The sequence below is a fragment of the Thermatribacter velox genome (assembly GCF_038396615.1).
Classification (GTDB): Bacteria; Atribacterota; Atribacteria; order Atribacterales; family Thermatribacteraceae; genus Thermatribacter; species Thermatribacter velox.
Genome location: NZ_CP121689.1, coordinates 749728 through 807398, shown reverse-complemented (window position 1 = coordinate 807398; position 57671 = coordinate 749728). Strand labels below are relative to the sequence as shown.

The window sequence follows — 57671 nt, the reverse complement described above, 5'->3', positions numbered from 1 at the left end:
ACCTGGTACTTAACCTGAGAGGAATCATTCACCGAAGGGATGAGCAGCTCAGTTCCAATCTGCAAAACACTGTCTTCGGTCAAACCGTTAGCCTTCATAAGGTTCTCAAGGGAAACACCACACCTTCTGGAAATTACCCAGAGTGTATCACCCGGCTTCACCACATAACGCACGTCAGAAGGCCAGGCAGAAACAGTTAGGAAAAACAGGATTAAGCTTATAGTAAAAAATACCAGAAAATTCCGGATTTTCAGCATTTTTTAACTCCGAGAATCGCTTTCATTCCCGAAACCTGGAACTCTTCTTTAAAAATCTGGTTGCCATCAATTTTGCCAAAAACAATTTCTTTGGCCAGGACTTCTTCTCGAATCAAGGGCGCAAGTTCAAGAAAAACTTGCTTTAACGGCTCTGCTGTGGAGTCATCAACCAAAAGCACTATGCGGTCAGTGATCTCAAAACCCGCTTCCTTGCGCATTAACTGTACACGATGAATGACGTCCCTAACTATTCCTTCTTTCCTGAGTTCCTCATCTAAGGCCGCATCAAGGATAACTGCATACTTACCCGCACTTTCCATGTGCAAAGTGCCCGTTGTTTTAAGAAGAACCTCAACCTCTGAATGTGATAAAACAATCGGTCCGTCTTCCAAATGGAGAACAAGCTCTCCCTGTTCAAACAAACGCAGGGCTTCGTCTCGTGAGCATTTAGCCAAAAAACCGGCGATTTCTTTAACTTTTGTTCCAAAACGAGGACCTAATTCCTTAAAGTTAGGCTTCAAAACGATTTGTACCTCTTCAGGCAAGTGCTCAAGCCAGGCCACCTGTTTAACGTTAAGCTCCTCTTTCAATAAATTTTCGAATTGGCGTGCACGTTCTCGCTCACTCACCTCAGGCACAACCAGCAAAGCTTTTCTCAGAGGCTGGCGGAGCTTGATGTTGATTTTGTTACGGACTGACCTACCCAGGTTAGCAAGCGTTCGCACTACCTCCATGGTGGCAACAAGTTCTTTGTCCAACAATTCTTCCCGAGACAAAGGGTAATCTTCAAGATGAACACTCTCCCTTTTCTGCCGAATCCCTTGCGTTAAACGCTGATAAGCAAGCTCAGCAGCAAAGGGAACAAAGGGAGCCATTAAGCGACTTAATTCAAACAACACTCTAAAAAGCGTTTTATAGGCACTCTCTTTATCTTCGTCCCAACCTTCCTTCCAGAAACGTCTTCTTGAACGCCTTATATACCAGTTACTCAAGTCCTCCACCACAAAGTACTCGATAGCTTTAGCAGCCTTGGAAATTTCAAAAGATTCCAGGCAACTTCTTACCTCGTTTATCAAGAAGTGGAGACGAGCAACAATCCAGCGGTCAAAAACGTTGCCCCTCTCGATATCCCATTCTGGAAGGCACTCGGGTTCAAAACCATCAATATTAGCATAGGTAACGAAAAAGTTAAAAACATTCCAGAAGGTACTGAAGAACTTACTGAACACCTCACCCAGTGCCTTTTTGCCAAAGCGTTTGGGCATCCAGGGAGGAGAAACTGAGAAAACGTACCAGCGCAGCACATCAGCACCATACATGGAAATCAGTTCCCAGGGGCTAATCACATTACCAATGTGTTTGCTCATTTTCTGCCCCTTTTCGTCCAAACCAAGCTCGGTTACCAAACAGTTACGATAGGCAGGAGACGCAAATAACAGAGTAGCCAGCACATGCAAGCTGTAAAACCAGCCTCGAGTTTGGTCTATGGCTTCGCATATAAAATCAGCCGGAAAACTCCGCGCAAACTCTTCCTGGTTCTCGAAAGGGTAATGATATTGCGCCACAAACATCGCACCCGAATCAAACCAGCAGTCAATGACTTCCTTGACCCGACGCATGACACCAGAACAATGAGGACACTGTATAATAACCTCATCCACATAAGGGCGATGTAACTCAATGCTGTCAAGCCTTTTCAGAGATCGAGAACGAAGTTCGGCTATTGAACCTATGGCTTCTTTAGAATTACAGTTTTCACAAACCCATATATTCAGAGGTGTTCCCCAGTAGCGCTCCCGAGAAAGAGCCCAATCGACCACGTTTTCAAGGAAATTCCCAAACCTTCCTTCCTGAATATGAGGCGGAAACCAGTTGATTTTGCGATTATTCTCGATAAGGAGGTCTCGGAAGGCAGTAGTCTTGATAAACCAGCTTTCCTTAGCGTAGTACAAAAGAGGCGTATCACACCTCCAGCAAAAAGGATAAGTGTGACGATACGTCTCCACTCGGAAAAGCTTATTTTGCTCTCTCAGGTATTCAATAATCAAGGGGTCTGCATCCTTAACCCACATTCCCTTCCAGAGAAACACTTCATCAGAATAAGTGCCGTCAGGTTTAACTGGCTGCAAGACGGGAAGGTCATATTCTCTGGCCAAAGCCATATCATCTTCACCAAAGGCAGGAGCAATATGCACGATGCCCGTTCCTTCCTCTGTAGAAACAAAATCTGCTCCAAAGACCTGGTAACCCTTCTCAGCTCTCAGAAAATCCATCAAAGGTTCATAACGTAACCCAATTAAGTCCTTACCTTTCAGGGAACGAACAACTTTGAACTCTTTTCTTTCTTCAGGGGTGAAAATGCGCTCAAAACCTTGCTGGCTAAGGATAAACCTTTCCTGAGAAGTAAGGTGTTCTACCTCGAGATACTCAAGTTCTTTCCCCACTGCAAGCGCAACATTGGCTACTAAGGTCCAGGGAGTTGTAGTCCACACCAGGAAATATGCCTTTTCCTGCCCAGCAATTCTAAACTTAACAAAAACACTAGGGTCCTCAGTATCACGATATCCAAGTGCCACTTCGTGGCTGGAAAGCGAAGTGCCACAACGAGCACAGTAAGGAAGCACTTTGTAGCCCTGATAAAGTAAACCCTTATCCCAAAGTTGCTTCAAAACCCACCACAAACTCTCTATGTAACTATTGTCAAAGGTAATATAGGGATTATTAAGGTCCATCCAGATGCCTATTCTCTCGGTGAGCTTTTCCCATTCCCGAATGTACTTCAATACACTTTCTTTGCATTTTTTGTTGAAGCGGTCAATTCCATACTCTTCAATTTGAGGTTTGCCAGAAATTCCCAGTTCCTTTTCAACCTCGAGTTCTACCGGCAAACCATGGGTATCCCAACCTGCTTTTCTGGGAACGTAATAACCACACATCGTCTTATAGCGGGGAATGAGATCCTTTATACTCCTTCCAATCACGTGCCCGGCATGAGGATAGCCATTGGCAGTGGGGGGACCTTCATAAAAAACAAAACGAGGGCTCTGCTCGCGTTGCCTAAGGCTTTTTTCAAAAATCGAATTTCGCTTCCAGAACTCCAGAATTTCCTCTTCAAATTTCCCCCATTCTGTTTTAAGGTCCACTTGCTCAAACACTACTCCTTCACCTTCCTTTGTAATCAGCTGTTTTTCAACCAAAACAGGATTATCTGCATACTGTAAACAAATCAGTCTCAAGTACTAAGCTTTGGCATCCGCTCTTATTGGCTCTACAACCATCCAGGGCAAAAGCCACCTGCCATAGACCCAGCGAGCATCTCTGGAAACTTCTTGAATGTTTCTAAGGGCTTCAAAGGCATTACCGCTAATCATCACATTTTTGACCCGTCCTCGTATTTCCCCGTCCTCAACGTAAAAACCCAAGTTTACATTGCAAGAAAAGTGCCCAGCAGAAACATTACTCTGACCTAAACCCAGGACACTATCCACAATCAATCCTTTTTCCAGCTCTTCAATAAGGGTCTCCTGGCTCCTTAACCCTCCTTTAATCTTAACACAGGAAAGCTCAGGATAGGGAAGAGTTCGATAGGATTGTCTGAAACCATTCCCAGAAGGTTCAACGCCTTCCAGAAAAGCAGAAAAAAGATCCCAAAAGGCCGATTTGACTTCTCCAGCCACAATCAGTTCCCTCTCCCGGACAGTCATAATCCCTTCATCATCAAAAGGACAGGAACCAAGTGTCCAGGCTTCGTAAGGCACTTCAGCAAGAGATAGAAGTGGAGAAAAAACCAGTTTTCCCAACTTGCCCTTCAGAAAAGAGCGATTAAAGGCAATATTTCTGCCATTCAAAGCGTAAAAAAGAGGATAAAGTAAAACCAGCAAACCCTGGGGAGTGAAAAGAACGGGATAAGCTCCACCTTCAACCCTACATTCCTTCTGCGAAAATTCCAACCTGAAAAGTATCTCGCTGATAAAGTGGTCCAGGTCAATATCACGATTACCCCAAAATCTCTCCACAGAGAATTCCAGGATATCTGATTCTCTGGTCAAATTCACTTCAGCTTCTACCCCAAAAAAGGTTCGTTCGAAAGAAAGCATCTCTTGATGATGGTTCACAAGCTCTTTCTTTTCCGTCCCGGCTTTTACACTGAGATTTAAAACGACTTCCGGATATTCTTCCCTGATGCGGTCGATGACATAAGTTCCTATCTCTATCATCTCGGCAAAATCAATATCAACCACCCGTCGGTCCACAAAGCTATCCCAACCCTTTAAAACGGGATACGAGGGTAGAGTGTACGCTACCTGGTCACCAAACTTGCTGATTGAGCAGGCCTTCTCCAGCATCTCCTCAAAAAGAGAGGGAGAATTAAAGGCCACGAAACCCAGCCTGCCCTCGTTGTTGATAACCCTGAGTCCAAACCCATCAGAGTCCTCGACCTCACACTGCCTTAAAATGCCACCCTCAAAACGAACGGTCTTTGACTTTACCTTGGCACGATAAAGGTCTCCCGCCATACCTTTACTGGCAAGCTTCTCCAATCCAGAAAACATTACTCGCTCCCTCCTACGAGCGTTTCCCTCAACCTGACATGGGGACTGCCGGTGGGAGTAGGCAAACCCATCTGCAAGCCCTTACCACACCCACCCAGCTCATTCCAAACAAAATCATTAGCAATACAGTCAATTTTTTGAAGGGTCTCAAAAAGATTACCACTTAAAACAAAATTTTTAACTATATCGGTAATTTTCCCATTCTCGATTAAAAAACCGTATGCGGGAGAAAAGGTAAAAAGCTCCAGTGCTGTATTGCCACCCAGGTACTCCACGGCGTACACTCCTCTTTTTATATCTCCAAAAAGTTCTTCTTTCGATGTTTTTCCGCTCTCAATGGCTGTGTTAGTCATCCTAACCAGAGGAGCATACATAAACCCTACCGTACGTGCGTTACCGGTTAATTCCTCCTGCATGGAAAAAGCAGTCTCTCGGGAGTGCAATCGGCCCGTCAAAATACCCTCACGAATGAGATAGGTTTTGCGAGTAGGAATTCCCTCGTCATCATAAGGCGAAGACCCTCTCAAACCATCTACGCTCCCATCATCAAAAACTGAAAGCAATGGTGAGGCAACTCTTCGGCCCAGAGTCATTTCCTTTTTAAGTCGCTCGTTATGGTAGAGAAAATCGGCTTCACTAAGATGCCCAAACGCTTCATGAATGAAAACACCCGCTAAGGTAGGATCCAATACTACGTCATATACCCCACCAGGCAAAGGTCTGGCCTCAAGAAGAGATGCCGCGCGAGCAACCACTTCTTTCGCCAGAGCCTCAAGCCCTTTCACCGCTTCTAACCCTGCTCTTCTGGCCACTCCATTGCGATAAAGCTCGATGACATCCCCTTTCCTGCAAACCGCAGTAAAAACCATACTGATATCTGGCTTTTCCAGATGGAGCAGCGTCCCGTCTGAATTTGCCAGATAAATTTCTCGAAATTCGTCTCGATAGTCTACCGAGGAGTTAACCAGAAAACTTGAGACTTCAGGCATCAGTTCAGCATAACATCTGGCAATCTTTACCTTTTCTTCAAAAGGCACACAGCGAAAATCCTCCTCAAGTTGAGCCAGATGCTCATCTTCGAACGCCTCACCCCTGACAACACCCGAGTGAAAAGCAGTCGGGTTTTTAAGAGAAGCGCTATGTAAAGCGCTCCTAATCTTCTCCAGGATGTTTTCCCATCCTGAAAAAGTCTCAAAATACCACCCAAAACCACTCCTAAAAACCCGCACATATCCACCCATTATCTCTTCTTCCTTAAGTGCTTCTATACAACCATTCTGAAGGGTGAGGCGAGTAGAAACTATTTTTTCCAAGCGTACTTCTACATACTCTTCCTTTCCAACCAGCCTTAGAGCCTTTCTTAAGGTCTCTAACATCGGTTATTCAGTTGCTCCTTCCTCTGGCGAAGAACCATTATCAGAAGTGGGAATATTTTCTTCAAAAATAACTATCTCGGAAGATTTTTTAAGTTCCCGAATCAACTCTTCAAAAGCTTCCTGCTGTTTTTTAGGGAGCAAACGCGCGGTAATCTCTTCTTTGACTTCGTCAATTTCCTTCAAGCGAGGAGGCACATGCTCTTCAACCATAAAAATGTGGAAACCATAGTCGGTTTTAATCACGTCACTAAAGTTACCAGGTGCAAGCTCAAAAATCACCTTCTCAATTTCTTCACTTAAGTCTCCTCTCTCTACGTAACCCATATCACCACCATTGGAAGCATCGGGAGATTCGGATCTCTCTCTGGCAACTTCTTCAAAGGGCTTACCAGATCTGAGTTCGTTTAACACTTCTTGCGCCTGTTGTTCGCTTGAGACCATAATATGTTTTGCTTTAACCTTCTCCGGTTCTGTATAAAGTTCAGGATGAGCAGTGTATTCATTTTCTATCTCTTCGTCAGTTACCTTCACTGCATCCACTATTTTCCTCTGGATTAGCTCCTGAATAAGGATTTGTTTCTTAAGGTTTTCAATCTTCTTTGCAACCTCGGGGTCTTCTGCAAGTCCCTCTTTTTGAGCTTCCTGCACCAGAAGTATCTGGCGAATCCACTGCTCCAGCAAATCCTTTAGGCCTCCAGGAAACTGGGCTTTGTACTCTTGAGGCAAGCTATCCCAAATTTCCTTAATTTCGTCCAGGTAAACGGGCTCCCCATTCACCTGAGCAATAATTACCCTTTCTCCTGACGTTTCTTCCTGTGCATAACCGAAAGAAACCAAAATTACCAAACAAAGCAAAAGCAAAGTCCCCATCAGAAACAACTTTGTCAATCTGGATCCCATGTTTATGTCTCCTCTCTTTTGATTGTTTTTCTATCTTCAGATGCATCAAGCATTTCAAAGGAAAAACTTGCAGAATCTACCGAAAGTTCACCTCCTTTTCCCAGCGCTTTCTGTAATCCATCAAGCTTCTCATTCACCTCTCGAATCTCCTCTCTGACCTTCTTGGTTTGCAAAGAAACTTCTTTCACTCGCTCATTAATAATCCAGAAGAGGAGAAGACCATACAGGACAAGTATGCTAAGCAAAAGGCCGAGAATCAATTTTCTACCTCACTCCGTAAACATCTTTAAGAGCATTTTATCAGAAAAAAAGCGAAACAAAAACCTCAACAATCAGAGAAAAGCACTTCCACTCTTTAAAAAATCGACCCCCTTAAAACTTTCAAAACCGAGTCCTATGCCAACAATGCAGTTGCGACAGATAATGGTTCGAGGTGGGATACGTGTTCCTTTCCCAACCAGGTTGACACCCCAATCAAGAAGGTCGGGTCTAAGCATGTTGGGTGTAAAGTCTTCCCCAAAACCAATCTTTGCCTCTTCTCCAACGACAACATTCTTATCTAAAATACTAAGGTTAACCTCACTGCCTCTTTCTATTCGGGTATTATTGAAGACTATAGAATCCACCACCCTTGCTCCCTCCTCTATCACCACTCCTGGAAAAATCACTGAATGAATCACCTCTCCTTTTATCAAAGCCCCCTCGCCAATAATGCTCTCTGTAACTTTCGCTTTCTTGCAAATTTGAGCAGGAGGTGAGATAGGCCGATTGGTATATATCACCCACTCGGGGTCATAAAGGTTAAAACAGGGTACAGGTTCCAAAAGCTGCATGTTTGCTTCCCAATAGGCCTTGACAGTGCCCACATCCCACCAGCATCCTGTGTAAAAAAAAGCCTGTATCTTGGCCTTTCCCAAATTCTCTATTATCACATTTTCTACCAGATCAAATTTGTTTTCCTGATTATTTTTTATCAACTGTTCCACCAAAAACTCGGTTCGAAAGGCATAAATACCCATAAAAGCTACATTGGTCTTCGGTGCCGCCGGTTTTTCCTCAAAGTTCAATATCCAGTTATCATAATCCACTTCAACAATTCCAAAGCGGGGAGCATCTTCTGGTTTAACCTCAGTGACCACAAGTGTAATATCTGCTCCTCTTTCCACGTGATAATTAAAAAGAGGGTTGTAGTTCATCATGTAAACATGGTCTCCAGAAAGAACCAGAAGGTGGGGTACTTTTTTGCGCAGGATAACATTAAGATTTTGAAAGAGCGCATCACCAGTACCACGATACCAGCCACCAACACTTCGACTTAGATAGGGAGCTAAAAATTCAACTCCCCCTCTTTTTCTATCAAGATCCCAGGGTCGTCCTGCCCCAATGTGTTCAATCAAAGATTGTGGCTGGTATTGAGTAAGCACGCCTATATCATAAATTCCAGAGTTCACGCAATTACTCAAGGAAAAATCGATCAACCGATAACATCCACCAAAAGGAACAGCAGCTTTGGCACGTTCTACAGAAAGAACATCCAGACGGTCTCCCTTGCCTCCTGCCAAAATCATGGCATAGCGAAAAGACAAATCGATCAGCTCCTCAAAATCCTATCCTTTGTTTAAGGAATCCAATCCTCTTCCGCCTTCAAGCTCTTGATAAAAAGCACCAGAAGGCGAATTGCATTTTCAACATCCTGCATATCGACAATCTCAGAGGGAGTGTGCATATAGCGGTTTGGAATACTCAAAAGCGCAGTAACCACTCCACTTCTTGTAGTCTGGATAACGTTTGCATCCGTACCAGTAGCTCTGGCCTCTGCCTGAACCTGATAGGGGATGTTATTCTCTTCAGCAACATTTTTCATTCTCATCCACAACTTACTATTGATGTTGGGCCCCCTGGCAAGAACTGGGCCTTTACCAAGACTTATATCGCCAACTTTCTTTTTATCAATGTTTGGGCAATCGGAAGCAAAAGTAACATCTATGGCTATGCCAATTTTGGGATTAATACCAAAAGCACTGGTCTTAGCACCTCTCAACCCCAATTCTTCTTGCACAGTGCTCACTCCATAAACACCAAAGGCCAGGCTTTGTTTTTCCCTTCCCAGCTCCCGTAAAACTTCACAAACCACAAAAACTCCTACTTTGTCATCAATGCCTTTTCCAGTGATTCGTTCACCAGCCAAACAGCGCGAAGCAATATCAAAAGTTATCGGGTCACCTATTTGGACCATACTCCTTGCTTCTTCCCCGTCTTTAGCTCCAATATCAATCCACTGTTCTTCAATACGAGCAACTTTCTGCCGCTCTTTCTCTTCAAGCAAATGAATTGGCTTTTTTCCAATAACACCAGATACCGGCCCTTTCGCAGTGTGAATAACCACCGGCATCCCCTGAGTAATCTGAGGATCGATCCCGCCAACCGTGGAAAAGTACACATATCCCTCTTTATCAATGTAACTAACCATCAAGCCAACTTCATCACAGTGGCCGGCAAGCATAAGCTTATGTTCACAGTCAGGATTAATAACTCCAAAAGCATTGCCATGAACGTCCTTATAAGTCAGGTCAACCGCGTCTTTAACTCGTTCTAAAAAAAGCTGTTGAACCTGCTCCTCAAAACCAGAAGGACTTGGAGTATCAATAAGCATTCTAAAAAATCGGATCCTTTCTTCCTCCACATTTGAGACCTCCTTTGGTCTTCAAAATTAACTTTAATCTAAATCGTTAATTAATTTAAAACATTACCTTAGCCTGGAAGAACCTCTCCAGTTATAGCAAAATCATCAAGCGTTGCAACAGCAAAAATGCATCTTGACCTTCACTCTCCACTTCTATCCTGAGACGATTTTTGCCCATCCTCAGGGATTGAGTAATATAAACTGACTGATAATCCAGGGGAGAAAGAACACCTTCGGGAATGGGACCCGAAAAAACAAGCTGGTCATTTACAAAAATCCGTAAAGAAACCTTTCCCTGAGCTTTGCTCCAGAGACACAAACCAACACCTTGTAAAGGTTGAGCAACCTCAAAAGTGGTCTCCACAAAATCTCTACCAGATACTGCCAACACCGAAACCGGGTTGATACTTGAACCTTCCTTTATGTTGCCCCGATACACAAGGTCTCCAAAGTTAGTCTGGGGCTTACCAGAGCTGAAATCCAGAAAGTAGAAACCTGGCCCAGAATAAGAAATTGTCATTCCTGAAACTATCCCATACGCAAACCCTTCTGAAGGCAAAAACTGCAAAGCTCCGGGAAAAGCAGCTTTCAAAACCACGCTTAGATCTCCTTCTACGACCTGGGGAGCAAACCAGCGGTTGGTTGTTTTCCCGTTCGAATCCGTATAAGTGATTGGCTTTTCCCAGTTTCCTTGGTTAGCTTCCCAGCGAATACTTCTTCCAGAAACTGGCTTACCGCGCAAATCTTGAAGTTCTGCAGTGAAATCGAGATACTCACCAGAAGACAATCTGAAACTACTTGGAGAAAGGTTCAAAACCGTTTTCAAACTTTCAGGAGTCACCCAAACCTGAACCTCGACGCTGGAATAATCGTACAACGTGTCTCCCTCAAAGGTAGCTTTTATAGTAACCGGGGCTTCTTCATAGGTGGAGGGGGCATAGAACAGGTTTTCACTTTCCCCAAAAACATTGGTAACAGTCTGGTAGTTTTCGAGCTTCCCGTCACTCGTTTCCCACTGGATTCTTCTACCTACCAGGGGGTTACCGTTCTGGTCACGAAGCAACACCCGGATTGAAGAACGACCTTTGGAGGGTACTTTCTCAGGGATAGAACTAAAACTCAGAAAAGCAGGTGTTTTTCTATACTCACCCAGAATCTGAACCCTGCAGCGGTTGAGGTAAAAACGAGTAGTAATTAAATCTTTTGCTTTTGAAGGTTTCCGCATTGCCTCAATCAGAATACGATCCGGAACAGGCCGTGCAGAAAGGAGTATGAGAAAGCGTTCCAATCCCACTTCTTCACCAGCTTGCCCCCTCAACATTCTCTGGGAACCGGCAGTAACATATTCGTTATTTTTCAAGAGCTTTGCTCTACCATCGGGTAAATAGTCAAAAATGCTCACATAGCCATTAATCCGAGCTTCATAGTAGAGGACTATTGTTTCACCACGATAGTAACTCCCAAAGTCGCCTTTATCAGGCTGGATATAAACCAGAGGAGAAATTTCCAGAAAGTCCACCTGTTCAACTTCACTTTGAGAAACTACAAATTCAAAAGGTTGGGCAATTGCCAGTGCTGCACACCAGAACACCAGTGCCAAAATCAGAAGCAACAAAAGATATTTTTTCACTTTAACCCCTCCGAATAGCCAGGTTTTTTTAAAACAGTTCCACTCTTAATCAAAAGACTATGAAAGTCATCAACTGCAAGATCAGGACCAATACGACACCCCTTTCCTATAACCGTGCCGGAAGGTATATGGCAGTTCTTGCCCACCACAGTTATGCTCTCGCCCTCCCATGTCTCGTCCTCCTTCCCAAGATACACTTCGCGCTCCACAATCACCTGTTTATCAATAATGACCCGATCCAAAAAACTGTTTTCTCCAATTTTAGAATCATTCATTACGATTGAATCAACTACTCGCGCACCCTCTGCAACATAAACACCACCAAAGATTACCGAATGTTCAACTATCCCGTTAATAACGGAACCACTGCCAATGATGCTGTTTTCTACCACCGCAGTTCTTCCAAGCTTTACCGGAGGCCTGTCCTCTAAAGGAGTATAAATGGGCCAGTCGTCATCCCGCAAATTCAAAGGAGGATCGGCTTGAAGAAGCTCCATATTGGCTTCCCAAAAAGCAGTAAGGGTTCCTACATCTTTCCAGTATTCTTCAAAACGATAGGCAAAGACCCGATTGCGAGTAATCAGCCGAGGTATAACATCTTTGCCAAAATCATAAGAGGTGCCTTCTCTCATTGCTTCCTTTTTTACTTCTTCTTCCAATATATCCCTGCTAAAAACATAAATACCCATACTGGCCAGATTGCTCGCAGGAAAACGGGGTTTTTCTTCAAAACCAATAACTCTTCCCTCTTCATTTACTTCCATAATTCCAAAGCGCGAAGCTTCTTCCCAAGGGACTTCTATGGCAGAAATCGTAACTTCTGCCTCTCTTTCCAGATGAAATTTGATCATTTTGCGATAATCCATTTTATAAATATGATCACCAGAAAGAATCAACACCAGCCCCGGATTGATATCTCTTATGAAACGCAAATTCTGATATATAGCATCAGCAGTACCCCGATACCAGTTGGTTCGCTCGTCGCTTATGTAAGGTTGAAGAATAAAAACTCCTCCCTTGATTCTGTCCAAATCCCAGGCTTTCCCTATTTTTATGTGCTCATGAAGTGAGCGAGGATTATACTGGGTGAGCACTCCCACGTAATAAATACCTGAATTAACACAGTTGCTCAGACAGAAATCAATAATACGGTACTTGCCACCAAAGGGAACAGCAGGCTTGGCTCTTTTCTCAGAAAGCACATCCAACCTTCTCCCCTCACCACCCGCAAGAATCATCGCCAGTGTTTCTATTGAGGGCATCCAATCACCCCTTTAAAAGGCATTTGACAACTAAAGCAATTCTTTTGCCTTGTTTAGAAGATAATGGAATTGATTTAAAAAGTCAGCTTTTTGGGGCGAGGGATTGTCTTCACCAAGCCACCAGAACCAATCACTTCCCTCTGCACGGTAAATAAATCGCAAGGCTTTTTCTTTATCCCGAGCACAAACCTCTTTGCTGGCAAAAAGACTTCTTACCTCAGCCAGTTCCTCCCAAGCGCGGTTTTTCTCTGGATGACCAATCCAGGTGGTGAGCTTCCCATAAATCCAGGACCCGGAAACCAGTTTTTTTAAGCGGGGTAAAGATGTCTGGCGGGAAAGATATTCCTGGGGGGTAACGGTTGCTAAACCTTCTTCAGAGCTCAGCCTTTCATAAAGCAAAGAAAGAAAAGGAAGACCATTTTGCTCATAAAACTCCCAGGCATTTTCTCCATCCAAAATTATGCTTACCACATATTCCCTATCTCCAGGAAGAGCATCTTTTATCCTGTGTAAACGAGATATAAGGTCCTCAACCGCTCGTTGATAGGGCATTTTATGGTACTCAAAACCTATCAAGTCCGAAAGCAACCGATCTCTAAAAAAGATGGCAACTTCCTGGCCCTTTTCTCCTATCAAATAGGGAGTATAAAGTTTCCCCGGGGGTATAGGCACACCTGCTTCATTGCGCCTACATTCTTCGTTCAAAGAGAAAAACAAAATCTCCTCTCCAGTAGCCACCCAACGAATTCCGTTTTGAGAAAAAATAGGGATTATTTTTTCACTCACTGCACCCTCGGAAGGCCACATTCCGCTGGGTTCTCTTCGCCAGAAAAGACGACAAAAATCCACTGCCATACGAACCTGAGCAAAAGCATCTTCTGGATAAGTGAAAGAAACAGCGGGCAAACCAATTTGAGGTGCTGTTTCCAAAGCTAAATTGCTATCGTACAAAAGCGGTAGTATCGGATGGTAAAAAGGAGAAACGCTGATTTCAATCTGATTGCTATCAAGAAGCTCAAAATAAGGCAGGGCGAATTTTCGAGCGTACTCTTCAGTAACTCTTAAAATTACTCCTTTGTCCTCTTCAGTATAGTTGCGACCTTTTTCGTAAAGAATGGAAAGCTGAGGGTATTCTTTACGAATGAAAGGATCAAACCACAAGAGCTGGTAAAGAACCTGTAAATCCAGAAAATCTTGCTCAGAAAAATCTATTCCTTCTTTCGCCTTGTTCCTGAGCTCCACAAAACGGGGCAAATCCTGAGCAACTCTCTCGGAAGCAACCAGGAAAAAGGTTTTTAAAATCGCTTCCTTAACACTTTCATCCAATCTTTGGGCTTCAAACTCCATAAGTTCCAGAACTTGATCTTTTTTGCCTTCGGCATACATGCCTATCTGCTCAAGCAAAACGGGTGAAAAATTAAATGTAACCTTAACCCCTGGAAATTTACTCAACAAGCGAGGCATAAAAAGATAATCTTTCACAAGGTGAGTCCTGACCCAAGGAAAAACAAAATGACCCCGATCTTCATTCCAGTAGAAGGGCTGATGCATATGCCATATGATATTCACCAAAAGCCGCTTGTTATTCATCATTCACCTCATTCAAAACGAACTATCTCAGCTTTTTGAATCATTCCATCAGCAATATCGATCACACCATAAGAAAAATAGGGAGCAAAAACGGTATCGGTTGGACTCCCCGGGTTAAAATAAAGTACGCCTCCTATCATTTTCTTAAGAGGCTGGTGGGTATGCCCAAAGATAATCACATCAAGGGATGCACTTTCGAACACCTTGCCAACCCGTTCCTCTATCCCCCAGGGTGGACCCCAACCATGAATCAGCCCTATCCTTTGCCCAGCCACCTCAAAAACTTCTTCCTTTTTAAGCTTGGCTTTCACATCGGCTCTATCCATATTACCCTGCACAGCAAAAATAGGAGCAAAAGAGCGCAGCTCTTCTACAACCCAGTACTCACAAATATCTCCAGCATGAACAATCAATGAAGCCTCTTTTAAAGCCGAAATCAACTGTGGAGGTAGCTCCTTTGCCCGCTCTGGGATATGCGTATCAGAGATGACTATAATCCTCATGGCTTTCAAAATTGAAGTTTACCCATGCTGAAACAGGTTTTCTGCTGCCTTAACCGTGTTGGCCATGAGCATAGCTATGGTCATAGGCCCTACTCCTCCAGGAACAGGAGTAATGTAAGAAGCAACTTTGCTCACTTCCTCAAAATCAACATCCCCAACCAGGCCCCCGTCAACCCTGTTGATACCTACATCAACTACAACAGCTCCCTCTTTCACCATATTCCCTTTAACCATACGGGGAACACCACAGGCAGCAACCAGGATATCGGCAAGCAAAGTATACTCGTGCAAATTTTTTGTTCTGGTATGACATATAGAGACCGTGGCATTAGCACCTTTTGCTTTCTGGACCAGCATCATGGCCAGGGGTTTTCCCACAATGTTACTTCTTCCAACAATAACCACGTTTTTCCCTTCAAAATCTATCCCATATCTCAAAAGAAGTTCCTGCACACCCCAAGGAGTACAGGGTAAAAACAGAGGGTCACCAATCAGGAGCCTGCCCAGGTTATAAGGGTGAAAACCGTCAACATCCTTGTTGGGAGAAATGCTGTACAAAACTCTACGCTCGTCAATATGAGCAGGAAGAGGAAGCTGAACCAGTATACCATGAACATTTTGATTAGCGTTGAGCTCCTCAATAAGCTTTAAAAGTTCTTCTTCGGTGGTTTCTTTTGGCAAATCGTATCTTAAGGAAACAATGCCCAGCTGGTGACAGGTTTTTTCTTTATTGCGAACGTAAACCTGACTGGCTGGATTATCACCTACCAGAATAACTGCTAAGCCAGGAGTTATCCCTCTTTTGACCAGCTCCTCGACCTTACTCTTAACTTGTTCTTTGATTTCCCGAGCCACTTTCTTGCCATCCAGTATAACCGCACCCAATTTCGTTTACCTCCTAGCTTTTATAGACTTTTCAAGAAAAGCTTCGAGCCTTCCCAAATCAGCATTGACGACCTTCTCCTCCGGAAAACCAATTTCTTTCAGCATAGCCAGTGCAAAGCTAAAATCTCCAACTTCCTCGCAAAAATGAGCATCGCTGGAAAGAATGATGGTGCCTCCTCTCTTCATCACCTCAACAGCAATTAACCGGCAATTTTCCAAACTTCCTTTCCTACTTACCGAAAAAGAACTGTTGTTAATCTCTATTATTTTATCATTGGAAACCGCTTCCTCAACAATCCTTTCGTAATCCAAAGGATAACGAGGGTTACCTGGATGTGCTATTATGTTGACCAAAGGGTTCTTCAACACCCTCAAGAGGGCTTCCGTATTGTCCTCCCGATTGCCCCCCTTAAAAACCTGGGGATGAAAAGCCGCTATCACATAATCGACCTTTCTTAAAACCCTTTCCTCAAGGTCCAGATTACCTTCAAAATCGAGAATATCCACCTCGACTCCAAAAAAGATTTTACAACCGTTCACTTCCCGCGGGAAATGCCCCCTTGCTTCAAAGTAAAGGGGATCTGGTCCCCCCGGCATGCTGGGACCATGATCGGCGATTCCCAAGATTTTTAAACCTTTCCTTTTGGCAACTTGGACATTCTCCAAAACTGTACTGTAAGCATGTCCACTTGCCAGGGTGTGAACATGCAAGTCTCCAACAATATGCATCTATAATCACTCCTTCGTTAGCCGCCCTGAAGATTTTGCCAAAAACTGCGGTGTAAAAAAGACGGATACACTTCTTCCAAAAGGTTAACACCATTTAAGAAACCCAGATAACAGGCAAGACTTTGCAGAAAAGAACCCAGAACTCCAGCGCTAAAGAAGAGCTCTCCTTCTACAGACAAATAAACACAGGGAATACGCTTTTCAGAAAGAAGCTCTTCCAGAGAGTCAAACAGTGCACTCTTAATCCTGCGATAGGTTTTACGATGAAGAGGAGAAAAAGCAGTTTCCCAAAAAACGGAATCCCTAAATTCAGTCGGGAACTTCACCTGCAAGTCGACCCTGGAGTTTTTGTTTCTCCTTTGTATGAAAAACACCAAACATTTGTCATTCCTATCTACCGCTTCCAGAAAGGTTTCGCCAAATTGCTGCACATCACTAACCCGGAGAAAAAGGTCGTATTCCCCCTGGCTAATCCTTTCAAAAACCGACCTAAATCCATTTGCCAGGTTAAAGGAAAAACTATCTTCTGTTACAAAGAATACCTGGTAGCCATTTTTCAGAAAGGAATGAAAGGCTAAAGCACAGAAAATGGCCGCTTCCTTCCCTACTTCCTGCAGCCACCAAAAACCTTCCTCCAAGTCGTGTACACCTGTTTTTAACCCAGCACAGCAAAGAGGAACATACACCAGCTCACTGTAATGCCAAAAAGAACCCTGTTCCAGCCTGACAGGGAAAAAGGGGCAAAACATCGAACGCGCTATTTCTGCAAAGACACCACGTTCTCTACCAACAAAAGCCTTCTTCCACTCATCAAAGAAAAAAACAAGAGGTAGCAAATCGAGTTCGTCGTTTTTTCGCCCCAAAAAAACCAGTAAAATTGGTTCATCACTGAGTTCTTCTCGGATTTGAAATATCAGTTCTTCTTGTGTCTCATCAAACAAGAGAAAGCGTCCCGTAAGGGACGAAGCTTTTAATTCCAAAAGATTCCTGACCCACCCACTCACTTCTCTCCTGGTACAAAAGAAAACGCGATCAAAACCTTCACTAATCACTTTGCAAAAATTAAACAGTGGTTCGAGATTTTCTCTTCTTTCTAAAAGAGAAGTAGGATGAACCCTTTGGAAGGCGATAACATCTGCTTTTTCAACTTTTTTCTTCCAAGGATAAGAATCACTACCCCAGATTGTTACGCTACCCTTTTCAGTGCTTCTTTTGATTAATGGTCTTCCATAAACCATATTTGATGCTGTCGATTAATGCATTCCAGCTTGCCTCAATAATATTGGTCGAAACACCCACTGTACCCCATTCCTTTTCTCCATCTGTGGTTTGGATAAGCACCCGTATCTTAGCAGCAGTACCCTCTTTCTCGCTCAAAACTCGCACTTTATAATCAGTAAGTTTAATTCTCTCGAGGTCAGGGAAGTATGGCTTCAAAGCCTTCCTTAAAGCATTATCGAGAGCATGCACTGGTCCGTCTCCTTCAGCTACAGTATGAGCTACCTCGTTCTCAATATCAATCTTTACAGTAGCTTCAGTAATGGTTTCCCCTTCCTCGCGTTTTTCCACAATAACTCGAAAGCCCTTCAGGCTAAAAAGGTCGATGTTTTCACCAAGGGTATTCCTCAAAAGGATTTCAAATGAAGCATCTGCTCCTTCGTACTGGTAACCATAATTTTCGGCTTCTTTTATTTTCTGAACCAGTTCGAAAAGTCGAGGGTCTCGGGGGTCTATCTCGATGCCCATTTCTTTGGCTCTGTGGACTATGTTGCTTCTTCCCGCCTGCTCTGAAACCAGAATTTTGCGACGATTGCCAACGCTCTCCGGAGGAACATGTTCATAGGTTCTCGGGTTCCGTAGCATTGCACTGGCGTGAATACCACCTTTATGGGCGAAAGCACTCCTGCCGACATAAGGATCGTAATCATTGGGTCTCAAATTCGCTATTTCATAAACAAAGTGAGCAACCTCAGTTAATTTTTTTAAGTCCTCTTCATTCAGAGGGCAATAACCCATTTTCAACTGCAAATTAGGCAATACTGAACACAGGTTAGCGTTGCCACAGCGCTCTCCCAAACCGTTAATAGTGCCCTGAACATGAGACACCCCTTTTCTCACTGCAACCAAGGTATTTGCAACCGCCACCCCACTATCATTGTGGGCATGAATTCCCAGAACAACATCTCGAGAACCATTAAAGTAATCCCATACCCTATCGATAATTTCCTCCACTTCAAAAGGAAGAGTACCCCCATTAGTGTCACAAAGAACTAATACTCGAGCACCAGCTTCCCAAGCTACTTTTAAAGTCTTAAGCGCATAATCCGGGTCATCTTTGAATCCATCAAAAAAGTGCTCAGCATCGTAAAGCACTTCAACACCTTTGCCTGCAAGATAGCTTACTGTATCATCTATCATCCTGAGATTTTCTTCGAGCGTGGTTTTCAGTGCCTCCTGTACATGCAACGTCCAGGACTTACCAAAGATAGCAACTGCTGGCGTCTCAGCTTCAAGAAGCAATCTCACATTTCTATCTTCTTCAACTTTCACATCGGCCCGCCGAGTGCTTCCAAAAGCACTTACTTTTGCCCTCTTGAAAGAAAGCTTTTTGACTTCCCTAAAAAAAGAAGCATCTTTAGGGTTAGAACCAGGCCATCCACCCTCGATATAATGAATGCCAAGTTCATCAAGCTTTTTCGCTATTTGAAGCTTATCGTAAACCGAAAAGTTAATTCCCTCACCCTGCGAACCATCCCTCAGGGTAGTGTCATAAACTTCGATCCTCTGCACAAGGCACCACCTTCCAGAAGTAAATCTTTGAACTCCAGGAGATTTTCTACCACCAGATCAGGCTTGCATTCTGCATTTTTTAAGTCCTCCCTGGTGGTCACCCCTGTCAACACCAGAACCGAAAAAAGGTCAAACCTTTTGCCCAGAACAATATCGGTATCCAGGCGATCACCAATAAGCACTGTTTCTTCTTTCTTGAATCCAGTAACACTGAGCACAAAATCCATTATAAGTGGAGAGGGCTTTCCCACTATCAACGCTTCTTGCCCAGAGCAGGTCTCAATAGCAGCAACCATAGCACCACAACCTGGAAGAAGACCCTTATCAGTAGGATACGTAGGATCGGGATTGGTTCCTATCAGGCGAGCGCCTTTGGTTAAAAAACGCAGGGCAGAACTCATCTTTGAGAAACTGAATTTTCGGTCCATTCCTACCACGACAAAGTCTACCCTATCCCTGGTGTTACCAGCAACCACTCTCAAGCCACAGCGTTTTATTTCTTCACGAAGGCCTTCTTCTCCTATTATATAAACTCTGCTCTGAGGAAAATTTTGCTCCAGATACTTTGCGGTAACAAAAGCCGAACTGAAAACCTCTTTTGGGGAAGCATTGACACCCATTTTCTGGAGTTTTTCAGCATACTTTTCTCTGGTCAAAAAGGTGTTGTTAGAAAGAAAAATTACCCTATAGCCTTCCTCCTTAAGAAAATTAACAAAGCTAATGTTTTCGGTGAGGGGTCTATCAAGAAGATACAGAACACCATCAAGGTCAAAGATAAAATTCTTCAACTTATAAAGCGAATCCATAACCGCTAAATCCTCCAACTAAAATGAAATCCAGGTCAAAGTATTATAATACATTATTCCAGCTTTGTGGCAAAAAGAAGAGATAAATTCAGAAGTTAAAAAGCAGGTATTAATGCTCCAAAAGCCACCTACCTGTGGCTTCATCAGTCACCAATGTGGTTATCCACTGTCCCCTCAGGGCACCAAGAATGGCTTCTTTTTTTTCCTTACCACCAGCAATAGCTATAACTTTTCTGTTTCCCTCCTTTAATCGTTCAAGTCTCACTGAAATCCTCCTTGCATTGAAAGAGACATCAAGCAAACATCCTCTGATATCAAAGAAGTTACCACATATTCCTCCCACTGCTCCCTTCTCAGTGAGCTCCCTAATCTCTTCCTCCTCCAGGTCTCCCGTCTCTATAAGAAGGCTGGTCTCACTTCGTATTCCTCCTATACCCACCAGCGCAACATCTACTTCTTCTGCCATTCTGAGAGTTTCTCGCACTCCTACTTCTTTCAAAAAGGCCTCCCTTATCGCACTATTTCCTGCAAAAGCAGGGGCAAAAAGATAAATAGCCTCTCCACCCAACTTGTCAGCAAGGCTTTTCAAAAGCTCGATGGCCAGGGTCTTCCACTTTACCCCCCCGTATGCTCCCATCATTTGGACCACTTTCACCCCTGGAAGCTCCAACCTCGGCAAATAACGGATGACTTCATAAAGAGTCCTTCCATAAGCTACTCCAACGCTAATATAAGGTACCAGTTTCCCTTTTATATAATCAGCCCCAGCTTGGGCAATTGCTTTAACAACATTTTCGGGAACTTCGCTATAAACCCTGGCCACCACCACATCTTCGAGAGAATATTTTTCCTTAATCTTCTGAGCCAGTGCCTGATCGGCTTCCGCCGGTCTCCTTATCTTTATCTCGACCAAGCCCAGTTCTCGGGCTTTTTTGATCAAACGAAAAGCTTTTTGGCGAGATACCCCCAAAATCTTGGCTATTTCGCCCTGGTTAAGGCCTGAGATATAATACAGTTCAGCAGCCTTAACCATTGTTTCCAGCTCATCAAACCGGGCTTTTCTTTTCAAATGATCCCTACCTCGCTTGTTAAAAATATGATGAACAATCAGGTTAAAGAACCTTCTGGATAGCTTCCTGCAAGTTATTTGCCTCCTCTTTTGACAAGGGCAGAAGAGGACGACGAGGATAAAGGCCCTCAAACCCAAACTTATCCATAGCAGCCTTCACACCAGCTACACCAAAACTCCCTGAAACCAGACTATTTAACTTCATAATCTTACGATGCAGGCTAATCCCCGCTTCAAGATCCTTCTTAACGGCAAGTTCGTAAAGCTGACAGCACAAATCTGGAAACACGTTGGCCAGTGATAAAACCCCTCCCACACCACCAAGTATTACAGCCGGGAAGAAAAAGCTGGCCGAACCAGCTAAAACCCAGAAATCCTTACCCTGGGTAGACAAAAGGTAAGAATCGTAATTCCCCTTGGAAGTGTCCTTTATTCCAAAAATATTAGGATGTTCACTTACCTTAGCGATAACCTTCGTGGAAAGGCACAGACCATTGGCCACTGAGGGGTTGTTATAAAGGAGAACCGGCTTGTCGATCGCTTCTGCAACTTCGGTAAAATAGCCAACCAACGTTTCATCTGTCATGCGCTTAGCAAAGAAAGAAGGAGGCATGAGACTTATAAAGTCAACATCCAAATTGCATAGCTCTTTGGCTAACTTTACACTTTCAAAAGTCGACTCACAGCTTGCCCCAGCAATCACTATTTTACCTTTGCCTGAGGTCTCCTTTTTTACAAGCTCTACAATTTTTAGTTTCTCTTCAAAGGTTAGACTTCTAAACTCACCATTGGTACCCAGAACAAAATATCCCCTTAATGGAGTTTCATTAAGCTTGGCAATGTTTCTCTGTAAAGCATCAAAGACGATTTCCCCTTTCTCATCGAAAGGAGTTACTATAGGGGCAAAAACCCCCGAAAGCTTATTTTTGATTTCCAAAGACAATTCAATCACTCCCTTTCAAAGCAGCAATCAGATTTTCCACTGCTTTAACAGCAACCCGCCGGGTACACTCCTTGGTAAGACCAGCAACATGAGGCGTCAAAACCACATTCTCAAGCTTCAGAAGGGGATTATCCAGTGATGGTGGTTCTTCTTCAAAAACATCTATTGCAGCACCAGCAATCCATCCTTCTTTCAGGGCTCTGTAAAGAGCTTTCTCATCCACAATAGCACCGCGAGCTACGTTAATCAAAAAAGCATGAGGCTGCATACAACGCAGTTCTCTTTCCCCAATCATCTTTCTTGTCTCTTCAGTAAGGGGAAGATGTAGAGAAACAAAATCGCTTCCCTTAAGTAGTTCTTCGAGCACGCAAACCTTCTTAGCCCCACTCTCACTTTTTTCCACGAAAGGATCGTAAAAAAGAACTTGCATCCCAAGCGAAAGAGCCAACTCAGCAACTTTTTTCCCTATAGCACCAAATCCTACAAGGCCAATTGTTTTTCCGGCAACCTCAATTGGCTTACCAAGATAACGAGACTTCCAGTTTCCTCTTCTAATTTCCCTGTCAAACCAATTTATACCCTTAGCAAGGGTGAAAAGCAATGCTACGGCATGTTCAGCTACTGACAACGCATTTTCTCCTTCAACGTTAAGTACCTTAATGCCTTTCTTGCAAGCATAATCAACGTCGATATTATCCAGCCCTACTCCAACCCTGGAAATAGCCTTTAATCTCTGTGCTCTATCCAGAAGCGTTGCGTCCACCTGGAAAGCACTTCTCACAATAACCCCATCAACGTCTTCTATCAGCCTTCTTGCTTCCGCAGGATCTTTAAAGGGACCTACTACTTCTATGTCAGGGTTATTCAATAACAAATCCATGGCCTCTGGGTCTATTTGTTGAGGCAGAAGAATCTTCCATTTTGGCATATTAAACGGCGCTCCTTCCTCTACTTTTGAAACGAATTTAACATCTTAAATATATCCTTCAGAGCTTTGTAAGTGGAACGATACACCTCGAAAAACTTTGCATATTCCTCAATCATTTCTTCATCAGGGTCGGTTTCAGTTTTCACCTTGATACAACGAACAGCATCGCTTACCGATTGCCAGATGCCAGCACCTACTCCAGCTATAATAGCTGCACCATAGCTTCCCCCCTCTTCACCAGACTCCACAGTTACCACCCGAGAACCAAAAATGGTAGCGTGAAGCTTGCGGAAAAGGGGACTTCTAGCCCCACCACCTGCAAGCCTAATCTGACTGACTTTAAGTCCCAAAGGCTCCATAGAAACCAGAACATCTTTAAGGCTATAAACGATGCCCTCGAAAACGCTTCTTAAAAAATCATTGCGGGAGCTGTGGAGACCAAAACCTACCAGGGCGCCCCGCGCAAAAGGATCGTTATGAGGACACCGCTCTCCAATAAGATAAGGCAAAAACACAAGTCCTCTACCAAAAGGAGACGCCAAAGCTGCCTCCTCACCTAAAAGCTCGTAACTCGACCTACCAAGCCACCTGGCGACACCATCTTCTGACCAAGCAAAGGTGTCCCTAAACCATCTCAGAGAACCACCCGCTGCAAGGGTGGTTCCATAAGCAATCCAGCTTTCTGGCATAGCATTACAAAAGAATTGAATGGTCTCTCCGGGATTTTTGCGAAATTCATTAAAGCTTGCCGCCACTATTCCCGCAGTACCCAGAGTAATTGCCAGGACTGAGGGGTCCACTGCACCCATACCCACCGTCTGCACTACTGCATCTCCTCCACCCCCAAAAACTGGGACGCCAGGATTAATTCCCAGTTCTTTGGCTACAGACTCAGCAACTACTCCAGTTTTCTCGTGCGATTCCACCGAAAGAGGAAACAGTGAAAAAGGTAACCCCAAAAGCTTAATAAGCTCTGTAGCCCACTTCCTTTCTTTTACGTCAAAGAGACCAGTTCCTGAAGCATCAGTTACATCAGTAGCCAGCTCTCCGGTTAGCATGAACCTTATAAAATCCTTCGGACACAAAAACTTATCAGCTTTTTCAAATATCTGAGGCTCGTTTTCTCTAACCCACAAAAGTTTTCCCCCAGTATATCCGGGAAGCATTATATTGTTGGTTATCTCCATGAATTTTTCTTTCCCACCAACCAGGCTGTGAATCTGGTCGCAAAAGGGAGCGCTCCTCTGGTCATTCCAGAGAATACAAGGCCGCAAAACTTTCCCTTGAGCATCCAGGAGCACCAGACCATGCATCTGGCCAGTAAGGCCAATACCCTCTATGGAAAAATCATGCTCTTTTACTTTTGCGGCAACTTCTCGAAAAGTACTCTTTACCGCATTCCACCAATCGAGAGGATCTTGTTCTGACCAGCCTGGAAAAGGTGTATACACTGGGTACTCAGCTGAACTACTAGCAACTACTTCCCCATGCTCATCGATAGCCAGAGTTTTGCAACTTGAAGTCCCTATATCTATACCCACAACACAGGGTTTTTTCGACAAATTCATCGCCCTCCATAACTTCATTTCTCTGCGCAGAGAAATGAAAGTCCTTTACTTATAGGTTACTTTAATATGCTTAACCTCCAGATACGACTCTATTCCACCCGGGCCAAGGTCAGTGCCAAAACCGCTTTCCTTCCAACCGGTGTAAGGAGCATAAATTGTGGCCACATCAACATTATTTAACCCGATGTTTCCGCACTCAAGACCTAAACAAACCTTGCGAGCAATATTAATGTTTGAAGTATACACATAAGCAGCAAGACCGTATCTCGTGGAATTAGCCCAATCAATTACTTCATCAAGGCTATCGAAAGGCATCACTCCAACTGCTGGACCAAAAGTTTCTTCTTTCATGATTAGCATTTCATGTGTGGTATCAGCTAAGATAGTAGGTTCAAAGAAATAACCTTTCTTAAAAGCTTCTCCTTCGGGCTTTTTGCCTCCGTAAAGCAACCTGGCTCCTTTTTTTATCGCATCCTCTACGTGTTCTTTAACTTTTTCCAGAGTGCTCAAACTTACCATTGGACCCAGGTCCACATCCGGATCGGTCAAGCCGTTCCCAATTCGCAACTTTCTGGTTCCTTCGACAAAAGCTTCTAAAAACCTGTCATAAACGGAACGCTGCACGTAAATCCGATTGATAGCGTTGCACACCTGTCCCATATTACGGAAAGATCTCCGTACTGCACCCTTGACTGCTTCATCAAAATCCGCATCTTCGAACACAATAAGCGGTGACTGACCTCCTAATTCCAGAGTTACCCTTTTTACCCCTTCCGCACAGTAACTCATAACCTGCTTTCCTGCTTCAGTAGAACCTGTAAAACTCACCTTTTTTACCAAAGGGTGCAAAACCAGTGCTTTGCCAATCACTGAGCCAGAACCTGTAATTCCATTGACTACACCTTCAGGAAGCCCCGCTTCAACGAAGCACTCCAAAAACATCAACGGTGAAATTGGCGTTTCCGAAGGAGGTTTGGCCACCACCGTGCACCCTGCGGCCAGAGCCGCACCAACTTTCCAGGAAAGGAGCTGCACCGGATAGTTCCAGGGAGAAATAGCTGCAACTACACCTGCTGGTTGCTTAATAACCAGGCTTTCAACGTTACCTTTATTTAAGGGGATAATTTCTCCAAATACTCTTTTCGCACCCTCTGCAAAATATCTGATTACCTCTGCAGAACCTTTAACCTCGCTTATACCCTCCTTTAAGGGTTTACCTTCTTCAGCAGTAAGCACCCGTCCAATTTCTTCAGCTTTCTGTTCAATTATATCCGCAGCTTTATGCATGTAACGTGCTCTATCAAAGGGAGTAAGTTTAGACCAGGTTTGAAAAGCTCTATGAGCAGACTTTACAGCTTCCTCTACCTGTTCTTTGGTAGCCCTGGGAACTTCCCCCATTTTCTCTTCAGTAGCTGGGTTGATAACCTCAAGGTATTCCCCGTTAATCGAATCCACGAATTGATTATTAATTATCATCAGTTTTCGAATCATAAAGGCTTACCTCCCACCTCAATCCACTTTACCAGTTACCCACAAAATAACCAGAGGAAGAATGCCCGTATTGTAGGTAACATGAAACTTACCTGGTTCAACATAAAAGGCGTCTCCTTCCTGAATGGGAAAACGCTCTTCTTCAATTTCCATTTCTCCGCGCCCACTCAGGATGAAATATACTTCTTCCTGATCAGGGTGAGCATGACCAGTAGTTTTACCATCAGGATAGACAATGGTATATCCCAGTTTCAGGCGCTGAGAAGGGGAATTCTCCGGGTCTATCAACCAGTAAGTATCTCTCAGGGTTTCTCCTTTTTTATCTTTCGCAAAATACCGAAAAGACCGATCACAAGTATCTGGTTCTACATTATTGATGTTAACCTTATACGCCATTACAGCATCTACCTCCTCTGTTCATTAGTTCCCAAAAGCTCTATGGTTTCTCCCTGTGAATTATCGGGAGATCCTCAACAAAAATGTGAATCACCGGGGGAGGGAAATACAGCCATACCCTTTCACCTTCCTGATAGCGCTCCTGGGCTGCAACCACCGCCTTTACCTCACTTCTTGGCTGGTCATCGAGAGAAACAGTAAGTACCACCTTATCTCCCTGAAATTCAAGTATCTTTACCGTCCCTGAAACAGAATTAGCTACCTTTCTTTCTCTGGAAACTTCAATTTGCTGAGGACGAATGCCCAACTCCACCTGGGAATCTACATATTTCGGATCCACTTCACCTTCAAAGGTAAAGAGGAATTCCTCTGTTTCACCAGGAATCACTATTTGATTGGTTCCTTTCGCCAAGGCAGGGATAAAGTTCATAGCCGGTTCACCAACAAAATAAGCCACAAACTTGTTGGCAGGATAATTCCAAATTTCCTCCACAGTTCCAATCTGCTGTAGTTCTCCCTGGTGAATTATCAACATACGGTCGCAAAGAGCAATGGCTTCTGCTTGATCGTGGGTTACATAAATTGTAGTAAGCCCCAATTCATCATGAAGATGTCGAATACGAGCGCGTATCTCGTGACGTACCTGTTGGTCCATATGGGATATGGGCTCATCAAGCAGAGTAACGTTTGGCTTTCTTACCAGGGCTCGGGCCAGGGAAACCCGCTGCTGTAGACCGCCAGGAAGTGAACCCGGACGTTTTTTGAGGTGTGGAGTAAGTTCCATTAACTCTGCTATTTCTTTTACTCTTTTGTCCACCTCGGGACCCTTAAGACCTCGCGCACGAAGTGGAAAAGCTATGTTCTCGTAAACACTTAGACGATAGTAGAGAGCGTAAGACTCAAAGGCCAAAGCTACATTGCGCTCAGCAGGGCTAAGATGATTCACCACTCGTCCATCAAAAAGTAACTCTCCTTTACTAATTTCTTCAAGACCAGCCAGCATTCTCAAGGTGGAGCTTTTGCCACTGCCTGAAGGTCCTAACACAGCAAGAAATTCTTTATCTTCGCAAACAAAACTCAAATTTTTTACACCGACTACATCCCCAGGATATATCTTCCAGAGATTCCTCGCTTCGACTCTGCTCACTCCTCAGAACCCCCTTTTCCTGTAAGCTTTACTCCCTTTTTGAAGAAGAAAATGCGCTGGGGGTCAAACTCTAACCACACCCGATCACTTTCTTGAAACTTGCAAAAACCTTCAGTACGCACGTAAAGGAAGACATTCTTGATATTAAAGGTAACTATGCTACTTTCATTTTCATGAATGATTGCATAAATAGGCAATTGGAAAGCCCTATCTGAAGTTCTCTCAGCTGAAAGCCTTATGTGTTCAGGTCGGATACCTAAGCGAGCTATTAATTTCCCATTAATCTGGTCTGCAACCGCTTGTGCTTTTTCAAAGAGTTCCCTATCAATTTCTAACTGTAGGGCATCGTTAACTCTGAAAAAGGCTCTATCTCCAGTCGTAAAAACTTCTCCATCCAGAAGGTTCATGGGAGGGTCTCCAACCAACCTACCCACAAAATCCGTCTGTGGATAATAGTAAATTTCTTCGGGAGTACCTTCCTGCTCAACCAAGCCTTTTCGCAAAACCACCATGCGATCTGAAAGAGCAAGTGCCTCCCGGAAATCATGAGTAACATAAATGATAGTGCTACTGTATTTTTTAGCAAGCTCTTTAAGCAGCGTTTGCGTGGAAAACTTTAGTCGGGCATCAAGATGAGCAATCGGTTCATCAAGTAGGTAAACTTCAGCCCTCCTCACCAATGCCCGAGCCAGCGAAACCCTTTGCTTCTGCCCACCACTCAAATGCTGAGGCAATCTATCAAGCAAACCACCAAGCCCCAGGAAATCAGCTATTTCTTGAACTCTCTTGCGTTCTTCTTGTGGTGATAACTTAAGACCCCAGCGGGGAGCCCGAAGCGGAAAGGCAATGTTCTCATAAACCGTCAAATGGGGATAGAGATTATAAGTTTCAAAGGCCATAGAAACATTTCTTTCTTGAGGAGGAAGATCGTTAACTTCGCGTCCGTTAAAAAATATTTTTCCCGAAGTAACTTTCTCTATACCGGCGATCATTTTCAAAATAGTGGTCTTGCCCGCACCAGTCGGACCCAGAATAGAGAAAAACTCTCCCTCGTGACAGGTAAAACTTACTCCTCTAATGGCTTTTTTCTTCCCATACAGCTTAACCACATTCTCAAGTCGCACTTCTGCCATGTTCACTCTTCCTCCTCTTCTTCCTCCTCTTCTTCAAGCGGACGAGGACCATACTTGAAAAGACATAAAGAGACTACCGTAGCAAGGATAACGCCTACCCACTGCGGAACATAAGCTTCCACAAATCTGAGCCAAAAAAGATTAAAAAAGGCCCAGCAGATAATTGACCAGAAAATCCAGTCTCCAGTTGACATACGTGGAAGTAACATCGCTTTCACCTCAATTAAAGCTCTCTTCTGTCAATAAAACGATGCACATCGGTATCAACCTTTCACCGCTCCAAAAGTCAATCCACGAATAATATAGCGCTGCATAAACCAGGCCACAAAAAGAGTCGGCAAGATAACAATGGCTGCTCCTGCTGCCATTGGCCCATACTGAACCTCAATAGACCCCCAGAAAGAGGAAATGAGCACCGTGACCGTTCGAGCGGTAGAGCGAGTAAAGAGAAAAGCATACAGGAACTCATTCCAGGACCAGATGAGACAAAACACCGTGGTTACCACAATCCCAGGACGAGCAAGAGGCAAAACTACTTTGCGGAAAATATCCACCCGGCTATAACCATCAACCATAGCCGCATATTCAAGCTCTTCGGGAATGTCTTTAAAAAAGCCATAGAGCAAAAAAGTGGCAAAAGAAGTGTTAAAGTAGGTGTAAAGAAGAATCAATCCCAGATGCGTATCAAGAAGTCCTGCCTTGCGGTACATCATAAAAAAGGGAATCGCCGCTACTACTGCGGGAAACATTCTGGTGGAAATGGTAGTGAACAAGAGATGTCCCTGACCGGTGTTCCAACGGGCAAAACTGTAGGCTGCAGGGACAGATACAAGAAGTACCAAAATAGTGCTTATAGCACTAACAATGACAGTGTTAAGAAAGTTATTCCAGAATGGATAATCACTAAACAAACGATGGAAATTTTCCATGGTAGGCTTAAAAAACACCAGTTTGCGCACATCGGTAGTAAAGATGTCATTAGCAGATTTAAAAGCAGTAAGATATATCCATACCAAAGGGCCAACTATTACAAAAAGCACCACTACAGTAATTAACCAGAAAAGCAATTTTCCCCAAGGTTTCAAAGTGCTCACCCTCTCTTTACCTGTTTCCACCAAGTGCTCTTATCAAGAACTTAAACATAACTGCACACAATGCTATGGTAAGGAGCAAAGAAAAAATAGCCATGGTAGAACCATAGCCAATATCAAAGTACACAAAGGCTGTACGATAGACAATCCAATCAAGGAGTTCTGTGCCTACGCCCCCTCTGGTTGTTCCATAAAGGGGATCAAAAAGTCGAATAAGCCACATGGTTCGCAAAACCACGATAATCATTATTAGGGGACTCAGCATGGGGAGAGTTAATCTCCGAAAGACATACCAGTTAGAAGCCCCATCCACTCGCGCTGCCTCAAAAACATCCTTAGGCAAACTCCTTAAACCAGCTACCAGCACAAACGTCGAAAAGGGAAACCATTGCCAGATAGTAATAAAACAGATAGTGTATAGCGCCCTCTCTGGAGCCCACCAGTAGACCTTATTCAAGCCAAGAGCGCTCAAAAGCATATTTACGGCTCCAAAATCATATTCAAACATGAAATTCCAGAGCAGAGAAAGAATTAAGGGCGCAACAAGAAGTGGTAAAAGGGCCAACCCTCTAACTACTCGCTCTCCAGGAAATTCTCTGCTCCAGAGCATGCCAAGCCCTAACCCTATAAGAAGTTCCGAAACTACACAAATAACCAGAACCTTAGCAGTCCGTCCCAGAGCTTCCAAAAACGACTTATCCCGAAGCAACTGACGGTAATTATCAGCACCCACGAAAATGGGGTTTCCCTGCATTCCATACTGGTGAAATGAATAGTAAAGGCAGTAAAATAAAGGATAAAGCATAAACACTGCCAGTACTATAATAAGGGGAATCAAAAGAGTCCATTTAAAATAACGTTCACTGGTAAGTATTTCCCACACAGTAGGCTTTCTGCCTATTCCACCTAAGGCTGATTGAATGGCTTTCTCGCTCATTGTTTCCTTTTAAACCTCCCCACTAATCAGATGCCGGGGTGTCCAGATAAGACGAACACCCCGGCTAACCCTCAGCTATCTATTCTTCTCGAATAGGTACATCATCAAATTTGGTGGTTAATTCAATAGTCTTGGCAACAGCTTCAGCAATAGCATCGTCAATACTAACTTCTCCAGACATTGGCTTATGGAAAACGTTCATCTGCATCTCGTAAACCTTGCCACCTGCTTTGGCGTTAAAATACCAGTAATCTGCAGTATACTTGGCTTGCTCTTTCCAGATATCAACCAGGTACTGGCAGACCATACCCAGCGGATAGCTGTTTTCAGGAGTATGCCATTCAGGATCCAGCAAAAGGTCCATTCTGGCGCTGAACTGGCCACCTTCTTTCATGAGCACTTTCTGAGTATCGTAAGCAGCTATATATCTCACCAACCAGTAAGCAGCTTCGGGGTTTTTGCTCGCCTTAGCAACACCAACCGACCAGGCACCGGTATAAGGCTGACCACCAATAGTGGGATAGATACCCAGTCTACCACCAGGAACGTGTTCTTTCAAAAGGTCCGCAGTCCAGGTAAAGAGACTGGCAAACTGATGTGGCTGAATAACAGCATATCCTTCTCCCTGTTGCGCACAGGCAAAGTCAAAGTTGGCAGTAAGACAACCAGCGGGAGCAAATTTAAGAAGAGACTGATACTGTTCCATAGATTCTTTAAGTTTTGCCTTATCTTCTTTAGTTATAACAAATTCCTTGAGATTGCCCTGTTCATCTCTTACTACAGTAGCATAGTCTCCGCCTTTACCCCAGAGCCAGCAGGTTATCTCATCGTTTATCTGGTAAGCTCCTGCCATTAGAGCCACTCCGTAGAGGTCATGATCGAGGGTCTCTCCCTTAAGGGTGTCACCTTTCTTTCTGGTAAAGAATTCTGCCTGGTCGTAAAGCTCTTCATAAGTTGTGGGTGGTTTCAGCTCATATCCATATTTTGCTTTAAAAGCTGCTTGTTCGGTGGGATCATCATAAACATCTTGGCGAATGAACATTCCCATGTGATAAGTGTAGAAAGGCAATACCATCTGCTTCCCTTCGCGGCTCTGACCGCAGATGAGAAGCACCGGCGAAATGTTCTCGATATCTTCTTTCAGGCCTTCCACACCGCGCGGATCATATTTTTCCGCCAGGTCTTCCAGAGGATAAAGGTAATCCGACCATTCATCGGTCCAGGAAGTCTCGACGTATACAACATCATAGTAACCGGTTCCCGCCATAAGCTCGACGTTCTCTTTGGAATAAACCACCGGAGAAGCAACACGTTCAATGTTTACCTTTACACCGGTAACTTTTTCAAACTCTTTAATGTACTCTATAACCTTATCCCATGCTGCACCGGTCTCCACCATCATGTTTATAGCTTTTTTGTTCTTAATTTCTGGAATGTCTTTCAAACCGAACTTGCTGTCTTGCGCAAAAGCAACCAAAGCAAAGCTCAAAACCAAAAACACACACAAAATAGCAACGTACAATTTTTTCATTACTGAACCACTCCTTTCCTACAAAATTTTTTACACCACTACCACTTCAAAACACTACCGCACAATCTTCTACAAAAGCCAAAACAGCACAAGCTCTTTACACTCTTGGCAACACCTCCTTTTATCAATTAATCTATCCTATCTAACACAGCGAAGCTAAAACCTGCTTCGCTATGTTTTCAGCGTAAAGGCCGTTTCTCTTCAATAAATACTCTCTCTTTCCCGCAGTACCAAAGTTACTGGATATACCAAACTTCAAAAGCTTAGAGGGTGCAACCCCCAACCTATGAAAAGTTCTCAACAAATTATCTCCCAAGCCCCCAATCAGGGAATGTTCTTCAATACTAACCACTAACTTAGAGTTGCTGGCAATCTTTCCAATCATTTCTCCAGCAAGAGGTTTCACAAAGCGAGCATTAAAAACAAAAACCTCATATCCCTCACCCTTCAGAATCTCAGCAACTTCTAACCCCACCTTTACCAGCTGACCCAGAGCGATAATGGTCACATCAGATTTATTGAATTCTCCTTCGGAGAGAAATTCCAAACACCCCACTTCAACCGGTCGATGCTTACCCTCGAAACTCCATTCCTCACCACGAGCTCCGAATCTAAGGTAAACAGGCCCTTCCCACTCCCCAAAAAGATATTTACTCATCAAAAATGCATCTTCATAATCACAGGCCTCAGCAATCACGATGTTATCGAGAGAAGAAAGAATGGCGATGTCTTCTAAGGCCTGATGGGTAAAACCTGCATATTGAGGAGAAAAGCCAGTATCGGTGCCACATATTTTCACGTTAAGTGACCACTTGCAAATGTCGGTACGAATTTGCTCAAAAGCACGCATGGTTAAAAAGGTGGCATATCCAGAAATCACAGGTATCATACCCTGCAAAGCGAGTCCAGCACAAACACTCATTCCCGTTTGCTCACAAATTCCACATTCTATAAGCCTTTCGGGATAGCGATTTCTAACTTTTTTAAAGCGAGAAGCCGAGTCTACCGAAACACAAACTACTTCTTTTTTGTCGAACTCTATAAGCTCAAGTAAGGCATCCTGAAAAGCTTCTCTTCTATTCACTAAAAGAACCCTCCAGATATTCCTTTACCGCACTTTCCGGCACACTACAGTAATGAGATCCAACTCTACTTTCGAGTTCACCAATTCCCTTACCTTTCACAGTTTTTGCCACCACAGCTAAGGGTTTATCTCCTCTACAACTTTTTGCCCTCAAGAAGAGATTCCACAATGATTCAAGATCATGACCATCTACCGTTTCTACCAACCAACCGAAGGCTTTTAGCTTCTCAGCAAGGGGATCTAAAGGATGCAATTCTTCAGTAAACCCGGAAAGTTGCAGATAATTGCGGTCTATTATGAGCACCAGGTTGCCAAGCTGGTAGCGAAGGGCAACGGGAAGGCATTCCCAGTTAGTCCCTTCGTTAAATTCTCCATCACCAGCAAGAACCCACACTTTATGGCTTAACCCCTTCATCTTCATAGCCAGCGCCAGACCAATCCCGATGCCCAAACCATGACCCAGAGAACCGGTAGCTGCATCAATACCCGGCACTCCAAGCTCAGGATGAATACCCAGAAGAGTTTCTTCTTGGCAACAATACTCTTCAAAAAGAGATTCGGTCAAAAAACCCTTTTCGGCAAGGACCGAATAAAGAGCCAAAGCTGCATGACCCTTAGAAAGGACAAACTGGTCTCTTTCCCTTGAGCGAAGATTTTCGTCGCTAACATTCAGGACACCATTGTAAAGACAAGTAAGTATTTCTACTATTGAAAGTGAACCACCAATGTGGCTCACCCCTGCCCTACAGGTAGCCTGAACGATCCGCTTGCGTACACGAGAAGCAAATTTTTCCAGCTCTTCTTTTTGCATCATGATCCTTCTAACAACAAGCTCAAAACTACTTAGTAAAGATTTCTTCAATTTTGCTCATGGCATCCGAAAAAGAACGGAGATTGTTAATCTGAGCACCTGAAGCTTCTATTTCATCCATAGAAAAGCCTTGAGCATCCCAGGTTCTGCGCACAAACTCCAGCTTTTCAAGTTTACTTGCAACCTCATCAGGCATTTCCAGCACAAAATCTTCCACCGCCTCCCCATCAAGAAGCGTTATTCCCCAGGTAATGGCGTCAGGATTCATGGTGATTACAATTGGTAAGCGAGAAAGTGCTTTCAGGTGCAGATAATCTTCGCCGGGACCTTTTCTGGTTGAGCAAACGAGTACCTTGGTAGGACTCTGTAGCTTTTCTACTTCCTCTACTGCTCTTTGGACCATGCGAATACCAAACCAGCGTAAATCAAGTTCAGAAAGCTCGATTTCCTTACTCTTTGCTTCTTCAAAAAGCTCTGGAGATTCTTCCCACCTTCCACTCATCATGGTGATCACTGATCTCCAGCCACTATAATCTACCCCTCGCAGTAAACCTCTCTGATATCCCCGCTTAACCGCCTGAGCAACCTGGTACACCTGAGGAGTGCAGAAGCAAGAAGTGGCATTGGTAGGAATACCCAGTTCGGTCAAAAACTCAATCACTTTCAAACCCGCTTTGGTGGCAGGAATTTTGATCATCACATTGGGGCCTATTTTAGAGAGCTGAAGTGCTTGGAGCTTCATTATTTCTTCATCTTTACTATAGCGAGGGTCCACCTGTACACAAACAAAACCATATTTTCTACTCCTACGGTAGAAATTAGAGAGAAACTTATCCACACCGAGTTTTCCTGTCATCCAGTAAAGATCAAACCAGGAAAACTGTTCACCAGTGTTTATCTTTGCCTGCTCGCTTTTTTCTTTGAGATAGGAAACCACGCCAGGGAAACTCTGGAGGAACTTAAGAGTTAGGGGGGGATTGGTGGTCACACCATCAAAAAAGAAAGTGCCAGCCTCATTATGGGACATCCATCTATGAAGGTGAGCAATGGTTTCCTCGTTAGCTCCATTTTCAGCAAGGTTAGAGAGGAATTTGCGGTAAAAACCAGGGTGTGCATCCCACCATATTTCCAGATCGGGGTTGTTCTTTTTGAGTAGCTCCAGCACCTGAGGACGTATTTCCTGGGTCTTTAAAGAAGACATGATAATTTTGCCTCCTTAAGTGAAAAATTTATCATGTTAAATTTCTTAAACATTTTAGAAGATCTTTTTTAACAGGTCAAGAGAAAAAATTCACGACAAAACTAAATTTCACGCATTCTTGTCCAGGAATTCAAAACTCACTAAAATCGCATTCACCACTGTGTTGCCCTGAAACAGAGCTTTTTCTTGACTAAAGACAAAGGGCGATATACAATGTTCTCAATTACTATTTCTATAGTTTTAGTAGAATTAAAATCTTAAGGGGGATTTCCCATGATTTACCTTGATTACAATGCAACTACCCCCTGTGATCCCAGGGTTAAAGAAGCAATGCTACCCTATCTGGAAGCACAATTTGCTAACCCCTCTTCTCTTCACACTCCTGGACAAACCGTTAGAAAGGCTATTGAAGAGTCCCGAAAAAAAATTGCCGAACTAATCAATGCTCAGCCAGAAGAAATTGTCTTTACTTCCGGGGGAACTGAAGCCAACAATCTGGCTATCAAGGGAATTGCTTACAAAAAAAAGAAAGGGCACATTATCACTTCTTCTATAGAACATCCAGCAGTACTGAGAGTGTGCAAAGCGTTACAAAAAGAAGGTTTCCAGGTCACTTTTTTACCGGTGAACCATCAGGGAGTGGTTGACCCTGAAGATGTACGCAAAGCCATAAACAAAGATACCACCTTAATTTCCATAATGCATGTTAATAACGAAACCGGCGCCATCCAACCTATCAAAGAAATTGCTAAAATCAGTAAAGAGTATGAAATACCTTTTCACGCTGATTGCGTGCAGAGCATAGGCAAAATCCCTGTCGACCTTAAAAAAATAGGAGTAAATCTCGCTTCCGCCTCGGCCCATAAATTTTATGGTCCCAAGGGAGTGGGATTTCTGTACATAGAAAGAGGAATCAAGCTGGCTCCGCAAATTATAGGTGGACATCAGGAACGAGGGTTAAGAGGAGGCACCGAAAACGTCCCCGGCATAGTAGGATTGGGGGAAGCTGCAGCTATTGCTCGTAAAGAGATGCAAGAAGAAATTTCTAAAATAGAAGCACTTAGAAACACGCTGGAAAAGGGCATCAAAGAGCGCATACCAGAAATCAAAATCGTTTCTGAAAATGCGGCGCGTATTCATAACACCTCGCTGGTTCTTGTAAAATATGTGGAAGGCGAATCCATGCTCCTGAGCCTCGACCTGGAAGGAATATGTGCATCCAGTGGTTCAGCCTGTACTTCTGGCTCTCTGGAACCTTCACATGTTCTTTTAGCTTGCGGAATACCACCTGAAGAAGCTCACGGTTCTTTGCGATTTAGCCTTGGAAAATATACCACCAAAGAGGAAATTAAAACCGTGCTTGAAGTGTTTCCTAAAATAGTGGAAAGGTTAAGGAGCTTTTCTCCCTTTAAAATTTGAAAAAGAGGTTGAGTAAAATGTACAGCGAAAAAGTTATGGACCATTTTCGCAATCCGCGCAATGTGGGCAGGATTGAAAATGCAGATGGGGTAGGACAGGTTGGAAATCCCATTTGTGGTGACGTAATGACCATCTATCTCAAAATAGAGGACGGAATCATCAAAGACGCCAAATTTGAAACTTTCGGCTGTGGTGCTGCTATTGCCACTTCTTCCATCGCAACCGAATTGATTAAGGGGAAAACCCTTCAGGAAGCTTTAAAAGTAACCAACAGAGTCGTAGTGGAAGCCCTGGATGGATTACCCAAAAACAAGATCCACTGCTCGGTACTTGCTGAGGAAGCCATTAAAAAAGCCATCGAAGACTACCTCCAGAGAAAGGAAGCCTCAAAAAATGCTGAGTAAATGGAAAAACCTTCTTGAAAAATTATCAGCTATAGAAGACCTGGAAGAGGAAGAAATAGCAGAAATTCTGGATGCCCAGGATCCAGAACTGGAAAAGGAACTTTTTCAACTCGCTGACCAGAAACGCAAGAAGTATGTGGGAGACGAAGTCCATTTAAGAGGCTTGATAGAGTTCTCCAACTTTTGCCGCAAAAATTGTCTCTACTGTGGACTGCGTAAAGACAATAAAACCCTCAAAAGATTTCGCATGTCACCTGAGGAAATATTTTCAGTAGCTGAAAGGGCTCACCGTCTGGGTATTCAAACCATAGTACTCCAGTCTGGTGAAGACCTCCATTACGATGCAAAAACCCTTGCTGAACTCATCTGGAAAATCAAAAAGCTCGGCGTTGCCGTAACCCTGAGCGTAGGGGAGCGGGAAGAGGAAGAATACATAATATGGAGGGAAGCAGGGGCTGATCGGTTTCTTTTGAAACAGGAAACCTTTGACCGAGAATTATTCAGCAAGTTGCATCCCGATGACGATTTTGACCAGCGCCTTCGCTGCCAACAAAAACTCATGGAAATAGGTTTTCAAACTGGAAGCGGAAACATAGTTGGTCTTCCCTGGCAAACGACTAAACACTTAGCGCACGATATCAAAATGTTCCAAAAAATGGACTTTGACATGATAGGTATTGGCCCCTTCATACCCCATCCTTCAACACCGCTTGGCCAGCACCATACAGACACCCAGCTAAAACTCAAATTAACTTTGAAAACCGTTGCTCTAACTCGAATTCTGACCAAGAATGCCCACATTCCAGCCACTACTGCTTTGGGAACCCTGGTTGCTGGAGGTAGGGAATTGGCTCTCCGCTGTGGAGCGAACGTATTGATGCCCAACCTGACACCGCTTGCTTACCGTTCAAGCTACGAAATCTATCCCGGGAAAATTTGCATACAGGAAAACTGGGGAGCTTGTATTCCCTGCATGAAGAAAATGGTCGAAAAAATGGGTCGGAAAGTAGCTACCAACCCCGGCCACAGCCTCAAAAACCGTAGCCGGGTTCACTCTTAAAATTCAGGCTCCGTATTTTCCAAGTCGCAGGCCATTTGCAAGTATTAAGCTCATTAAGGCTCGAGCAGGAAAATGGCCAAGGTAACCTTTTCTACACTCTCTTTCTGTAAAGCGCGAAGCTTCATCACACCCTGCATGGGGAGAGAAAAGAAGCACCGGAGAGGGATGCCAGGAATGACTCCCCAGCAAAGAGGGCGTAGAGTGATCACCTGTGATGACCAGAACATCAGGTTTAAGCTCCAAAATACGCGGTATAAACTGGTCGAAATACTCTATACATTCCACTTTTCGCTTGAAATTACCATCTTCACCAGCTTTATCGGTGTCTTTGTAGTGCACAAAGAAGAAATCATAATCATTCCAGGCCTTTTCCAGATATTCAACTTCATTTTCAAAGGTTCCTTCTAACTCCGGAGTGTCAAATCCAAAAAGCCTGGCAATACCTTTATACATGGGATAAATAGCAATAGCCAGGGAACGCACGCCATAACGTTCAGGAAACTTTTCAAGCACAGGAGGTTTAGAAAAACCTCGCAAAAGAATAGCATTGGCTTTCTTTTCGGTAGAAAGCAGTTTCTGAGCCTTTTCCAAAAACTGCTTTATCACTCTGGATGTTTTTTGTGAAGCTTCATCCAAAGCTTCTGGAGCATAAGGAGCAAGTCCTTCTTTCTGAGGGTCAGTGTCTTTAATCCTGTCACCCAGTCCCTCTCCTCTCAGCACCATTACGAAACGATGTTCTTTGCCTGGCTTAAGCAAAATCTGGACCCCTTCAATTTCACCAATGTTTTCGCTTAGAAGGTTAACCAGGCGCACACATTCCTCTGTTGGAATGCGGCCCGCGCGACGATCAATTATTAAGCCCTGCTCATCACGAGTGGCAAAGTTGGCTCGTGCTGCCACATCATTTGGACCAAGAGCCATGCCAACGCCAAGAGCCTCGAGAACTCCCCTGCCAATAATCAATTCCTCGGGATTGTAACCAAAAAGGCCAATGTGACCTGGGCCACTACCAGGAGTGATACCGTAATTCACCGGATACATAAGCCCCAGCACGCTACGCTGAGCCAACCGGTCCAAGTTAGGAGTATGGGCTGCTTCAAGCTCTGTTTTAAAGTCAAAATCGGGGTGCGGAATTCCGCCTAAACCATCAGCTACCAAAAGTACCATTTTGCTTTTGCCCTTTTTAAAAAGATCCTTCAAATTCTCAAGAACATCTGGCACAGGATTCACTCCTTTCTTTCCCACCAATGAGTAAGCGTGTAGAACAGATTTATATTACCACACATACACTCCAAAAAGAAAAAGGCTGCATAGAACAGCCTTTTCAAAGCAGAAACCGTCCCAAAATTTTGTTTATTAGCGAATTAATAAGCGTACAGCTTTCCGTAGGGTCTGGTCGTCAAAGGAAAAATTTTGAAAAAGGTCTCTTTTGAGAGGTCCGGCAAATCAATGCCCAGGTCACTGGCAAACTCCTGGATATAAGGCTCTATAAACTCCAAATCCTCATTGGTCGCCTCAGAAAAAGCAATGCCAGGACCAACCTGCGATTTTTCAATTTTACCGCGAACAAAAATCTTACCTCCATGCATACCGGAAGCCACAAACTCTCCTACCGGAGAAGTGTCGTTTTCTCCCATACCCAGCACAACTATCAAACCGCCAGCCATATACTCTCCTAAAAAATCTCCCGTTCGTCCTCCTACAACAATAACCGGGAAGTCATCGAGATATGACTTCATGTGTATTCCCACTCGGTAACCTACATTACCTCGAATCCATACTTTTCCGCCTCTCATACCATAACCGAGAATATCTCGAGCGTCTCCCTCTATGATAATTTTGCCAGCATTCATGGTGTTACCCACTCCATCCTGGGCGTTACCCTTAACCTTCAGGATAGCTCCATCCATGAACACACCCAGGTCATCACCGGGAACACCAACTATTTCTATTTCACCCTCCCCAGAAAGTCCCCGGCCAATGTAGCGTTGCCCATTCACGTTAATCAACTTCAATTTGCGTATACCATCGGTCCAGAGCTTCTCTATCAGTGCGTTAACTTCACGATAATGTTTTCCTTTACAGTCTATAACCTTCATACTTCAATCCCTGCCCCTTCAACCATGTGTTTGCGGTAATTCTTGGGTAAGCTTACCAGACCAAAGTTTTCTGCAAGAAGCTGATCCTTAAAATCAGTTACTGGAATTTGCTCGCGCATCATATACACAAAAAGACCGGCTTTTTCAATATCGCCTACCAAAACTATTCCTACCACACGATCATCTTTGAGAACTATTTTCTTATAAATACCCTTCTCTTTACGAACCAGGACTTCAAATCCTCTAGCATCCCTGGGATTTACCAGACCTGCCGAGACCAGGGCCATCCCACCAAATTCCAGAGAATTCATGGGGATGCTACCCGGGTAACGAACCTGCTTGCCCGCCATGTTGGAACCTGCGACCCTGCTCTGAGCAACTGCCTCTGGCCATATTGCCACTACACCATACTCTCCTGTAAGAGCATTCTTAGTCTGGGCACAATCTCCACCTGCATAAACATCTTCTCGAGAAGTCATCTGAAATTCATCAACCACAATTCCCCTATCAATTTCAACCCCTGAACCAGACAACCAATCAACGTTAGGTCTTACTCCAATGGCAACGATTGCTACTTCTTCAGATAACCTTTCTCCACTCTGCAAAACAACTTCCCCAAGACGATTACGCACTGCTCTGAACTCAGAAACAGTATTTTCTTTAATAACCTTCAATCCAGCATTTCTGAGCGCCTCTTCAAGATAAGAAGAGCCCTCTTCATCAAGCATGTTAGAAAGTAAGCGAGGCGCAAGTTCCACCAGAGTCAACTCAAGACCCATTTCCAGGAGTGCCTCACAAGTCTTTAAACCGATGAAACCTCCTCCCAGAACCAGCACCTTTTTCAAACCAAATTCTTTGAGATAGGAACGCAAAAGTTCCATGTCTTTCTTTCTGGTGAAGGTAAAAACTCCCGGAAGGTCTATCCCGGGGATAGGCGGAAGAATGGGAACACCCCCTACTCCGATAAACGCCTTATCGAAACTTACATTTCTCCCATCCGAGAGTTCTACTTTCTTCTGTTCTGGCCACAATTTCACTGCTCTGGTATCCCAAAGAACAGCAACAGAATTTAGTACTTCTTTCAGTACCTGGCCATGATAGGCAACCCCTTCACTCTTTGAACCAAGAGCGTAGGTAATCAGAGGCCTTGAGTAGCACTCTTTTTCTTCACTCAAAGCCACAATCTCAGCGTCTTTTTCTAAATCCAGAATCGCCTTAGCAGCCCACCAGGATGCTACCGAAAAACCTACTAAAAGATATTTCGTTCTCAAGTCTCCCTTACTCATAAGTCAACGCCTCATTAGGACAATTTGCCACACAAACTGGCAATTTTTCTCCAGCACAGAGGTCACATTTACTGGCAACTTTTTTTTCTCCTTTTTCTCTTGTCACTGCCCCAAAAGGACAGCTCATAATACACATCCAACAACCTACACACTTTTCCTCATCGCAACGCACAACGCCTTCCTCATCGCGATACATGGCACCAGTCATACAGTTCTCTATGCACCGCGCTTCTTCACAGTGCCTGCACTGGAGGGCAAAGGAAATATACTCTTTTTCTTCAACCCTTACTCGGGGTAAAGGCCGAGGTTCTTCTTTAAAAGCCTTTATTATTTTGCCACTCCGAGAATGCTTCACCAGACACATAATTTCACATATGCGACAACCAATGCAGTACTCTTCATGAATGTGAATTTTCTTCACCTTACCATCCCTCACCAGCAGGTTTCACTCCTAATATTTTCATTTCTTCCCGAGTAAGTCCTACCGCCCGAAGATGTTCTCGGTTGCCCCGTAGACTTTCTATAGCGTTTATACCCATGCCACCCAACATTTCCTTAATTTCAAAAGCCCAGGCACGCAACAAATTAACCAACCTGCGCTTGCCTATATTGGGATTCAAACGCTTGGTCAGATAGGGATCCTGGGTGGCTATTCCCCAGTTACATTTCCCGGTGTAACACTTTTGGCAAAGATGGCAACCCATAGCTACCAGAGCAGCGGTACCAATGTAAACAGCGTCTGCTCCCAGAGCAATAGCCTTAATCACATCAGCACTGGATCTTATCCCTCCCGCAATAACCACTGAGGCTCTCTGGCGAATGCCTTCTACACGCAATCTCTCATCTACCTGAGCCAAAGCAAGTTCTATAGGAATCCCCACGTTATCCCTTATCACCTGAGGAGCTGCTCCTGTACCACCCCGAATACCATCAATAGCCACCACATCAGCCCCAGCGCGTACAATACCAGAAGCAATAGCAGCCACATTGTGCACGGCAGCTATTTTCACAAACACAGGTTTTTCATAATTCGTAGCTTCTTTAATAGCAAAAATCAGCCTTTGCAGGTCTTCTATAGAATAAATATCATGGTGCGGTGCAGGGGAAATAGCATCACTACCTACAGGGATTTTGCGAGTCCGGGATATCTGTTCAGTAACTTTCTCTCCGGGAAGATGTCCCCCTATACCGGGTTTGGCTCCCTGGCCTATTTTGATTTCCACGGCTTTGGCAACTCTCAAGTAATCCCTGTGGACTCCAAAGCGCCCTGAAGCCACCTGAACTATAATGTGGTCTCCAAAAGGATAAAAATCAGGGTGTAGACCACCTTCACCACTGTTACAGTAAGTACCAGCTTCCCAAGCTGCTTCAACCAGCGAACGAAAAGCATTATAGCTAATTGAACCATAGGACATGGCTGAAAAAAGAACTGGAACCTCAAGCTCCAGTTGTGGAGCAAGCTTCGTCTTCAGGATTGGCTGGTCAAGACTCCAGTCAACGTCGAGATAGTCCTCCTTTTTACCTAAAAACGTTTTGATCTCTATGGGTTCTCGCAGAGGATCTATGGAGGGGTTGGTAACCTGACTGGCATTGAGGAGCAGGTGATCCCAGTAAATCTTGTAGGGCTGGTCACAACCCATGCCTGTGAGCAAAACTCCACCTGTTTCAGCTTGTTTATAGAGATTCCTCAAATGGGCAGTACTCCAGTTGGCGTTCTGGCGAAAACCCTCTTCTCTTCTTACTACCTGCAATGCATTGGTGGGGCACAAAGTTACACATCTCTGGCAACCAACGCATTTTTCTTCTTCACTAAAAACCTTTTCTTCTTCCTCATCAAAAAGATGCACATCGTTAGCACACTGGCGTACACATACCTGACAGTCAATGCACCTTGAGCTATCACGAACGACCTTAAATTCAGGAAACAGCAAGCTTTTGGCCATATAACGATTCTTCACCCACCTTACCAAGAATAACCTCTCCAGCTCGCAAGGGTACCACCAGATCCAGATCAGGCTGGATTTCCCTGATAGCACACTCTTCGCTGGAAAGATAAAAAGTAGCACCCTTCCAAGCAGCAACCATGGGGCGTAGCTTGATTCGGTCCACCATCCCAAACATTCCCCCATCAAAACCCACGATAATGCTGAAAGGACCGTTCAAAAGAGCCCCACCAAAATTGATTCTCATAGCGCGATAAAAGCTTTTCTGAGGTTCTTCCATGCGTTCTATCTGCACCCAGAAGGGACTAGCAAAAATGGCACCAAGGTACGACATTGGAACACCCTGTTTTCTTACAAAAAGATCCACCAGGTAAGCTATGACCTCGGTATCCGTCTGGAGATTACAATAATAACCAAAATTTTGCAGATAGCGACGATTGATGCCGTATGAAGAGATTTCTCCATTATGAACTACCGACCAGGAAAGTAAGCCAAAGGGATGAGCGCCACCCCACCAGCCTACGCTATTGGTGGGAAAGCGACCATGGGCAATCCAGCAATACCCCTTGTACTCTTCAAGCCGGAAAAGTCGTCCAACATCCTCGGGATAACCCACACCTTTAAAAATGCCCATGTTTTTGCCACTGGAAATTACATAAGCGCCGTCTATACCGGCGTTGATCTTCATGACTACTTTAACCACTTCGTCTTCTTCAGAAGAAGAATTGCCCCGAAAGCGTAAAAAATAGCGCTCAAAATAAGGATAATCAGTTATTTCTTTTATTTCTCGTAAGGGTATAGATTCCTGATGTTCTATAACAAAAACCTCCCGCAGGAGGTTTTCCACATCCCCCCTGCGGTTCCGGTTGTCATAAAGAACATGAAAAGCGTAAAGTTCTGCATACTGGGGATAAATACCGTAAGCGGCAAATCCCCCACCCAATCCATTGGAACGTTCATGCATTACTGCAATAGATTTTATGATTGCTTCTCCATCAATCAATTTTCCATCCCGATTCAGGATTCCTACTACTGCACAACCAGAAGGAACCCGACAAACCTCTTTCATAGAAAGAACCCCCTAAAGGATTGGCAAGTACTTTTCAATTTCGTAGGGATGAACAATGGTTCGATATTCGTCCCATTCTATGATTTTGCTCTGAATGAGATAATTAAAAACATGCTCTCCAAGCGCCTTTCTAAGCAACTCGCTTTCTGAAGCATAGTCAATTGCTTCTTTCAGATTGCCGGGTAAAGAGTCGATTCCCAGGGCTTTCCTTTCTTCGGGTGTCATATGATACACGTCACGCTCAATGGGCTCTGGAAGTTCATAGTTACCTTCAATTCCCGCCATACCTGCAGCAAGCATTGCCGAAAAAGCAAGATAAGGATTACAGGCAGGGTCCGGATTTCTTACCTCAATACGAGTGGCCTGTTCTCTCCCTGGTTTATACATGGGCACTCGTACCAAGGCAGAACGGTTACGTCTGGCCCAACAAATATAAACAGGAGCTTCATACCCGGGTACCAATCGTTTGTAGGAATTAACCCATTGGTTGGTAACCAAAGCAATTTCTTTAGCATGACGCAAAATGCCGGCAATGTACTTTTTGGCGATATCCGACAAAAAATAAGGATCTTGAGCATCAAAGAAGGCATTTTTACCATCTTTAAAAAGCGATTGATGGGTGTGCATACCGGAACCGTTCTCTCCAAACAAGGGTTTGGGCATAAAAGTAGCGTATACCCCATACAATTGAGCAATTTCCTTGACAACAATACGATAGGTCATAACCTGGTCTGCCATGGTCAAAGCGTCAGCATAACGCAAGTCGATTTCATGCTGCGAAGGAGCTACCTCGTGATGGCTGTATTCTACCCTGATCCCCATTTCTTCAAGAGTTCTTATGGTATCCCTTCGCAAATCGGAAGCAGCATCAAGGGTAGTCAAATCAAAATACCCACCCTTATCCAGGGGAATAGGCTCTTTTTCACTTTTGAAATAGAAAAACTCCAGCTCTGGACCCACATAAAAGACAAAACCCTTTCTGGCAAGCTCCTGCAAGTTCTTCTTAAGGAACCTTCAGGGCAAAAGCTGAAAAGTTGAAAGGCCTGGCATGGCTATCATGTCACTTTCATCAATGCGGGCAAAGCCTTTAATCGAGGAGCCATCAAACCCCATTCCTTCATTTAGGGCATTTTCCAGCTCCTCGATAGGTATAGCGAAGCTCTTTAGATTACCCAAAACGTCTGTAAACCACAATCTTATAAACTTCACCCGGTTTTCCTTGCAAAATTCCCAAACCTCTTCCTTAGTTTTAAAGTTGCACGACACCTTGGATTTTACCTGCCTCTCAACAAACAAAAAGGCGTTTTACTCCGTTTTTGAAGTAAAACGCCTTTTTGTTTTTCTATGGCAGTCCACTATTGGGTTGTCTTACCTAACGGACTAATGAGGAACAACTTAAATTGACTTTTAAAATTTTCTCTATTTTCCTTTTCGATCTCGACCTAAGCCAACCCAAATATCCCCTTACTTTAAATATTTTTAAGATGAATCTGTCGTTTTTATCTCCACGCCGTGAAAAAACAATTCTATAACCAACCACGAAGTTTCATTGCTTCAACCACACGTTCAACAGCCACAACATAAGCAGCCTGCCGCATATTTATGTTGTATTTTTTGGATGCATTTAGTACTGAATGATAAGCGAGAGTCATTTTCTTCTCTAAACGTTCGTGGACTTCCTTTTCGTCCCAGTAGTACATATAAAAGTTTTGCACCATCTCAAAATATGAAACTGTTACTCCGCCAGCGTTGCACAAGAAATCAGGTATCACGTGAACACCATTTTTATACAGAATTTCATCCGCTTCTGGTGTAGTTGGCCCATTCGCCAATTCAGCGACAATCTTAGCTTTAATGTTCGGAGCGTTCTTATCTGTAATAACATTTTCTAACGCTGCAGGAATAAGTATATCCACTTCAAGCTCCAAAAGATCTTCATTAGAAATGGCCTTAGTATTTGGGAAATTAATCACCGACCCTGTTTTAGCTTTATGTTCATTAACTGCATCTGGGTCAAGTCCTTCCTTCGCGAATATGCCCCCTTTGCTATCACTAACAGCAACTATTTTGCAACCTAAAAGAGATTTTGCCAAACATGCTGCATAATATCCTGCATTTCCATAACCTTGTATGGCAACCGTAGCCTTCTCAAGGTCTACACCACATTCTCTGGCAGCTTCACGGATTGCATAGATTCCTCCCCGTGCTGTTGCATCATTACGTCCAGCAGAACCCCCAAGACTGAGTGGCTTACCAGTGATAACGCCAAACTGATTCTTGCCTGCAATTTTTGAATACTCATCCATCATCCAGGCCATTATTTGAGGATTGGTATAAACATCAGGCGCTGGAACGTCTTTATCTGGACCGACGAACTGATATATCGCTCGTATATATGCACGACTTAAGCGTTCTAATTCGCCCTGAGACATCTCCTTTGGATTACAAATAACTCCACCTTTTGCTCCTCCCAGAGGCAAGTCCAAGAGGGCACACTTCCATGTCATCCAAGCCGCCAATGCCCGCACAGTATCGATTGTTTCATCAGGATGAAATCGAATTCCTCCCTTTGTTGGCCCTTTTGCATCATTGTACTGCACCCTGAATCCTTGAAATACTTTGATAGAACCATCATCCATACGAACCGGCAGTGATACGTGAAGCTCTCGCATTGGAACTCGAAGCAACGCATGTGCGTTAGAATCTAACTTTAGAATCTCTGCGCATTTATCCAATTGCTTTTGTGCAATTTCAAATGGGTTAAGCTTTGTCATTTTCCTTACCTCCTACGAATAATTTATGGTTTATGACATAAAGTTAAACAAAGACAAAAACTCCTTTTAAGTTTTAGAGCTTCAAGAAGAGTCCGTCTCCCGTCCCTAAGATCCTATCGCTCAATTTGCCTACTAAGTTACTGTCAAACAGGAGATCGAAGCATTAAGTTTACTGTAGGTTATCTTTGTCAACCTCCTTCATCGAGTGTCTTATAAAACAAAAGGCGTTCCCCAACTATTGTGGGGAACGCCTTTGTTCCCAAAACACCACCTTTGGTGTCGGGAGAATTCTAACATAAATCCAACCATTAAACAACCTCTGACCCCAAAAAGTTGTGAGTCCCCTTGCAAAACCACAACCCGTTCAAGCCCCAATTTGGAATGACACCACAAACTCTGATTTCTTACTTTGCAAAAATCCCGAGTCATCAAAAAGAAGGAACAAAAAACACAAAGTTACGTTAAAATTAATAAAACTAAGTACTAAAAAGGAGACTGCACCCGAAACTAAAACCATGGCAAAAAAGCGAATTCGCAAAATCCTGGTGCCCCTAAAAGACCTCGAAGAAAACTCGGTGCTTCCCTATTCCATTATTGATCAGAAGGGAAGAGTCCTCGTCAAAGCTGGAAGCCGGTTAACCAGATCAGTTTTGCAATCTCTGTATGAGTTGAATCGTTCCTTCGTAATTGCGGAAGTCATGGAAGAAGAGTCTGTGGTCGCCAAAGAAGATGTTCCTCTGCAACTCAAACAAGAAACACTTGAAGATCTCCAGAGTACCCTTGAAGACCTGGCTCAGGGTAAAACAGTAAGTCTGGACGCGCTCGAAAAAGATACCAAAAACCTGATCCAGGCAGTGGAGCTTAACCCAGGATTGGTTGTACCAATCATTCAGCTCAAAAAGTATGACGATTTCGCCTTTACTCACTCTCTTAACGTGGCCGTCATATCGCTCTTCATCGGTAAATTCTTAAATCTTTCCAGGCAGGAACTCCTTATCTTAGGTCTGGGAGCGCTGTTACATGACCTGGGCAAGCTGAAAATACCCGTTGAGATACTGCATAAACCCAAAAAACTCGACGAAAAAGAACTCTCAGTAGTTAAAAGGCACCCCATTGACGCCAAAAAGATTCTCGAAGAACAAACCAGCTTGAATAGCAGCAAGTCACAACTAATTGCACTCCAGCACCATGAAAAAATAGACGGGAGCGGTTACCCCCTTGGTCTTGGTAGCAAGGAAACCGACTTTCTTTCCCAAATAACTACCGTAGCGGACATTTACGAAGCATTGACTTCTGACCGACCCTATCGAAAAGGATTACCTATTGGCGAAGTCGTGGAGTATCTCATGGGTAATGCGGGCTATAAGTTAAACATGGAAGTGGTGGAAACATTTATACGCCACATCTCCCCCTATCAGGTAGGAGATTTGGTAAAGCTTTCTGATGGAAGAGAAGCAATAGTTTCAGAGCTCAACCCCGTCTTGCCTTTCCGACCAAAAGTACGAATAAAAGTCGAAGATGAACAAGGAAAACCCCAGCTTGCTGAAGAAGTGGATCTTGCCAGAATTACTACCTTAACCATTACCGAAGAACTCCTCTCCAAAAGCAAAATCAGACTCAAGGATTGAATAACCAGTGTCTCAACCGCTCCTTCAGAGTCAAATAACACTGTTCGCGGTTCTCTTTTGAAAGGTAGATTGTCAGAGGTTGTTTCTCAAAAATCAAGTTTTTCTCAACCCAAGTAAGGATTGGGAAACGCGAAGTTGCCAAAACCAGTTGTGGAGAATCCCAGAGCGCAAGAATAAGCTCTCGAAAAGAGATAGAAAAAAGCTCCATCTTTCCCACCTCATCGACCAGGCAGGGCTTACCTTCTTTTAGCGCTTTCTCAAGAACAGGAAGGGCTACGCGCTCAAAGCTTTCCAAATCAACGCGGTAGCGCCCCACGTAAAACCGGGAAGACAAATCCTGAGAAGCGAGAGTTCCTTTTTCCCCGGCCAACGTCTCCACAGAAAAGCCTATCCTTCTTCCACCCCTTCTCACCTCTTCAGTAAAAAAACCTGTAAAGACCCCTGGAAAAGTACTGCTAATCCTTTTTACCAAAGTAGTTTTGCCACTTCCCGGCTTTCCCAAAACAAGGATCTTATTCAAAGTTTTATCCCTCGCTTTTAGCTTCACAACTAGAAAACCACCTCCTTAGTATTTTCCACCAACTCCCTTCATGAAGCAATTCTTGAAAACCAGAACGCAAAAAGCCAAAGTTGACTTTTTACAAATATTCCGTTAATTTTTTGGCAAATGGGAACCTTCATAAAATTTCTGGGAACTGCTGGAGCAAGAATAGTGGTTTCTAAGCAAATCCGGGCTTCGGGTGGCATATGGTTCCAGCACGATAAGCTTGCTTTCTTTATAGACCCTGGACCAGGAGCGTTGGTCAAAGCCCTGACCAGTAAACCTAAGCTTGAACCATGGAAGCTTTCAGCAATACTCCTTTCACACCGTCACATAGACCATGCGAACGACCTGAATATCATGGTCGAATCAATGACCGAGGGTAACACGAAGAAAAGAGGCATGGTTTTCCTTCCCAAAGACGCTCTCGAGGAAGAAAAAGTGCTTTTTAGCTATTTGACTCCCATGCTTCAGGAAATTGTGCTACTTGAAGAGGGAAAAGAATATAGCATCGGGAACTTACGTTTTGCCACCCCCTGTCGGCACTGGCACCCGGTAGAAACTTACGGATTTAAATTCTACCTCAAGGATAACCTTACGGTTTCTTTTATTACAGATACTCTATACAATCCAAAACTTCAGGAGGCATATCAAAAAAGCGACCTACTGATCATCAACATGGTAAGAACTAAACCAGACAACGCAAATGCAGTAATGCACCTCAATGCTGATGATGTAGAAAAACTTGTTAAGGCCATTAAACCCAAAATGGCCGTTATCACTCACTTCGGTATGCAGGTAATCCTTAATAAACCCTGGAAGATAGCAGAAGAAATAAGCCAGAAGACTGGTATCCAGGTCGTTGCAGCACGAGATGGAATGCAACTCGACCTCGAAAGCATTTTCAAAAATTCTGTGCAACACACTACATGACTACATAGGTGCTTTTCAGTAGCGGGTTAGCGAAAGATAAAAACGGGTCAAAAGCGTGGTCAGGAAAGGCAAAAGAGCAGCAATGATTAAAACTCCCAGTATAACTCCAGCTATAGGCACAAAGCTAAAAACCCAACCCAAAAGCAAACCAACCAAAGCGAAAAATAATAAACCCACGAAAAAAGCGAAACATTCACCCAGGTGTTCGAGCACCAAATGAAAACTGGCCTGCAAAGCAGAAAAGGGATCTCGGCCATCAATAATTACCTCTGGTAAAACAAAAAGCAGCAAAAAAGCAAAGAAAAGACCCGGAAAAATAAAAAACACTGAGAAAAAGCCTACCACAAAACTGATAATTAAAGCGGTAATCAAAATTTCCAGAAAGCGATCACCAATCATTCTGAAAGCTCTCCATAAATCGACAATCGAACGATAACTATAATCCCAGGCAGCAATCATAATTAGAGCAGCCACCAATATAGATAACACGCTGCCAAGCAAAAACAGGCCAAAACCAAGTCCCAAGCGATATAATCCGAAAAACCACCAACCCACGCTACCTCTTGCCGCGACAAGACTTGCCGCCACAAAAGGCAGGGCCGGCAACAAAGAAACTATCCATAAAGTAGGATTCTTGGCAACAAAGCGTGCACTTCTTTTGGTCTCCGTCCAGAAATCAAAGTTCAACATGTCTGTTTCTCCATCAAGTTGTGATATACTTAATATACCCGTTTAAAAAAATGTTGGCAAGTCTCTCTCATAAAGGGATATGCATAATTATTATATGGTTGTCTCGCCAACCTTTACACAAAAAAAAGCCTTGCTGAGCACTGCACTTTGGTTGAGCAAATTCCTCTCCCCAGTACGTACCCTAATAATCAAACAACCCGCAAAAATAGATGATTTTGAAGCAGGCCAAATTTGCATGAACTTTACGATAAGAGACCTCTTTAAAAAGCGTCTCCTTTTTCTTTCCGAAAAACACTCCTTCACAGGTGGGGCGATACAAACCATAAAGGAAAGATTTCCTGACCTCCCACTAAAACTCCTTTTGCTCGACGTCCATTTTGATGTGTTCAACCTCCCCAAAAAAGAAAGACCCGAAATCCACGAAGGAAACTTCCTAATTCACCTATTGAAACATGACATACTAAAAGAAGAAGAAATATTTCTGGTCTCGGTAGATTCGTCTATCAATTTCGAATTACCCTCTGGATACTACTACTTATCCTGGGACATAGATTACGGGCTCTCGCATTTTGCGAGATACCCCTCTTTCAAGAAGCAGAGTTTAGAAAAAACTAAACTCCAGCTTGAAGCCCTCTTTAGAGAACTTATGAAAAGAGATAAAATGATTGTTGCAATGGACATAGTGGAATTAGACCATCGGAAAGTCACCACACCTTTACAGGTGGCCCTTGTGATGAGTTCCTTTGTTGACTACCTTTTCTTTTCTTACCACTAAAAGGAGGCCAACGTTGAAAAAGTTAATTCATCTCATCTGGCTTTCGGTGCCCTTCCTCACTGCGTTCTTTTTATGGTCTGCTTCAGCTCTTGATTTGCTGGACCAGGCTCAAATCATGCTTGAAGAAGGGCGTACCCGGGAAGCTATCGACATGCTGGAAAAAATGCTTAATGTTGAAGAACCAGAAGAGTTAGCTCAGGTAGTGGAAACACTTTACAACCTGTACCTCCAAGAAGGAGAAGACAAAAAGGCTGTTGAAGTATTAAAAATGTACATTGAAAAGTTTCCTGAAGCCTACCAGTCCTATCTCTTTCTTTACTGGATAGCAAAAACCGAAGAAGAAAGTCACAATTTTGATCAAGCATTGTCACTGCTGAAAGAAATAGCTCTGAACTTTCCCGAAGGCCTGCCTGATCCTTACCGGATAAGGGAACAGGCCTGGGAAGACTTTGCTTACATACTTCACCATGTCCAGAAACGTTACCAGGAGGCTCTGGGAGTGTATCAAAATATCCTTTCGCACTTCCCTGAGAACGAGAGGAAGCTTGCGATAATGAACGAAATGGCAAATTGTTACGAAAAATTGGGGGCAAGAGAAAGGGCTCTTGCCATTTACCAAGAAATACTGTGCCAAGCAACAGACCCTTTTTACCGCAAATTAGCCACACTCAAAATAAAATATCTTAATAGTGAACCAAACTGGAGCAGAAAAACTCTTACCCTTCTATACAAAGAAATTGAAGCCGCTTTCTTATCAGGCAATGTTTCAAGTCTGGAAAAGCTTGCCCGAAAAGGAGATTTCTGGGTAGGACAAATTTTCAGTGAATTTGAAGTAATGGAGTTTGAATCGCTGAAGCCCTACTTTGAAGAAAAACTGAAGGTGGCAAAAAATATTGAGATAGAAAAACCAGCTTCCACCAACGGTTTTTATACTATGCAAATCAGCAACTGGCCCGACTCAGAATACAACATACTGTACCTTTTAATTGCCCAAGAAAATTACGGCTGGGAATGGAAGGGCATCATTCTATCCAACCAGGAATTAGAGAAAGAGGCTCCTCAATGGTGGTCAGGCATTAATTTCTACTTTTAAACTTCTAAATCACAAAGTGAGGTGGCTTAAGCTGGAAAGAAAGACATTCCACAAAAGAGAAACTCGGGAAACCAATATTGAACTTGAGCTGAATCTGGAAGGAAGCGGAAGCTCGGAAATTCACATGGAAATTCCTTTCTTCCCTCACCTCTTAAAAACCCTGGTTTTTTATGCCGGATGGGACCTGGTTTTAAAAGCCAAGGGTGATCTTGAAGTGGACCAACACCATACTGTTGAAGATACAGGGATTGTTCTGGGAGAGGCATTTCTCAAATGCCTTGGTGAAAAAAAGAGCATAAAACGTTTTGCTTTTTCGATGGTTCCCATGGACGAGGCTCTGGCGATGAGCGTTGTAGATTTGGGTGGCAGACCTTTTTTGTACCTGGAAACACCAAATTTGGGAGAAAGAGTCGGAGAATTCGAAATACCCCTGATAGAAGAATTCTTGAGAGCATTCACTAATAATGCAAAAATCACGGTTCATGCTAAAATATGGTGGGGTAAAAACGCGCATCACTGTTTGGAAGCTCTGTTTAAGTCTTTAGGACAAGCTTTGGGAGAAGCTTCGAAAATAGCGAATAAACAGGAAATACCTTCAACAAAAGGAATTCTATAGGAGAGAGGTAAGTCATGATAGCAATTATCGATTACGGTATCGGAAACTTGTTTAGTGTTTCCAAAGCCTTGAACAGGTTGGGACAGGAAACCCAAATCACCTGTGAACCCGAAACAGTTGAAAAAGCGAGTGCAATTGTCTTACCAGGAGTTGGTTCCTTTGGAGAAGCTATGGAAAACCTGCAAAAGAAAGAGCTTATCGATGTCATATTAAAAAACGCAGACGAAGGTAAGCCTATCTTGGGGATTTGCCTGGGAATGCAAATTCTCTTTGAAAGAAGCCAGGAATCTCCTCACGCAAAAGGTCTCTCCCTAATCCAGGGGGAAGTACGCAAGTTGCCCCCCACCAATAAAATTCCCCACATAGGGTGGAACCGCATATATTTCAAAAAAAAGACAGAGCTTACAGAAGATATTCCCCAGGGTAGATTTTTTTACTTTGCTCACTCCTATTATGTGTTGCCAGCCGACGACCAGCCAATAATAGGAATATGTAATTACAACCTGGTTATTCCGGCGATTATTAACCAGGACAACATATGGGGAGTTCAATTTCACCCTGAGAAAAGTTCAACCTGGGGCATGAAGTTTCTCGAAAACTGGGTAAGGTGTATGTTGAAGTGATTTTAATACCAGCCATCGATATCATAAACGAGAAAGTAGTTCGCCTCAAACAGGGAAATTACAGTCAGAAAACGATTTTTAGCGACTCTCCCCTCCAGATTGCTCAGCAGTGGGAAGCAGAGGGTGCTCCACTACTTCACGTAGTAGATCTTGAAGGAGCAAAAGAGGGACAACCTAAAAACAAGAAAATAATTGCTGAAATAATTAAACAAGTTCAAATCCCAGTCCAGGTGGGAGGAGGAATCAGAGACTACCAAACCTTTAAATTTTATTTAGAAGTAGGTGCCTCAAGAATTGTTTTGGGAAGCATAATACACGATGATCCTCAACTGCTTGAAAAGCTGGTTGAGGAAAACCCAGAAACACTGGTGGTGAGTCTTGACGTTACCAATAACGGAAGTCTGGCCATTCACGGCTGGCAAAAAAGTGCTCCTCTAAGTGCTTCTCTAATTGCCAAAGCACTGAAACGGAAAGGTGTTCAAAATTTCATTTTCACTGACATTACTCGAGACGGCACCTTAAAAGGCATACGGAAGGAAGTTATTACTAAGTTTGTGAAAGAAAGTGGAGTACATCCTCTCATAGCTGGAGGAATAACCTCTTTGGAAGATATAAGAATACTGAAATCAATGGATCATCAGGTAAAGGGTGCAATTCTTGGTAAGGCTCTTTACACCGGTAAGATCAAATATAGCGAAGCGTTAAAAATTATACAGGGGGAATGAAAAATTGCTCGCCAAAAGGATAATTCCCTGCCTTGATGTAAAAGACGGAAGGGTAGTAAAAGGCGTTCACTTTGAAAACATAAAAGACGTTGGTGATCCAGTAGAACTTGCCAAAAGATATGAAGAAGAAGGAGCAGATGAGCTGGTTTTCCTGGACATCACAGCATCATACGAGAAAAGAGAAACCATGGTCCACGTGGCCGAAAAGGTAGCCGAAGTATTGACTATCCCCTTTACTGTAGGAGGAGGTATAAGCACTGTAGAGCATGTTAGTAACTTGCTAAAAGCAGGTGCAGATAAAATATCTATCAACACAGCGGCAGTGTTACGGCCTGAACTTATAAGTGAACTTGCAGAAAAGTTTGGAAGCCAATGTGTGGTGGTAGCCATAGATGTGAAAAGGACCTGGGACCGAATTACTCGCAAAAGCTACTGGGAGGTCTTCATCAATGGTGGCCGCACTCCAACTGGCAAAGACGCTTTAATGTGGGCTTCGCAAGTAGAAAAACTGGGAGCAGGGGAAATACTGCTAACCAGCATGGATACCGATGGCACGCAATCTGGCTACGACATAAGCCTTACTCGCAAAATTTCTGAAAAAGTCAAAATTCCAGTTATTGCTTCAGGAGGCGCTGGAAAGCTGGAACACCTCTCGGCTGTTCTGCGGGAAGGTCAGGCCGATGCTGCATTGGTAGCCTCGATTTTTCATTTTCGACGCTTCACCATCCCTGAAGCCAAGATATTTCTCCAAAAACGCGGAATACCGGTGAGGATTGAAGATTAATGCAAGAATTGATCGAATTTCTCAAATTTGACGAAAAAGGGCTTATTCCAGCCATTATCCAGGACGTAAAAAGCGGTAAAGTCTTAATGATGGCTTACATGAACCAGGAGGCTCTTTCAAAAACCTTAGAAACAGGAAAAACCTGGTTCTACAGTCGAAGCCGTCAAAAACTATGGAACAAAGGAGAAACCAGTGGCCATTATCAGTTCGTCAGAGGCATTTACGTAGACTGTGATAACGATTGTCTCTTAATCCAGGTGGAACAGCAAGGAGTAGCCTGTCATACGGGTTTTCCATCATGCTTTCACCGTCCGATTAATGATTGGAAAAAAGTTGGAAACCCATCTTCGGAACTACCTCCTTATTCTCTGTCCGCTTTTCTCTCTGAACTTTTCGAGGTAATCAAAAGTAGAAAAACGCAAGCACCAGACAACTCCTACACAGCAAAACTCTTTAAAGAAGGAAAGGAAAAAATTCTTCGCAAAGTATCCGAAGAAACTACTGAAGTCATTCTTGCCTCGCTAAAAAATCAGAATTCCGCGGAAAACAAAAAGCACCTTTGTTGGGAAGTAGCCGATCTCCTGTATCATGTTATGGTTCTTCTCTGTGAAGAAGAAATCGAATGGGATGATGTACTTTTAGAGCTTCAAAGAAGAAGGTCGAATAAGAAAAAGGTTGCCAGTGTCAATGCCGAAACTCTTGATAAGAAACAAAGTCTGTGATAATATTTATGATGCTCGTGGGTCCATAGCTCAGCGGTAGAGCAGCCGGCTCATAACCGGTCGGTCCCTGGTTCGAATCCGGGTGGACCCACCATGGTTCAGGGGAGGCATGAATGGAACCACTTTTTAAAGTAGTAGCTTTCTTGGAAGAACTCTTTCCTCCAGAATTTTCCCTCGAAAACGACCCCATAGGTTTACTTGTTAAACCAGTCCCTTTATCCCAACCCATAGAAAAAGCACTGGTAGCTCTGGAGCTGAGTCCTTCCTTAGTTCAGACAGTCGTGAAAGAAGGATATGGCCTACTCTATCTCCATCATCCTCCAATCTGGAATCCAATTAAAATGCTTGACGCTGAAAATCCTCACGTCTCGATGTTACTCAAGCTTTATCAAAATGGAGTAACCGTATTGAGCCACCACACCAACTTGGATTGTGCTCCAGGGGGGATAGCCGATCAGTGGGTAGAACTTCTCGAGCTGCGAGGAAAGAAGAAACCCCTTTTCCCCAGCAAAACGAACAAACAGTACCTTAAGATAACCACCTTTGTACCTCAAGAACACCTTGATAGAGTAGCCAAAGCGGCTTTCCAGGCTGGAGCCGGTATAATTGGTAATTACAGCGAGTGCAGTTTCTACACAGAAGGCACTGGCACTTTTACCCCCCAAAAAGGTGCCAATCCCTTTATAGGTAAAGCGGGTAATCATGAAAAAGTGCGTGAACTGCGTTTCGAAGTGAGGGTTGAGGAAAACTTGCTCACAGAAGTGCTGCATGCTATATTCGTAGCTCATCCTTACGAGGAGCCAGCTGTCGATGTTTATCCCCTCCTCCCCTTTGCCAGGCCTGATACAGGTTTAGGAAGGCTTATAGAGCTTGAGAATCCAGTCTCGCTTAAAGTCATAAGCATGAAAATAGAACGCCTCATTAACGAGAAGGTCCTGGTCCAAAAACCCTATTCAAAAAAATGTGAAAATATTGCTAAAATAGCCATACTGCCAGGAAGCGGAAAGTCGCTCCTAAACAGCCTTCACAGTGAAAAGGTGGACCTTTTCATAAGCGGAGACCTTTCTCACCACGATATAGAAGAGCTTAAAATCAAAAACATAAGCTTTATTCAGCTTCCTCATGGCCGGGGCGAAAGGATTGCTATGCAGTCGGTGACCAATTTGATTCGAAAGCAAGCTATGGAAAAAGGA

The 57671-nt window shown here is 43.7% G+C and carries 54 protein-coding genes, 1 tRNA gene and 1 pseudogene (2 of these 56 only partly in view); 14 read left to right on the top strand and 42 right to left on the bottom strand.

The features are described 5' to 3' along the window. The 32 genes from QBE54_RS04005 to QBE54_RS03850 all read right to left on the bottom strand — a co-directional run. On the bottom strand, positions 1 to 257 hold the 5' portion of the coding sequence (locus QBE54_RS04005) for a LysM peptidoglycan-binding domain-containing protein (RefSeq protein WP_369019063.1). The gene continues 1105 nt to the left of window position 1, outside the view; the window shows 257 of its 1362 coding nt (coding positions 1-257); its start codon is at positions 255 to 257; its stop codon lies beyond the left edge, outside the window. Then, positions 251 to 3412: an isoleucine--tRNA ligase gene (gene ileS, locus QBE54_RS04000; protein WP_369019062.1), complete on the bottom strand. Its 3162-nt coding sequence runs from the start codon at positions 3410 to 3412 to the stop codon at positions 251 to 253. Before ileS ends, QBE54_RS04005 begins: the two co-directional genes overlap by 7 nt. Positions 3413 to 3496: 84 nt before the next feature. Then, complete coding sequence (locus QBE54_RS03995) at positions 3497 to 4810, bottom strand: TldD/PmbA family protein (RefSeq protein WP_369019061.1); 1314 nt, start codon at positions 4808 to 4810, stop codon at positions 3497 to 3499. Next, the gene (locus tag QBE54_RS03990; RefSeq protein WP_369019060.1) at positions 4810 to 6186 is read right to left on the bottom strand and encodes a TldD/PmbA family protein; all 1377 of its coding nucleotides are present in this window, start codon (positions 6184 to 6186) and stop codon (positions 4810 to 4812) included. The genes QBE54_RS03995 and QBE54_RS03990 overlap by 1 nt, the downstream gene beginning before the upstream one ends. Positions 6187 to 6189: 3 nt before the next feature. Further along, positions 6190 to 7086, bottom strand: coding sequence for a peptidylprolyl isomerase (locus QBE54_RS03985; protein ID WP_369019059.1), 897 nt, complete (start codon positions 7084 to 7086; stop codon positions 6190 to 6192). 2 nt (positions 7087 to 7088) lie between these two features. Beyond that, a complete protein-coding gene (locus QBE54_RS03980; RefSeq protein ID WP_369019058.1) occupies positions 7089 to 7331 on the bottom strand; it encodes a hypothetical protein in 243 nt (80 codons plus the stop codon). A gap of 87 nt (positions 7332 to 7418) precedes the next feature. Further along, a complete protein-coding gene (glgD, locus tag QBE54_RS03975; protein WP_369019057.1) occupies positions 7419 to 8672 on the bottom strand; it encodes a glucose-1-phosphate adenylyltransferase subunit GlgD in 1254 nt (417 codons plus the stop codon). A gap of 32 nt (positions 8673 to 8704) precedes the next feature. Beyond that, entirely contained in the window at positions 8705 to 9769 is a 1065-nt protein-coding gene (locus QBE54_RS03970; RefSeq protein ID WP_369019056.1) for a M42 family metallopeptidase, read from the bottom strand. A 91-nt stretch (positions 9770 to 9860) separates the two neighbouring features. Beyond that, positions 9861 to 11399: a hypothetical protein gene (locus tag QBE54_RS03965; RefSeq protein WP_369019055.1), complete on the bottom strand. Its 1539-nt coding sequence runs from the start codon at positions 11397 to 11399 to the stop codon at positions 9861 to 9863. Further along, complete coding sequence (locus tag QBE54_RS03960) at positions 11396 to 12661, bottom strand: glucose-1-phosphate adenylyltransferase (protein ID WP_369019054.1); 1266 nt, start codon at positions 12659 to 12661, stop codon at positions 11396 to 11398. Before QBE54_RS03960 ends, QBE54_RS03965 begins: the two co-directional genes overlap by 4 nt. 30 nt (positions 12662 to 12691) lie before the next feature. Further along, the gene (locus tag QBE54_RS03955; protein WP_369019053.1) at positions 12692 to 14251 is read right to left on the bottom strand and encodes a glycoside hydrolase family 57 protein; all 1560 of its coding nucleotides are present in this window, start codon (positions 14249 to 14251) and stop codon (positions 12692 to 12694) included. An 8-nt stretch (positions 14252 to 14259) separates the two neighbouring features. Then, on the bottom strand, positions 14260 to 14754 hold the full coding sequence (locus QBE54_RS03950; protein ID WP_369019052.1) for a metallophosphoesterase family protein: 495 nt from the start codon (positions 14752 to 14754) through the stop codon (positions 14260 to 14262). Between the two features lie 18 nt (positions 14755 to 14772). Then, the gene (gene folD / locus QBE54_RS03945) at positions 14773 to 15639 is read right to left on the bottom strand and encodes a bifunctional methylenetetrahydrofolate dehydrogenase/methenyltetrahydrofolate cyclohydrolase FolD (RefSeq protein WP_369019051.1); all 867 of its coding nucleotides are present in this window, start codon (positions 15637 to 15639) and stop codon (positions 14773 to 14775) included. Positions 15640 to 15645: 6 nt separating this feature from the next. Further along, positions 15646 to 16368 (bottom strand): phosphatase, encoded by a 723-nt coding sequence (locus tag QBE54_RS03940; RefSeq protein ID WP_369019050.1) that lies wholly within the window; start codon positions 16366 to 16368, stop codon positions 15646 to 15648. Between the two features lie 17 nt (positions 16369 to 16385). Further along, positions 16386 to 17372: a hypothetical protein gene (locus QBE54_RS03935; protein WP_369019049.1), complete on the bottom strand. Its 987-nt coding sequence runs from the start codon at positions 17370 to 17372 to the stop codon at positions 16386 to 16388. A gap of 196 nt (positions 17373 to 17568) precedes the next feature. Further along, the gene (cimA, locus tag QBE54_RS03930; protein WP_369019048.1) at positions 17569 to 19158 is read right to left on the bottom strand and encodes a citramalate synthase; all 1590 of its coding nucleotides are present in this window, start codon (positions 19156 to 19158) and stop codon (positions 17569 to 17571) included. Next, positions 19125 to 19964 carry an HAD-IIA family hydrolase gene (locus QBE54_RS03925; protein WP_369019047.1) on the bottom strand — a complete coding sequence of 280 codons (840 nt, stop codon included), beginning with the start codon at positions 19962 to 19964 and terminating at the stop codon, positions 19125 to 19127. Before QBE54_RS03925 ends, cimA begins: the two co-directional genes overlap by 34 nt. 109 nt (positions 19965 to 20073) lie before the next feature. Next, positions 20074 to 21033, bottom strand: a complete 960-nt coding sequence (locus QBE54_RS03920) for a sugar-binding transcriptional regulator (RefSeq protein WP_369019046.1) — start codon at positions 21031 to 21033, stop codon at positions 20074 to 20076. Positions 21034 to 21076: 43 nt separating this feature from the next. Further along, positions 21077 to 21976: a dihydrodipicolinate synthase family protein gene (locus QBE54_RS03915; RefSeq protein WP_369019045.1), complete on the bottom strand. Its 900-nt coding sequence runs from the start codon at positions 21974 to 21976 to the stop codon at positions 21077 to 21079. 1 nt (position 21977) lies between these two features. After that, on the bottom strand, positions 21978 to 22904 hold the full coding sequence (locus QBE54_RS03910; RefSeq protein ID WP_369019044.1) for a hydroxyacid dehydrogenase: 927 nt from the start codon (positions 22902 to 22904) through the stop codon (positions 21978 to 21980). 20 nt (positions 22905 to 22924) lie between these two features. Next, a complete protein-coding gene (gene xylB / locus QBE54_RS03905; protein ID WP_369019043.1) occupies positions 22925 to 24466 on the bottom strand; it encodes a xylulokinase in 1542 nt (513 codons plus the stop codon). Between the two features lie 51 nt (positions 24467 to 24517). Next, positions 24518 to 25963 carry an aldehyde dehydrogenase gene (locus QBE54_RS03900; protein ID WP_369019042.1) on the bottom strand — a complete coding sequence of 482 codons (1446 nt, stop codon included), beginning with the start codon at positions 25961 to 25963 and terminating at the stop codon, positions 24518 to 24520. Positions 25964 to 25981: 18 nt separating this feature from the next. Continuing rightward, positions 25982 to 26359 carry a dimethylsulfonioproprionate lyase family protein gene (locus tag QBE54_RS03895; RefSeq protein ID WP_369019041.1) on the bottom strand — a complete coding sequence of 126 codons (378 nt, stop codon included), beginning with the start codon at positions 26357 to 26359 and terminating at the stop codon, positions 25982 to 25984. 40 nt (positions 26360 to 26399) lie between these two features. Continuing rightward, positions 26400 to 27506 (bottom strand): ABC transporter ATP-binding protein, encoded by a 1107-nt coding sequence (locus QBE54_RS03890; protein WP_369019040.1) that lies wholly within the window; start codon positions 27504 to 27506, stop codon positions 26400 to 26402. Next, a complete protein-coding gene (locus QBE54_RS03885; RefSeq protein ID WP_369019039.1) occupies positions 27503 to 28639 on the bottom strand; it encodes an ABC transporter ATP-binding protein in 1137 nt (378 codons plus the stop codon). The genes QBE54_RS03890 and QBE54_RS03885 overlap by 4 nt, the downstream gene beginning before the upstream one ends. A gap of 2 nt (positions 28640 to 28641) precedes the next feature. Beyond that, positions 28642 to 28848: a hypothetical protein gene (locus QBE54_RS03880; protein WP_369019038.1), complete on the bottom strand. Its 207-nt coding sequence runs from the start codon at positions 28846 to 28848 to the stop codon at positions 28642 to 28644. Between the two features lie 54 nt (positions 28849 to 28902). Next, a complete protein-coding gene (locus QBE54_RS03875; protein ID WP_369019037.1) occupies positions 28903 to 29733 on the bottom strand; it encodes a carbohydrate ABC transporter permease in 831 nt (276 codons plus the stop codon). Positions 29734 to 29740: 7 nt separating this feature from the next. Beyond that, positions 29741 to 30667, bottom strand: a complete 927-nt coding sequence (locus tag QBE54_RS03870; RefSeq protein ID WP_369019036.1) for a carbohydrate ABC transporter permease — start codon at positions 30665 to 30667, stop codon at positions 29741 to 29743. A gap of 79 nt (positions 30668 to 30746) precedes the next feature. Continuing rightward, positions 30747 to 32198 carry an ABC transporter substrate-binding protein gene (locus QBE54_RS03865; RefSeq protein ID WP_369019035.1) on the bottom strand — a complete coding sequence of 484 codons (1452 nt, stop codon included), beginning with the start codon at positions 32196 to 32198 and terminating at the stop codon, positions 30747 to 30749. 142 nt (positions 32199 to 32340) lie between these two features. After that, positions 32341 to 33282, bottom strand: coding sequence for a transketolase family protein (locus QBE54_RS03860; RefSeq protein ID WP_369019034.1), 942 nt, complete (start codon positions 33280 to 33282; stop codon positions 32341 to 32343). Further along, complete coding sequence (locus tag QBE54_RS03855) at positions 33275 to 34093, bottom strand: transketolase (protein WP_369019033.1); 819 nt, start codon at positions 34091 to 34093, stop codon at positions 33275 to 33277. Before QBE54_RS03855 ends, QBE54_RS03860 begins: the two co-directional genes overlap by 8 nt. Before the next feature lie 28 nt (positions 34094 to 34121). Next, a complete protein-coding gene (locus tag QBE54_RS03850; RefSeq protein WP_369019032.1) occupies positions 34122 to 35294 on the bottom strand; it encodes a transaldolase family protein in 1173 nt (390 codons plus the stop codon). 273 nt (positions 35295 to 35567) lie between these two features. On the opposite strand from QBE54_RS03850, the gene nifS reads away from it, so the two are divergent. The 3 genes from nifS to hydE are packed head-to-tail and all read left to right on the top strand — an operon-like array spanning position 35568 to position 38177. Next, positions 35568 to 36713, top strand: coding sequence for a cysteine desulfurase NifS (gene nifS, locus QBE54_RS03845; protein ID WP_369019031.1), 1146 nt, complete (start codon positions 35568 to 35570; stop codon positions 36711 to 36713). A gap of 17 nt (positions 36714 to 36730) precedes the next feature. Next, positions 36731 to 37117 carry a Fe-S cluster assembly scaffold protein NifU gene (nifU, locus tag QBE54_RS03840; RefSeq protein ID WP_369019030.1) on the top strand — a complete coding sequence of 129 codons (387 nt, stop codon included), beginning with the start codon at positions 36731 to 36733 and terminating at the stop codon, positions 37115 to 37117. After that, the gene (gene hydE, locus QBE54_RS03835) at positions 37107 to 38177 is read left to right on the top strand and encodes a [FeFe] hydrogenase H-cluster radical SAM maturase HydE (RefSeq protein ID WP_369019029.1); all 1071 of its coding nucleotides are present in this window, start codon (positions 37107 to 37109) and stop codon (positions 38175 to 38177) included. Before nifU ends, hydE begins: the two co-directional genes overlap by 11 nt. A gap of 3 nt (positions 38178 to 38180) precedes the next feature. Here the strand turns inward: hydE and QBE54_RS03830 are convergent, their stop codons facing one another. The 8 genes and pseudogenes from QBE54_RS03830 to QBE54_RS03795 form a co-directional block, all read right to left on the bottom strand. Next, the gene (locus QBE54_RS03830) at positions 38181 to 39398 is read right to left on the bottom strand and encodes a 2,3-bisphosphoglycerate-independent phosphoglycerate mutase (RefSeq protein ID WP_369019028.1); all 1218 of its coding nucleotides are present in this window, start codon (positions 39396 to 39398) and stop codon (positions 38181 to 38183) included. 143 nt (positions 39399 to 39541) lie between these two features. Then, entirely contained in the window at positions 39542 to 40276 is a 735-nt protein-coding gene (locus QBE54_RS03825) for a hypothetical protein (protein ID WP_369019027.1), read from the bottom strand. Next, a complete protein-coding gene (locus QBE54_RS03820) occupies positions 40273 to 41562 on the bottom strand; it encodes an NAD(P)/FAD-dependent oxidoreductase (RefSeq protein ID WP_369019026.1) in 1290 nt (429 codons plus the stop codon). The genes QBE54_RS03825 and QBE54_RS03820 overlap by 4 nt, the downstream gene beginning before the upstream one ends. Beyond that, positions 41555 to 41983: a 4Fe-4S dicluster domain-containing protein gene (locus QBE54_RS03815; protein WP_369019025.1), complete on the bottom strand. Its 429-nt coding sequence runs from the start codon at positions 41981 to 41983 to the stop codon at positions 41555 to 41557. The genes QBE54_RS03820 and QBE54_RS03815 overlap by 8 nt, the downstream gene beginning before the upstream one ends. A 1-nt stretch (position 41984) precedes the next feature. Beyond that, on the bottom strand, positions 41985 to 43505 hold the full coding sequence (locus QBE54_RS03810) for a glutamate synthase-related protein (protein ID WP_369019387.1): 1521 nt from the start codon (positions 43503 to 43505) through the stop codon (positions 41985 to 41987). After that, positions 43480 to 44574 carry a glutamine amidotransferase family protein gene (locus QBE54_RS03805; RefSeq protein WP_369019024.1) on the bottom strand — a complete coding sequence of 365 codons (1095 nt, stop codon included), beginning with the start codon at positions 44572 to 44574 and terminating at the stop codon, positions 43480 to 43482. Before QBE54_RS03805 ends, QBE54_RS03810 begins: the two co-directional genes overlap by 26 nt. 12 nt (positions 44575 to 44586) lie before the next feature. Continuing rightward, a pseudogene (locus QBE54_RS03800) lies at positions 44587 to 45840 on the bottom strand (glutamine synthetase family protein). Positions 45841 to 46100: 260 nt separating this feature from the next. Beyond that, on the bottom strand, positions 46101 to 47348 hold the full coding sequence (locus tag QBE54_RS03795) for a Glu/Leu/Phe/Val dehydrogenase (RefSeq protein WP_369019023.1): 1248 nt from the start codon (positions 47346 to 47348) through the stop codon (positions 46101 to 46103). A gap of 515 nt (positions 47349 to 47863) precedes the next feature. Here QBE54_RS03795 and QBE54_RS03790 point away from each other — a divergent pair. After that, a complete protein-coding gene (locus tag QBE54_RS03790; protein ID WP_369019022.1) occupies positions 47864 to 48976 on the top strand; it encodes an HD-GYP domain-containing protein in 1113 nt (370 codons plus the stop codon). Here QBE54_RS03790 and QBE54_RS03785 read toward each other — a convergent pair. Further along, a complete protein-coding gene (locus QBE54_RS03785; protein ID WP_369019021.1) occupies positions 48966 to 49496 on the bottom strand; it encodes a nucleoside-triphosphatase in 531 nt (176 codons plus the stop codon). The genes QBE54_RS03790 and QBE54_RS03785 overlap by 11 nt on opposite strands. 147 nt (positions 49497 to 49643) lie before the next feature. On the opposite strand from QBE54_RS03785, the gene QBE54_RS03780 reads away from it, so the two are divergent. Next, a complete protein-coding gene (locus tag QBE54_RS03780) occupies positions 49644 to 50450 on the top strand; it encodes an MBL fold metallo-hydrolase (RefSeq protein WP_369019020.1) in 807 nt (268 codons plus the stop codon). Positions 50451 to 50465: 15 nt separating this feature from the next. Here QBE54_RS03780 and QBE54_RS03775 read toward each other — a convergent pair whose 3' ends face one another. Further along, positions 50466 to 51140 (bottom strand): hypothetical protein, encoded by a 675-nt coding sequence (locus QBE54_RS03775; RefSeq protein WP_369019019.1) that lies wholly within the window; start codon positions 51138 to 51140, stop codon positions 50466 to 50468. 235 nt (positions 51141 to 51375) lie between these two features. Here QBE54_RS03775 and QBE54_RS03770 point away from each other — a divergent pair, with 235 nt between their 5' ends. The 9 genes from QBE54_RS03770 to QBE54_RS03730 all read left to right on the top strand — a co-directional run. Further along, on the top strand, positions 51376 to 51915 hold the full coding sequence (locus QBE54_RS03770; protein ID WP_369019018.1) for a hypothetical protein: 540 nt from the start codon (positions 51376 to 51378) through the stop codon (positions 51913 to 51915). A 13-nt stretch (positions 51916 to 51928) separates the two neighbouring features. Further along, positions 51929 to 53008, top strand: a complete 1080-nt coding sequence (locus QBE54_RS03765; protein WP_369019017.1) for a tetratricopeptide repeat protein — start codon at positions 51929 to 51931, stop codon at positions 53006 to 53008. Positions 53009 to 53024: 16 nt separating this feature from the next. Then, positions 53025 to 53624: an imidazoleglycerol-phosphate dehydratase HisB gene (hisB, locus tag QBE54_RS03760; protein ID WP_369019016.1), complete on the top strand. Its 600-nt coding sequence runs from the start codon at positions 53025 to 53027 to the stop codon at positions 53622 to 53624. 14 nt (positions 53625 to 53638) lie between these two features. Then, positions 53639 to 54247: an imidazole glycerol phosphate synthase subunit HisH gene (gene hisH, locus QBE54_RS03755; protein WP_369019015.1), complete on the top strand. Its 609-nt coding sequence runs from the start codon at positions 53639 to 53641 to the stop codon at positions 54245 to 54247. After that, complete coding sequence (hisA, locus tag QBE54_RS03750; protein ID WP_369019014.1) at positions 54244 to 54972, top strand: 1-(5-phosphoribosyl)-5-[(5-phosphoribosylamino)methylideneamino]imidazole-4-carboxamide isomerase; 729 nt, start codon at positions 54244 to 54246, stop codon at positions 54970 to 54972. The genes hisH and hisA overlap by 4 nt, the downstream gene beginning before the upstream one ends. 4 nt (positions 54973 to 54976) lie before the next feature. Further along, positions 54977 to 55756 carry an imidazole glycerol phosphate synthase subunit HisF gene (gene hisF, locus QBE54_RS03745; protein ID WP_369019013.1) on the top strand — a complete coding sequence of 260 codons (780 nt, stop codon included), beginning with the start codon at positions 54977 to 54979 and terminating at the stop codon, positions 55754 to 55756. Continuing rightward, positions 55756 to 56478 carry a bifunctional phosphoribosyl-AMP cyclohydrolase/phosphoribosyl-ATP diphosphatase HisIE gene (gene hisIE, locus QBE54_RS03740; RefSeq protein WP_369019012.1) on the top strand — a complete coding sequence of 241 codons (723 nt, stop codon included), beginning with the start codon at positions 55756 to 55758 and terminating at the stop codon, positions 56476 to 56478. The genes hisF and hisIE overlap by 1 nt, the downstream gene beginning before the upstream one ends. A 19-nt stretch (positions 56479 to 56497) precedes the next feature. Beyond that, positions 56498 to 56572 (top strand) — tRNA-Ile (locus QBE54_RS03735). 19 nt (positions 56573 to 56591) lie between these two features. Next, positions 56592 to 57671: the 5' portion of a Nif3-like dinuclear metal center hexameric protein gene (locus tag QBE54_RS03730; protein ID WP_369019011.1), read on the top strand. The gene runs 45 nt beyond the window's last position; only the first 1080 of its 1125 coding nucleotides appear in the window; its start codon is at positions 56592 to 56594; its stop codon lies beyond the right edge, outside the window.

Excerpts from the sequence above, each read along its gene's own strand:
- hydE (WP_369019029.1), top strand. The coding sequence starts at position 37,107 with ATGCTGAGTAAATGGAAAAACCTTCTTGAAAAATTATCAGCTATAGAA.
- QBE54_RS03780 (WP_369019020.1), top strand. The coding sequence starts at position 49,644 with ATGGGAACCTTCATAAAATTTCTGGGAACTGCTGGAGCAAGAATAGTG.
- QBE54_RS03820 (WP_369019026.1), bottom strand. The coding sequence starts at position 41,562 with ATGAGTAAGGGAGACTTGAGAACGAAATATCTTTTAGTAGGTTTTTCG.
- QBE54_RS03985 (WP_369019059.1), bottom strand. The coding sequence starts at position 7,086 with ATGGGATCCAGATTGACAAAGTTGTTTCTGATGGGGACTTTGCTTTTG.
- nifU (WP_369019030.1), top strand. The coding sequence starts at position 36,731 with ATGTACAGCGAAAAAGTTATGGACCATTTTCGCAATCCGCGCAATGTG.
- QBE54_RS03900 (WP_369019042.1), bottom strand. The coding sequence starts at position 25,963 with ATGATTCGAAAACTGATGATAATTAATAATCAATTCGTGGATTCGATT.
- QBE54_RS03940 (WP_369019050.1), bottom strand. The coding sequence starts at position 16,368 with ATGCATATTGTTGGAGACTTGCATGTTCACACCCTGGCAAGTGGACAT.
- QBE54_RS03990 (WP_369019060.1), bottom strand. The coding sequence starts at position 6,186 with ATGTTAGAGACCTTAAGAAAGGCTCTAAGGCTGGTTGGAAAGGAAGAG.
- nifS (WP_369019031.1), top strand. The coding sequence starts at position 35,568 with ATGATTTACCTTGATTACAATGCAACTACCCCCTGTGATCCCAGGGTT.
- QBE54_RS03910 (WP_369019044.1), bottom strand. The coding sequence starts at position 22,904 with ATGCCAAAATGGAAGATTCTTCTGCCTCAACAAATAGACCCAGAGGCC.
- QBE54_RS03865 (WP_369019035.1), bottom strand. The coding sequence starts at position 32,198 with ATGAAAAAATTGTACGTTGCTATTTTGTGTGTGTTTTTGGTTTTGAGC.
- QBE54_RS03960 (WP_369019054.1), bottom strand. The coding sequence starts at position 12,661 with ATGCCCTCAATAGAAACACTGGCGATGATTCTTGCGGGTGGTGAGGGG.
- QBE54_RS03895 (WP_369019041.1), bottom strand. The coding sequence starts at position 26,359 with ATGGCGTATAAGGTTAACATCAATAATGTAGAACCAGATACTTGTGAT.
- QBE54_RS03805 (WP_369019024.1), bottom strand. The coding sequence starts at position 44,574 with ATGAAAGAGGTTTGTCGGGTTCCTTCTGGTTGTGCAGTAGTAGGAATC.
- QBE54_RS03925 (WP_369019047.1), bottom strand. The coding sequence starts at position 19,964 with ATGGATTCGCTTTATAAGTTGAAGAATTTTATCTTTGACCTTGATGGT.
- QBE54_RS03775 (WP_369019019.1), bottom strand. The coding sequence starts at position 51,140 with ATGTTGAACTTTGATTTCTGGACGGAGACCAAAAGAAGTGCACGCTTT.
- QBE54_RS03880 (WP_369019038.1), bottom strand. The coding sequence starts at position 28,848 with ATGTTACTTCCACGTATGTCAACTGGAGACTGGATTTTCTGGTCAATT.
- QBE54_RS03790 (WP_369019022.1), top strand. The coding sequence starts at position 47,864 with ATGGCAAAAAAGCGAATTCGCAAAATCCTGGTGCCCCTAAAAGACCTC.
- QBE54_RS03810 (WP_369019387.1), bottom strand. The coding sequence starts at position 43,505 with ATGGCCAAAAGCTTGCTGTTTCCTGAATTTAAGGTCGTTCGTGATAGC.
- QBE54_RS03825 (WP_369019027.1), bottom strand. The coding sequence starts at position 40,276 with ATGAAGGTTATAGACTGTAAAGGAAAACATTATCGTGAAGTTAACGCA.
- QBE54_RS03870 (WP_369019036.1), bottom strand. The coding sequence starts at position 30,667 with ATGAGCGAGAAAGCCATTCAATCAGCCTTAGGTGGAATAGGCAGAAAG.
- QBE54_RS03855 (WP_369019033.1), bottom strand. The coding sequence starts at position 34,093 with ATGCAAAAAGAAGAGCTGGAAAAATTTGCTTCTCGTGTACGCAAGCGG.
- QBE54_RS03885 (WP_369019039.1), bottom strand. The coding sequence starts at position 28,639 with ATGGCAGAAGTGCGACTTGAGAATGTGGTTAAGCTGTATGGGAAGAAA.
- QBE54_RS03795 (WP_369019023.1), bottom strand. The coding sequence starts at position 47,348 with ATGACAAAGCTTAACCCATTTGAAATTGCACAAAAGCAATTGGATAAA.
- QBE54_RS03950 (WP_369019052.1), bottom strand. The coding sequence starts at position 14,754 with ATGAGGATTATAGTCATCTCTGATACGCATATCCCAGAGCGGGCAAAG.
- hisIE (WP_369019012.1), top strand. The coding sequence starts at position 55,756 with ATGCAAGAATTGATCGAATTTCTCAAATTTGACGAAAAAGGGCTTATT.
- QBE54_RS03955 (WP_369019053.1), bottom strand. The coding sequence starts at position 14,251 with ATGAATAACAAGCGGCTTTTGGTGAATATCATATGGCATATGCATCAG.
- QBE54_RS03995 (WP_369019061.1), bottom strand. The coding sequence starts at position 4,810 with ATGTTTTCTGGATTGGAGAAGCTTGCCAGTAAAGGTATGGCGGGAGAC.
- QBE54_RS03850 (WP_369019032.1), bottom strand. The coding sequence starts at position 35,294 with ATGTCTTCTTTAAAGACCCAGGAAATACGTCCTCAGGTGCTGGAGCTA.
- QBE54_RS03770 (WP_369019018.1), top strand. The coding sequence starts at position 51,376 with ATGAACTTTACGATAAGAGACCTCTTTAAAAAGCGTCTCCTTTTTCTT.
- hisH (WP_369019015.1), top strand. The coding sequence starts at position 53,639 with ATGATAGCAATTATCGATTACGGTATCGGAAACTTGTTTAGTGTTTCC.